Source organism: Vibrio sp. B1FIG11, assembly GCF_905175335.1.
Taxonomy (GTDB): Bacteria; Pseudomonadota; Gammaproteobacteria; order Enterobacterales; family Vibrionaceae; genus Vibrio; species Vibrio campbellii.
On record NZ_HG992751.1, the window covers coordinates 3515778 to 3573448 of the forward strand.

General features: G+C 47.4%; 40 protein-coding genes, 8 tRNA genes, 6 rRNA genes, 2 pseudogenes and 1 riboswitch (2 of these 57 cut by a window edge). Of the genes and pseudogenes, 19 read left to right on the forward strand and 37 right to left on the reverse strand.

Annotated features, from left to right (window positions below):
- The 4 genes in view from hemC to KHO06_RS16350 are tightly spaced (at most 17 nt apart) and all read left to right on the forward strand, a layout consistent with a single transcriptional unit that may run on beyond the window.
- Positions 1-252, forward strand: partial view of a hydroxymethylbilane synthase gene (hemC, locus tag KHO06_RS16335; RefSeq protein WP_005430387.1) — the end only. Its footprint begins 687 nt before the window's first position; only the last 252 of its 939 coding nucleotides appear in the window; the start codon falls outside the window, past its left edge; the stop codon is at positions 250-252.
- A gap of 2 nt (positions 253-254) precedes the next feature.
- Positions 255-983: a uroporphyrinogen-III synthase gene (locus tag KHO06_RS16340; protein ID WP_009705176.1), complete on the forward strand. Its 729-nt coding sequence runs from the start codon at positions 255-257 to the stop codon at positions 981-983.
- Between the two features lie 17 nt (positions 984-1000).
- A complete protein-coding gene (locus KHO06_RS16345; RefSeq protein ID WP_212581877.1) occupies positions 1001-2179 on the forward strand; it encodes a uroporphyrinogen-III C-methyltransferase in 1179 nt (392 codons plus the stop codon).
- The gene (locus KHO06_RS16350; protein ID WP_045401048.1) at positions 2179-3360 is read left to right on the forward strand and encodes a heme biosynthesis HemY N-terminal domain-containing protein; all 1182 of its coding nucleotides are present in this window, start codon (positions 2179-2181) and stop codon (positions 3358-3360) included. The genes KHO06_RS16345 and KHO06_RS16350 overlap by 1 nt, the downstream gene beginning before the upstream one ends.
- A gap of 853 nt (positions 3361-4213) precedes the next feature.
- On the opposite strand, the gene KHO06_RS16355 is transcribed toward KHO06_RS16350, so the two are convergent.
- From KHO06_RS16355 to trxA, 12 genes are all read right to left on the reverse strand, one after another.
- Positions 4214-4304, reverse strand: a tRNA-Ser gene (locus tag KHO06_RS16355).
- An 84-nt stretch (positions 4305-4388) separates the two neighbouring features.
- Positions 4389-4505, reverse strand: a 5S ribosomal RNA gene (gene rrf, locus KHO06_RS16360).
- An 87-nt stretch (positions 4506-4592) separates the two neighbouring features.
- Positions 4593-7481 (reverse strand): 23S ribosomal RNA (locus tag KHO06_RS16365).
- A gap of 295 nt (positions 7482-7776) precedes the next feature.
- Positions 7777-7852 (reverse strand) — tRNA-Ala (locus KHO06_RS16370).
- A gap of 43 nt (positions 7853-7895) precedes the next feature.
- Positions 7896-7972 (reverse strand) — tRNA-Ile (locus KHO06_RS16375).
- A 65-nt stretch (positions 7973-8037) separates the two neighbouring features.
- Positions 8038-9590, reverse strand: a 16S ribosomal RNA gene (locus tag KHO06_RS16380).
- Together the 16S, 23S and 5S rRNA genes with 3 tRNA genes alongside form the textbook arrangement of a ribosomal RNA operon.
- Before the next feature lie 472 nt (positions 9591-10062).
- Positions 10063-10776, reverse strand: a complete 714-nt coding sequence (fre, locus tag KHO06_RS16385) for an NAD(P)H-flavin reductase (protein WP_005535989.1) — start codon at positions 10774-10776, stop codon at positions 10063-10065.
- A 14-nt stretch (positions 10777-10790) separates the two neighbouring features.
- Positions 10791-11060 carry a 2Fe-2S iron-sulfur cluster-binding protein gene (locus KHO06_RS16390; protein WP_012126600.1) on the reverse strand — a complete coding sequence of 90 codons (270 nt, stop codon included), beginning with the start codon at positions 11058-11060 and terminating at the stop codon, positions 10791-10793.
- Complete coding sequence (gene ubiD / locus KHO06_RS16395) at positions 11057-12910, reverse strand: 4-hydroxy-3-polyprenylbenzoate decarboxylase (RefSeq protein WP_077262077.1); 1854 nt, start codon at positions 12908-12910, stop codon at positions 11057-11059. The genes KHO06_RS16390 and ubiD overlap by 4 nt, the downstream gene beginning before the upstream one ends.
- Before the next feature lie 130 nt (positions 12911-13040).
- Entirely contained in the window at positions 13041-14033 is a 993-nt protein-coding gene (locus tag KHO06_RS16400; protein ID WP_152685692.1) for a hypothetical protein, read from the reverse strand.
- 106 nt (positions 14034-14139) lie between these two features.
- Entirely contained in the window at positions 14140-15399 is a 1260-nt protein-coding gene (gene rho, locus KHO06_RS16405) for a transcription termination factor Rho (protein WP_005535997.1), read from the reverse strand.
- A gap of 196 nt (positions 15400-15595) precedes the next feature.
- Positions 15596-15922 carry a thioredoxin TrxA gene (trxA, locus tag KHO06_RS16410; protein WP_004745500.1) on the reverse strand — a complete coding sequence of 109 codons (327 nt, stop codon included), beginning with the start codon at positions 15920-15922 and terminating at the stop codon, positions 15596-15598.
- Positions 15923-16033: 111 nt separating this feature from the next.
- Here trxA and rhlB point away from each other — a divergent pair, with 111 nt between their 5' ends.
- Positions 16034-17347: an ATP-dependent RNA helicase RhlB gene (gene rhlB, locus KHO06_RS16415; RefSeq protein ID WP_005430306.1), complete on the forward strand. Its 1314-nt coding sequence runs from the start codon at positions 16034-16036 to the stop codon at positions 17345-17347.
- Between the two features lie 19 nt (positions 17348-17366).
- Positions 17367-18860: a guanosine-5'-triphosphate,3'-diphosphate diphosphatase gene (gene gppA / locus KHO06_RS16420; protein ID WP_038890972.1), complete on the forward strand. Its 1494-nt coding sequence runs from the start codon at positions 17367-17369 to the stop codon at positions 18858-18860.
- A gap of 204 nt (positions 18861-19064) precedes the next feature.
- On the opposite strand, the gene KHO06_RS16425 is transcribed toward gppA, so the two are convergent.
- From KHO06_RS16425 to recQ, 3 genes are all read right to left on the reverse strand, one after another.
- On the reverse strand, positions 19065-19739 hold the full coding sequence (locus KHO06_RS16425; protein WP_005378770.1) for a 7-cyano-7-deazaguanine/7-aminomethyl-7-deazaguanine transporter: 675 nt from the start codon (positions 19737-19739) through the stop codon (positions 19065-19067).
- A 234-nt stretch (positions 19740-19973) separates the two neighbouring features.
- Complete coding sequence (locus KHO06_RS16430; RefSeq protein ID WP_005378772.1) at positions 19974-20279, reverse strand: DUF3630 family protein; 306 nt, start codon at positions 20277-20279, stop codon at positions 19974-19976.
- Between the two features lie 9 nt (positions 20280-20288).
- A complete protein-coding gene (gene recQ, locus KHO06_RS16435; RefSeq protein ID WP_212581878.1) occupies positions 20289-22124 on the reverse strand; it encodes an ATP-dependent DNA helicase RecQ in 1836 nt (611 codons plus the stop codon).
- Between the two features lie 176 nt (positions 22125-22300).
- On the opposite strand from recQ, the gene rarD reads away from it, so the two are divergent.
- The 7 genes and pseudogenes from rarD to ggt all read left to right on the forward strand — a co-directional run bounded on the left by rarD (position 22301) and on the right by ggt (position 30288).
- Positions 22301-23215 (forward strand): EamA family transporter RarD, encoded by a 915-nt coding sequence (gene rarD / locus KHO06_RS16440; RefSeq protein WP_005430308.1) that lies wholly within the window; start codon positions 22301-22303, stop codon positions 23213-23215.
- A 286-nt stretch (positions 23216-23501) separates the two neighbouring features.
- A complete protein-coding gene (locus tag KHO06_RS16445; protein WP_212581879.1) occupies positions 23502-25004 on the forward strand; it encodes a DUF1800 family protein in 1503 nt (500 codons plus the stop codon).
- A 171-nt stretch (positions 25005-25175) separates the two neighbouring features.
- Positions 25176-26101 (forward strand): annotated as a pseudogene (locus tag KHO06_RS26575) (DUF1501 domain-containing protein); the annotation flags it as partial.
- 315 nt (positions 26102-26416) lie between these two features.
- The gene (locus tag KHO06_RS26580; protein ID WP_244858408.1) at positions 26417-26767 is read left to right on the forward strand and encodes a discoidin domain-containing protein; all 351 of its coding nucleotides are present in this window, start codon (positions 26417-26419) and stop codon (positions 26765-26767) included.
- A 94-nt stretch (positions 26768-26861) separates the two neighbouring features.
- The gene (locus tag KHO06_RS16455; protein WP_038890990.1) at positions 26862-27659 is read left to right on the forward strand and encodes an AraC family transcriptional regulator; all 798 of its coding nucleotides are present in this window, start codon (positions 26862-26864) and stop codon (positions 27657-27659) included.
- Between the two features lie 91 nt (positions 27660-27750).
- Positions 27751-28410, forward strand: coding sequence for a LysE family translocator (locus tag KHO06_RS16460; protein WP_212581880.1), 660 nt, complete (start codon positions 27751-27753; stop codon positions 28408-28410).
- 112 nt (positions 28411-28522) lie between these two features.
- A pseudogene (gene ggt / locus KHO06_RS16465) lies at positions 28523-30288 on the forward strand (gamma-glutamyltransferase).
- Between the two features lie 807 nt (positions 30289-31095).
- Here ggt and uvrD read toward each other — a convergent pair.
- On the reverse strand, positions 31096-33270 hold the full coding sequence (gene uvrD, locus KHO06_RS16470) for a DNA helicase II (RefSeq protein WP_212581881.1): 2175 nt from the start codon (positions 33268-33270) through the stop codon (positions 31096-31098).
- A gap of 279 nt (positions 33271-33549) precedes the next feature.
- Between uvrD and KHO06_RS16475 the strand changes: the two genes are divergently transcribed.
- The 4 genes from KHO06_RS16475 to KHO06_RS16490 all read left to right on the forward strand — a co-directional run bounded on the left by KHO06_RS16475 (position 33550) and on the right by KHO06_RS16490 (position 35991).
- Positions 33550-33810: a DUF2282 domain-containing protein gene (locus KHO06_RS16475; RefSeq protein WP_005536405.1), complete on the forward strand. Its 261-nt coding sequence runs from the start codon at positions 33550-33552 to the stop codon at positions 33808-33810.
- An 87-nt stretch (positions 33811-33897) separates the two neighbouring features.
- Entirely contained in the window at positions 33898-34770 is an 873-nt protein-coding gene (locus KHO06_RS16480) for a DUF692 domain-containing protein (protein ID WP_005430302.1), read from the forward strand.
- Entirely contained in the window at positions 34767-35525 is a 759-nt protein-coding gene (locus KHO06_RS16485; RefSeq protein ID WP_212581882.1) for a DNA-binding domain-containing protein, read from the forward strand. Before KHO06_RS16480 ends, KHO06_RS16485 begins: the two co-directional genes overlap by 4 nt.
- 10 nt (positions 35526-35535) lie before the next feature.
- Positions 35536-35991 carry a DoxX family protein gene (locus KHO06_RS16490; protein ID WP_005430329.1) on the forward strand — a complete coding sequence of 152 codons (456 nt, stop codon included), beginning with the start codon at positions 35536-35538 and terminating at the stop codon, positions 35989-35991.
- A gap of 32 nt (positions 35992-36023) precedes the next feature.
- Here KHO06_RS16490 and KHO06_RS16495 read toward each other — a convergent pair whose 3' ends face one another.
- Both KHO06_RS16495 and KHO06_RS16500 read right to left on the reverse strand, forming a co-directional pair.
- Positions 36024-36305 (reverse strand): hypothetical protein, encoded by a 282-nt coding sequence (locus KHO06_RS16495; RefSeq protein WP_005430323.1) that lies wholly within the window; start codon positions 36303-36305, stop codon positions 36024-36026.
- A 91-nt stretch (positions 36306-36396) separates the two neighbouring features.
- On the reverse strand, positions 36397-37590 hold the full coding sequence (locus KHO06_RS16500) for a multidrug effflux MFS transporter (RefSeq protein ID WP_201780475.1): 1194 nt from the start codon (positions 37588-37590) through the stop codon (positions 36397-36399).
- A 106-nt stretch (positions 37591-37696) separates the two neighbouring features.
- Between KHO06_RS16500 and KHO06_RS16505 the strand changes: the two genes are divergently transcribed.
- Positions 37697-38638, forward strand: coding sequence for a LysR substrate-binding domain-containing protein (locus KHO06_RS16505; protein WP_005447244.1), 942 nt, complete (start codon positions 37697-37699; stop codon positions 38636-38638).
- 203 nt (positions 38639-38841) lie between these two features.
- The gene (locus KHO06_RS16510; RefSeq protein WP_212581883.1) at positions 38842-40632 is read left to right on the forward strand and encodes an aminopeptidase P family protein; all 1791 of its coding nucleotides are present in this window, start codon (positions 38842-38844) and stop codon (positions 40630-40632) included.
- A gap of 130 nt (positions 40633-40762) precedes the next feature.
- Here KHO06_RS16510 and thiH read toward each other — a convergent pair whose 3' ends face one another.
- The 19 genes from thiH to KHO06_RS16605 form a co-directional block, all read right to left on the reverse strand.
- Positions 40763-41875, reverse strand: coding sequence for a 2-iminoacetate synthase ThiH (thiH, locus tag KHO06_RS16515; RefSeq protein ID WP_212581884.1), 1113 nt, complete (start codon positions 41873-41875; stop codon positions 40763-40765).
- Positions 41876-41909: 34 nt separating this feature from the next.
- Positions 41910-42677, reverse strand: coding sequence for a thiazole synthase (locus KHO06_RS16520; RefSeq protein ID WP_005397059.1), 768 nt, complete (start codon positions 42675-42677; stop codon positions 41910-41912).
- A gap of 5 nt (positions 42678-42682) precedes the next feature.
- Positions 42683-42937, reverse strand: coding sequence for a sulfur carrier protein ThiS (gene thiS / locus KHO06_RS16525; protein ID WP_212581885.1), 255 nt, complete (start codon positions 42935-42937; stop codon positions 42683-42685).
- A 38-nt stretch (positions 42938-42975) separates the two neighbouring features.
- Positions 42976-43749 (reverse strand): HesA/MoeB/ThiF family protein, encoded by a 774-nt coding sequence (locus tag KHO06_RS16530; protein WP_212581886.1) that lies wholly within the window; start codon positions 43747-43749, stop codon positions 42976-42978.
- Complete coding sequence (locus KHO06_RS16535; protein WP_212581887.1) at positions 43736-45151, reverse strand: thiamine phosphate synthase; 1416 nt, start codon at positions 45149-45151, stop codon at positions 43736-43738. The genes KHO06_RS16530 and KHO06_RS16535 overlap by 14 nt, the downstream gene beginning before the upstream one ends.
- Positions 45151-47091: a phosphomethylpyrimidine synthase ThiC gene (gene thiC / locus KHO06_RS16540; RefSeq protein WP_212581888.1), complete on the reverse strand. Its 1941-nt coding sequence runs from the start codon at positions 47089-47091 to the stop codon at positions 45151-45153. Before thiC ends, KHO06_RS16535 begins: the two co-directional genes overlap by 1 nt.
- A gap of 165 nt (positions 47092-47256) precedes the next feature.
- Positions 47257-47355, reverse strand: a riboswitch (TPP riboswitch).
- 61 nt (positions 47356-47416) lie between these two features.
- Positions 47417-47800, reverse strand: a complete 384-nt coding sequence (crcB, locus tag KHO06_RS16545; protein WP_005430379.1) for a fluoride efflux transporter CrcB — start codon at positions 47798-47800, stop codon at positions 47417-47419.
- A gap of 123 nt (positions 47801-47923) precedes the next feature.
- A complete protein-coding gene (locus KHO06_RS16550; protein ID WP_212582486.1) occupies positions 47924-49306 on the reverse strand; it encodes a multicopper oxidase family protein in 1383 nt (460 codons plus the stop codon).
- 300 nt (positions 49307-49606) lie between these two features.
- Positions 49607-49683: transfer RNA gene (locus KHO06_RS16555), tRNA-Asp, on the reverse strand.
- 31 nt (positions 49684-49714) lie between these two features.
- Positions 49715-49831 (reverse strand): 5S ribosomal RNA (gene rrf / locus KHO06_RS16560).
- 87 nt (positions 49832-49918) lie between these two features.
- Positions 49919-52808: ribosomal RNA gene (locus KHO06_RS16565) — 23S ribosomal RNA — on the reverse strand.
- A 263-nt stretch (positions 52809-53071) separates the two neighbouring features.
- A tRNA-Val gene (locus tag KHO06_RS16570) sits at positions 53072-53147 on the reverse strand.
- 35 nt (positions 53148-53182) lie between these two features.
- Positions 53183-53258: transfer RNA gene (locus KHO06_RS16575), tRNA-Ala, on the reverse strand.
- A 9-nt stretch (positions 53259-53267) separates the two neighbouring features.
- Positions 53268-53343 (reverse strand) — tRNA-Lys (locus tag KHO06_RS16580).
- Between the two features lie 2 nt (positions 53344-53345).
- Positions 53346-53421, reverse strand: a tRNA-Glu gene (locus KHO06_RS16585).
- 91 nt (positions 53422-53512) lie between these two features.
- Positions 53513-55065, reverse strand: a 16S ribosomal RNA gene (locus KHO06_RS16590).
- Between the two features lie 440 nt (positions 55066-55505).
- On the reverse strand, positions 55506-56033 hold the full coding sequence (gene hemG, locus KHO06_RS16595) for a menaquinone-dependent protoporphyrinogen IX dehydrogenase (protein WP_212581889.1): 528 nt from the start codon (positions 56031-56033) through the stop codon (positions 55506-55508).
- Between the two features lie 9 nt (positions 56034-56042).
- A complete protein-coding gene (locus tag KHO06_RS16600; RefSeq protein ID WP_005426035.1) occupies positions 56043-57500 on the reverse strand; it encodes a TrkH family potassium uptake protein in 1458 nt (485 codons plus the stop codon).
- Positions 57501-57546: 46 nt separating this feature from the next.
- Positions 57547-57671, reverse strand: partial view of a YigZ family protein gene (locus KHO06_RS16605; RefSeq protein WP_009699111.1) — the 3' end only. It continues 499 nt past the right edge of the window; only the last 125 of its 624 coding nucleotides appear in the window; the start codon falls outside the window, past its right edge; the stop codon is at positions 57547-57549.

The window sequence follows — 57671 nt, forward strand, 5'->3', positions numbered from 1 at the left end:
CGCTGTGAGCGCGCGATGAACCTCACCCTTGAAGGCGGTTGTCAGGTGCCAATCGGCAGTTACTCACTGCTTGATGGCGACAACATCTGGCTTCGCGCACTAGTTGGTGAACCAGACGGCAGCCTAATTGTGCGTGGTGAAATTCGTGGTCACCGCAACGATGCCGAAGCACTCGGTGTTCAACTGGCTAACGAGCTACTTGAAAACGGTGCGCGCGACATCCTAACCAAACTGTACGCAGACCACGAATAATCATGGCAGTGTTGGTCACTCGTCCGGGAGAGCAAGGCATGGCGCTTTGCTCTCTGCTCGAAAGGCACGGCAAAACTGCAATTCATCACCCTCTGATCGACATCGTCGCCGATCTCAGCGACACGCAACTCTCCAAATACATTGAAACCGCTCAAATCATCATTGCTGTTAGCCAACATGCGGTGCAATGCGCAGAGCAAATCTTGCAGAACCACGCTAAATCATGGTCTAAGCAGGCCATATACCTTGCCGTTGGTCAAAAAACAGCACACTATTTGAGCAAATGTACCCAACAAAAAGTACACTATCCACAAGTCAGTGATAGTGAGCACTTGTTGCAGCTTCCCGAGCTAAACAATGTAGAAAAACAAACAGTTCTGATCCTCCGTGGCAACGGCGGTAGAGAGCTGATAAAAGATGCATTGGTGAGACGTGGAGCAAAAGTTCACTATAGTGAGACTTATAAGAGAGAATTTATCCCATTCGATCCAGTAAGCTGTGTCTCACTATGGAAAACCCAACAAATCGACCAGATTATCGTCACCAGTGGTGAACAACTGGATTATTTGTGCAGCCAATTGACGTCAGAGCAATTGACTTGGCTTAATCAACAAGAGTTGTATATCCCCAGTCAGCGAATCGCTGACATCGCAATTCAACGGGGCTTCACTCAGGTCAGGTGCACAGGAAGCGCATCCAACCAAGAATTACTGGCTGCTCTCCAGCCCTAGCTACACAGGATATAGGCATGACAAGTAAAAATAACGACCAAAAGAATAACGATAAAAACCTTTCCGAAGAAACTACATCGGCACCGCTAGCTGAAAAAGACACGCCTAAGAAGGAATCTGAGCCAAACAAGGCAGAACCAAACAAAGTTGAATTTGAGGAGAAGCAAGGTAAACGCGGCGTGAAGCTGGGTACTGTCGCTATCGTCTTATCACTGATTTTTGGTGGTGGTCTCACTTACAAAATGCTTGAGCAGCAATCTGAATACCAAACTCAGATCGCTCAGCTTCAAAGCCAACTGGAACAAGCTCAATCAGCAATGAAGCAAGAGCTTAGCCAAGTAAAAGAAGAAACCATTGAAAAAGCGACCACCGTCACTCACAAAGCAGAAGTGGTACTGGGTCAGCAACAAAAGAGCATCGAAAGCCTGCAACTGGCAGTCGCTGATGTGAAAGGTCGTCGTCCAAATGACTGGCTACTGGCAGAAGCTGATTACCTAGTAAAACTGGCAGGTCGTAAATTGTTCCTAGAGCACGACGTAGAAAGTGCTACTCAATTGATGGAAAGCGCGGACCAACGTATCGCAGCGCTGAACGACCCAAGCTTGGTCGGTCTGCGTAAAGCCATGGCAAACGACATTACTAAGCTGCGTGTTGTTCCTTTAGTAGACCGTGATGGCTTGGTATTGCGCCTCACTGCACTACAACAGCAAGTAGACAAACTGCCACTTGCGAATGCTTTACTACCAGAAGCGGCTGCGGTAGAGAAACAACAAGTGTCTGAAGACATTGCAAACTGGCAAGATAACCTGATGACGTCACTAAAAGACTTCTCAGAAAACTTCATCACTTTCCGCACTCGTGACGGCAACGTAATCCCTCTATTGTCACCACAACAACACTTCTACTTGAAAGAAAACATCAAAGCGAAGTTAGAGACGGCAATTAAAGCGGTTTACCAAGAGCAAGGTGAAATCTACACCACCTCTTTAGAAACAGCAGACAAATGGGCAATGGCATTCTTCAACCAAGACGACAACTCGGTGAAAGAATTTAACAAAACACTGAGCCAACTGAGCAAGCAAGACATTCAAGTTGAATACCCTGCGAAGCTAGAAAGCCAAAACCAACTCTCTGACGTGATTCGTGAACGCCTACGTCGTGAAGTGACCACAATGACAGGTACGGAGGATAAGTAATGGTTCGTCTTATTTTCCTATTTGTTGTTCTTGGTGCCGGCTTATTTGTTGGCACTCAATTCTCAGGTCAGCAAGGTTATGTCCTGATCTCAATTGCCAACAAAACCATTGAGATGAGTGTAACCACTCTAGTGATCTTCGTGATTGCTGCCTTGGCGGCGCTGTTCTTTCTAGAATACGTGGTCAAGAAAGTGGTTTACGCAAGCTCAAGCACATGGAATTACTTTAGTGTGCGCAAAATGCGTCGCTCTCGTCGCTACACCAACGAAGGTATCATCAAGCTACTTGAAGGTGACTGGAAAGGCGCAGAGAAGAAAGTAACACGCTGGGCAAACCACCACGATATGCCTCTTCTGTGTTACTTAGTGGCTTCAGAAGCTGCGCAAGGTCAAGGTGACAAAGCCAAGCGTGACCAGTACCTAGAACTGGCAAGCCAGCAAGAAAACGCGCACCTAGCGGTAGAGTTGACTCGCGCGAAACAGTTCATTCGTGATAACGAATTCGAATCTGCATTCGATACACTGCAAGCACTGAAAGGTCAGTACGCGAATAACTCGATTGTTCTTAACCTGCTGAAAACCACTTACATGCAGCTTAAGCTATGGCAACCGCTGATCGATCTGATGCCTCAGCTAAGCAAAGCCAAACTGGTAACGGAAGAAGAGCAAGCGGAACTGATTCAGAAAGCACAATGCGGCTTGCTACACGAAGTGGCTCAGCAGCAAGGCAGTGAAGGTCTTATCTCACACTGGAACGGGCTGCCACGTAAGGTAAAACAAGACGCTCATTTGATCGGCTGTTTTGCTCACGAGCTCATCTCACGTAAAGCAGATAACGAGGCATTCACAGTAATCAAAGAAGCACTGAAGAAGAGCCCAACACCAGAGCTGTACCAGTTACTGCCAGAGCTAAACTTACCGGATAGCCATCCAGTCATCGTATTCTTGGAAGGTATCTTGAAGCGTGAACCAGAGAACGCAGCGGCGCAAAGTGCATTAGCGCACTTCTTCTTCCGCCAAGAAAAATGGCAAGAAGCACAAGAGCACTTCGAGGTTGCGCTAAAACTTCGTTCAGACGTTTCTGACTATGCTTACCTAGCAGACACACTAGAGAAGCAAAACCTAACAAAAGCGGCTCACGAGGTCTCTCGTAAAGCGCTAACGCTAGTTCAAAACAACTAAGCGACCCAGAAAGCAGAAAGCCGACAGTTTACTGTCGGCTTTTTTATTGCCTGCAATTCCTCACGCTCACGCCCTATCATCGTAACGACTGGCTCCCCCAAGAGCTGAGTTCCCTCTATTGCCTGCACCTGATTAGAAATAATCATCAAAGCCTATGTCGTTCATTCCAAGCAGCTCTTCTTCGTGTCACTAAGAACCACGTGAAACAACCGCGATCACTTTCTGCAAGGCATAACGATTGGTTTTAAATGGTTAGGAGGGAAAGTCTCCTTCAAGAGCACAGTAAAGCGTAGTGATGGCCAAAGAAGTAACTAGGAGTAATGTTATGCACTTATTCGATGTGAGAGCCCCATACAGCGCTTGGGTAGCGTTTGTTAATAAAAGGATAAAGCAAAGCGACAGCAAGTATCAGAAGGTGCTCAGACGCTCTAATACACATGAATGCTACAGTGAGTAGAAACGCTCTTTTGTTAAAAGAAACACTGCTTCGATATAGAGAGGAATAATAAGGGGAAAGCTCAATCACTTTCGCTAGAGGGCAGTTTCTATAACCCTACAAGGCAAAGAAAGTAGAAAGCCTCAAGGTACGGCTAAACGCTGGGCAGCTTATTGAGTGGAGAGCAGAAGCGCTAGTTTGGAACTGCACTCGGTTAGGAAGTCACTTCATTTATTTGCCAGCACTAGAAACGACGAAAGCCCGTTGGTTTCTCAACAGGCTTTCTTTGTAGTGACTGAGTTCGAGGACGACTAACCCTAAGTCGCGACTGACTTGGGACTTGATGCAAATCCCGTCTAATTCTCAAACGTCGGAAATGAAAAAAGCCTCGCTATTTCTAGCGAGGCTTCTTAATAGTGGCGGAGAGATAGGGATTTGAACCCTAGATACGCTATTAACGTATGCCGGTTTTCAAGACCGGTGCTTTCAACCACTCAGCCATCTCTCCACAAATTGTTACTAAAATTTAGTCTTACACTAATGATGCTAATTCTTAGTTTTGCCTTTAGATTTATCTAAAAGCGATATTAAAGCCTGGCGATGTCCTACTCTCACATGGGGAAGCCCCACACTACCATCGGCGCTAATTCGTTTCACTTCTGAGTTCGGAATGGAAGTCAGGTGGGTCCAAATCGCTATGGTCGCCAAGCAAATTCTTTAATTCAGAAAGCTGTTTCAGTTCTTACACATTCAATTCGTTCTTGCTTTGAGTCCATCAAAACCCCTTGGGTGTTGTATGGTTAAGCCTCACGGGCAATTAGTACAGGTTAGCTCAACGCCTCACAACGCTTACACACCCTGCCTATCAACGTTCTAGTCTCGAACAACCCTTTAGGATACTTAAAGTATCAGGGAAGACTCATCTCAGGGCTCGCTTCCCGCTTAGATGCTTTCAGCGGTTATCGATTCCGAACTTAGCTACCGGGCAATGCGTCTGGCGACACAACCCGAACACCAGAGGTTCGTCCACTCCGGTCCTCTCGTACTAGGAGCAGCCCCCTTCAATCTTCCAACGCCCACGGCAGATAGGGACCGAACTGTCTCACGACGTTCTAAACCCAGCTCGCGTACCACTTTAAATGGCGAACAGCCATACCCTTGGGACCGACTTCAGCCCCAGGATGTGATGAGCCGACATCGAGGTGCCAAACACCGCCGTCGATATGAACTCTTGGGCGGTATCAGCCTGTTATCCCCGGAGTACCTTTTATCCGTTGAGCGATGGCCCTTCCATTCAGAACCACCGGATCACTATGACCTGCTTTCGCACCTGCTCGAATTGTCATTCTCGCAGTCAAGCGGGCTTATGCCATTGCACTAACCTCACGATGTCCAACCGTGATTAGCCCACCTTCGTGCTCCTCCGTTACGCTTTGGGAGGAGACCGCCCCAGTCAAACTACCCACCAGGCACTGTCCGCAACCCCGATGAGGGGTCAACGTTAGAACATCAACACTACAAGGGTGGTATTTCAAGGACGGCTCCACTAATACTGGCGTACTAGTTTCAAAGCCTCCCACCTATCCTACACATGTAGGGTCAATGTTCAGTGCCAAGCTGTAGTAAAGGTTCACGGGGTCTTTCCGTCTAGCCGCGGGTACACTGCATCTTCACAGCGATTTCAATTTCACTGAGTCTCGGGTGGAGACAGCGTGGCCATCATTACGCCATTCGTGCAGGTCGGAACTTACCCGACAAGGAATTTCGCTACCTTAGGACCGTTATAGTTACGGCCGCCGTTTACCGGGGCTTCGATCAAGAGCTTCGACCGAAGTCTAACCCCATCAATTAACCTTCCGGCACCGGGCAGGCGTCACACCGTATACGTCATCTTACGATTTTGCACAGTGCTGTGTTTTTAATAAACAGTTGCAGCCACCTGGTATCTGCGACTCTCAATAGCTCCATCCGCAAGGGACTTCACCGTCGAGAGCGTACCTTCTCCCGAAGTTACGGTACCATTTTGCCTAGTTCCTTCACCCGAGTTCTCTCAAGCGCCTTGGTATTCTCTACCCGACCACCTGTGTCGGTTTGGGGTACGATTCCTTACAATCTGAAGCTTAGAGGCTTTTCCTGGAAGCATGGCATCAATGACTTCACTACCGTAGTAGCTCGACGTCGTGTCTCAGCCTTAAGAAGAGCCGGATTTACCTAACTCTTCAGCCTACGCACTTGAACCTGGACAACCGTCGCCAGGCCCACCTAGCCTTCTCCGTCCCCCCATCGCAATTGTAAGAAGTACGGGAATATTAACCCGTTTCCCATCGACTACGCCTTTCGGCCTCGCCTTAGGGGTCGACTTACCCTGCCCCGATTAACGTTGGACAGGAACCCTTGGTCTTCCGGCGAGGAGGTTTTTCACCCCCTTTATCGTTACTCATGTCAGCATTCGCACTTCTGATACGTCCAGCATGCGTTACCACACACCTTCAACCGCTTACAGAACGCTCCCCTACCCAATGCACAAAGTGCATTGCCGCAGCTTCGGTTTACTACTTAGCCCCGTTACATCTTCCGCGCAGGCCGACTCGACCAGTGAGCTATTACGCTTTCTTTAAATGATGGCTGCTTCTAAGCCAACATCCTGGCTGTCTGAGCCTTCCCACATCGTTTCCCACTTAGTAGTAATTTGGGACCTTAGCTGGCGGTCTGGGTTGTTTCCCTCTCCACGACGGACGTTAGCACCCGCCGTGTGTCTCCCGGATAGTACTTACTGGTATTCGGAGTTTGCAAAGGGTTGGTAAGTCGGGATGACCCCCTAGCCTTAACAGTGCTCTACCCCCAGTAGTATTCGTCCGAGGCGCTACCTAAATAGCTTTCGGGGAGAACCAGCTATCTCCAGGTTTGATTGGCCTTTCACCCCTAGCCACAAGTCATCCGCTAATTTTTCAACATTAGTCGGTTCGGTCCTCCAGTTGATGTTACTCAACCTTCAACCTGCCCATGGCTAGATCACCTGGTTTCGGGTCTATATCCAGAGACTGAACGCCCAGTTAAGACTCGGTTTCCCTACGGCTCCCCTAGATGGTTAACCTTGCCACTGAATATAAGTCGCTGACCCATTATACAAAAGGTACGCAGTCACACCACGAAGGTGCTCCTACTGCTTGTACGTACACGGTTTCAGGTTCTATTTCACTCCCCTCACAGGGGTTCTTTTCGCCTTTCCCTCACGGTACTGGTTCACTATCGGTCAGTCAGTAGTATTTAGCCTTGGAGGATGGTCCCCCCATATTCAGACAGGATATCACGTGTCCCGCCCTACTCGATTTCACTTTAAATGCGTTGCCGGTTACGGGGCTATCACCCTGTATCGCACAACTTTCCAGAAGTTTCACCTGACGCATAAAAAGCTTAAGGGCTAATCCAATTTCGCTCGCCGCTACTTTCGGAATCTCGGTTGATTTCTTTTCCTCGGGGTACTTAGATGTTTCAGTTCCCCCGGTTCGCCTCGCTACGCTATGTATTCACGCAGCGATACTAGCTTATGCTAGTGGGTTTCCCCATTCGGAAATCCCAGACTCAAATGGTTTTTACTACCTAATCTGGGCTTATCGCAAGTTAATACGTCCTTCATCGCCTCTGACTGCCAAGGCATCCACCGTGTACGCTTAGTCACTTAACCATACAACCCGAAGGAGTTTCGAATTGAAGTTAAACAACCAAAGTTGCTATCTCATTATTTGAATGAGCGAGATAGCTTTCGATTTTGCCGGACTCAAATATGTTTTGCTTTCGCAAAACCCAAGAACACTTGAATGTGTTGTTTGGAGTATTCAATTAAGAATACTTTGAGAACTTTACAAACAATCTTAAAGATTGTTTTGTCAGCTTTCCAAATTGTTAAAGAGCTAGATTTCTTAATGAAACCATTTTTAAAAGCACTCTGCTTTCTATAGCAAAGAAAGTGCGCTTAAAGATGGTGGAGCTAAGCAGGATCGAACTGCTGACCTCCTGCGTGCAAGGCAGGCGCTCTCCCAGCTGAGCTATAGCCCCATCAAGGTGTCGATACTGTATGCCAATTCCTTGGGAAGGGAATTGGTGGGTCTGAGTGGACTCGAACCACCGACCTCTCGCTTATCAGGCGAACGCTCTAACCACCTGAGCTACAGACCCAGTATCGTCTCTTTCGTATAAACCGTATCAATCTGTGTGGACACTCATCGTGAGTAATCATCGTATAAGGAGGTGATCCAGCGCCAGGTTCCCCTAGCGCTACCTTGTTACGACTTCACCCCAGTCATGAACCACAAAGTGGTAAGCGTCCTCCCGAAGGTTAAACTACCTACTTCTTTTGCAGCCCACTCCCATGGTGTGACGGGCGGTGTGTACAAGGCCCGGGAACGTATTCACCGTGGCATTCTGATCCACGATTACTAGCGATTCCGACTTCACGGAGTCGAGTTGCAGACTCCGATCCGGACTACGACGCACTTTTTGGGATTCGCTCACTCTCGCAAGTTGGCCGCCCTCTGTATGCGCCATTGTAGCACGTGTGTAGCCCTACTCGTAAGGGCCATGATGACTTGACGTCGTCCCCACCTTCCTCCGGTTTATCACCGGCAGTCTCCCTGGAGTTCCCGACATTACTCGCTGGCAAACAAGGATAAGGGTTGCGCTCGTTGCGGGACTTAACCCAACATTTCACAACACGAGCTGACGACAGCCATGCAGCACCTGTCTCAGAGTTCCCGAAGGCACCAATCCATCTCTGGAAAGTTCTCTGGATGTCAAGAGTAGGTAAGGTTCTTCGCGTTGCATCGAATTAAACCACATGCTCCACCGCTTGTGCGGGCCCCCGTCAATTCATTTGAGTTTTAATCTTGCGACCGTACTCCCCAGGCGGTCTACTTAACGCGTTAGCTCCGAAAGCCACGGCTCAAGGCCACAACCTCCAAGTAGACATCGTTTACGGCGTGGACTACCAGGGTATCTAATCCTGTTTGCTCCCCACGCTTTCGCATCTGAGTGTCAGTATCTGTCCAGGGGGCCGCCTTCGCCACCGGTATTCCTTCAGATCTCTACGCATTTCACCGCTACACCTGAAATTCTACCCCCCTCTACAGTACTCTAGTCTGCCAGTTTCAAATGCAATTCCGAGGTTGAGCCCCGGGCTTTCACATCTGACTTAACAAACCACCTGCATGCGCTTTACGCCCAGTAATTCCGATTAACGCTCGCACCCTCCGTATTACCGCGGCTGCTGGCACGGAGTTAGCCGGTGCTTCTTCTGTCGCTAACGTCAAATAATGCAGCTATTAACTACACTACCTTCCTCACGACTGAAAGTGCTTTACAACCCGAAGGCCTTCTTCACACACGCGGCATGGCTGCATCAGGCTTGCGCCCATTGTGCAATATTCCCCACTGCTGCCTCCCGTAGGAGTCTGGACCGTGTCTCAGTTCCAGTGTGGCTGATCATCCTCTCAGACCAGCTAGGGATCGTCGCCTTGGTGAGCCCTTACCTCACCAACTAGCTAATCCCACCTAGGCATATCCTGACGCGAGAGGCCCGAAGGTCCCCCTCTTTGGCCCGTAGGCGTTATGCGGTATTAGCCATCGTTTCCAATGGTTATCCCCCACATCAGGGCAATTTCCTAGGCATTACTCACCCGTCCGCCGCTCGACGCCGTTATCGTTCCCCGAAGGTTCAGATAACTCGTTTCCGCTCGACTTGCATGTGTTAGGCCTGCCGCCAGCGTTCAATCTGAGCCATGATCAAACTCTTCAATTTAAGATTTTGTTCGGCTCAATGAATACTGAACATTACATAAAGTAATGTTTGAATTGACTGTGCTGAGTCTTTCGACTCAATGGTCACTTCGTATCATTGAAACCTAATTTGAAGCCGAAGCTTCTAATTGGATTATCATCAACGAGTGCCCACACAGATTGATAGGTCTATATTTTTAAAGAGCTTGCTTATCGAGAAGTTTTTCTCTCAAAGCGGAGGTGCATTCTAACGAGATAATTGAGAGTGTCAAACACTTTTTTCAATTTATTTTCTCAGAAGCTTTTCACCTCTCCGACTCTGCTGAAGCCTTATCGCGTCTGCCGTGTCGGTGGATGCGCATTATAGGGAACTCTGATCCGTTCGCAACCCTTTTTTGAAAAAAAATGGAAAAAACTGACTGTTCGATGACTATTTCATCAAAAAAGCAAAAAAGAGGGTAAAAAACCCTCTTTTTCTGCCTCAAAAGCCGTATTTAAATGAATGCGTACGCGTCTGCGAACATACGTTCACTCTTCGCTTTCTTGTTCTGAGTGAACTGTTCACGAGCTGCGCCAGCCATTTCGAAACGACCTGCAATATAGATATCGTAGTTTTCTAAGCTTTCGAAATCTTCACTCACCGCTTGTAGTACGTTACCAACTTTACCTTGCCAGTCGGCAGGTGCTTCTTCTACTACTGGAATAAAGTGAACGTTAGCAAACTTTGCAGCGATCTCGACTAACTCTTCTTTAGCGTAAAGTTGGCAATTGTCGCGCGCACCCCAGTATAGATAGATAGGATTGGTTTTGCTCTGTGCAACACAGTGATCCAGAATCGAACGCACGTAACTAAAGCCAGTACCACCAGCAATCAATAATAGTGGGCGTTCGCTTTCTTCTTGAACCCAAGCATCACCATGTGGAGCATCAATCTCGATATGACCATCTGTTTCTAGTGCCGCTTGCATTGCTTCAACGACTTCTAGTGCATAAGCGTTGTGTTCCGCCGCACCGATGTGCAGTTCAAGTTCACCTTCATGACGACATGGGCTGCTCGCAATAGAGAAAGGACGTTTGTCTTTTTCACCCATCACTACCATAAGGTACTGACCTGCTTTAAAAGGTACAGGTGATTCTGGATGAAGAAGGATTTGATAAGTATTACAAGCTAACGGCTGAATAGACTTTACTTTACATTGGATGGTCATGGTGTTCCTCTCGCTTACTCATCAAAAGTAAGCACTAAATTACTTTCTGTATAGGCTTGGCAAGGGAATATCCAACCTTGCTGTTGCTCTTTTTCGGTTAGCATCGGTTCGAGGTGGTAACTCACCTCGCCCGTTAGCTTTTTACACATACACATGGCGCAAGCGCCAACTTGGCAACGGTGTGGGAAGCGAATATTGTTGTTGAGCGCAGCTTCCAACACCGTCTCCCCTTCTTTTACTTGGAACCTAACGTCCATTGGTAGAAGGTGGACTTGATGACTCATAGAATACCTAACTGGTCCCAAATCTCATCGACTTTAGCCACAAGTTTAGGATCTTTTTTGATAGGCGTACCCCACTCGCGCGTGACTTCGGATTCGAACTTGTTGGTCGCATCCAATCCTAATTTGGATGAACTATGAGTCTTACCATGCACTTGAATAGTGTCTCTATCTGGATCCATTCGGGTTGTTACAGCCCAAATGATGTCATTCCAATCTCGTGCATTAACGTCATCGTCGCACAAGATAATGAATTTGTTATCCGTGTACTGAGCAAAGAAGTCCCAAAGGTATTCCATCAAGGCTTGCGATTGACCAGCTTGGTCTTTCTTCATGGTCACAACAGCGAACTGGTTATTAGCTGTTGCTGGTAGATAGATATCGACAATCTCAGGGCGTTGCTGTTTCAACTCATTCAGTTCTGTTTCAGTAATCGCTTTGCTGTCTCGCTCAGTGACCTCGGTTCGCGTCGCTAGCTCGGCATCCCATTTAATAGTTGCATCTAACCCCATCTTGGAGCCAAGACCAACCACAGGCGAAGCAAAGTCAAGTGAGTCGATTGGCGTGTTGTCTATCATCAAGGTGTCACGTACAGGATCCATATGCTCTGACATGGCTTTCACGACATCATTCCAATCTCGTGCGTTTACCGATTCATCGCACACAATAACAAACTTGGTGTACATGAATTGACGCAAGAAAGACCACACGCCCATCATTACGCGCTTGGCATGACCTGGGTACTGCTTCTTCATAGTGACGACTGCCATTCGGTACGAACAACCTTCAGGCGGTAGGTAGAAGTCTTCAATCTCTGGGAACTGCTTTTGCAGAATCGGCACAAAGACTTCGTTTAATGCCACACCCAATACAGCGGGTTCATCTGGCGGACGGCCTGTGTAGGTACTGTGGTAGATTGGGTCTTTACGCATGGTAATGTGCGTAATGGTAAACACGTGGTGCTTTTCTTTTTCGTTGTAGTAGCCAGTGTGGTCACCATAAGGACCTTCATCGGCAAACTCGTTAGGGTCAATATAGCCTTCCATCACGATTTCAGCGCTCGCTGGCACTTCCAAATCATTACTAACTGACTTCACGACTTCCGTTTTGCTGCCACGTAGCAAACCTGCAAATGCGTATTCCGATAGCGTATCTGGCACTGGCGTTACTGCACCAAGAATGGTAGCTGGGTCTGCACCAAACGCGACCGAAACTGGGAAAGGTTTACCTGGATGGGTTTCCATCCAATCGCGCAGGTCAAGCGCACCACCACGATGAGCTAACCAACGCATGATGATTTTGTTCTTGGCAATTTTCTGCTGACGGTAAATGCCTAGGTTCTGACGTTTCTTATTCGGACCCTTGGTCACGGTTAAGCCCCACGTAAGCAATGGCGCAACGTCTTCTGCCCAGCAACTCATCACCGGGATTTTATCCAAATCGACTTCATCACCTTGCCACACAATCTCTTGGCACGATGCTTTTCTTAAGCGCTTGGCTGGCATGTTCAATACTTGCTTGAACACTGGCAATTTTTCCAATGCGTCTTTGAAGCCTTTTGGTGGCTCAGGTTCTTTCAAATAAGCCAGCAGCTTACCGACTTCTCTTAATTCTTTAACGTCTTCACGTCCCATACCAATCGCGACACGCTCTGGCGTACCAAATAGGTTCGTCAAAACAGGTACGTCGAAGCCAATTGGGTTCTCAAACAACAGCGCAGGGCCACCAGCACGCAAGGTACGGTCGCTGATTTCTGTCATTTCGTAAGCGGGGTCGACGGGGTGAGTGATGCGTTTAAGTCGACCTTTCTGTTCTAGGTGGTCGATAAATTCGCGTAAATCCTTAAAACTCATAGGCCTTCATGCTGGCTGATTAAACTGTCCGCAGTATAACAAATAGGAGGACGCTAAGATCCTCCTATTTTGTGTGGGTATGTGAACTCGATAGCGACAAGAGTTGTTACTTAAAGAACATCAACAACGGTTATTCCAAGAATTCCGCAATCTGTCGTGTTTTTACTTGGTGATTGTTTGAGACCAACTCTTCTAACCACGAGTGATGCCCTTGCTTTGCGAGTTCTCTAGCAACCAAAGTAGCTTCTTCTGAAAGTGCCATCTTGGCCACTAGGAATTGTTTTACGTCATGAGAGAGTGGATTGGATCTTGTGAGTAGTTCAATCGCATAAGGTTTTAAGGTTGGATTGACGGTGGAATTCATCAATTGTTGTAGTGAAAACTCATCACCAACTTCTGCTAATCTGGCTAACTCTGTTTGGCTGTTGTAATCCGCACGCATGCGCCACAACAGATCGTACATCGCCTGATTTTGGCTTACTTGTGCCAAACGTACAATCACGGCTGTGGATGGCAGCCAGCTGGTAACATTAGCATGGGTTAATTGTTTGGTCAGTGCTTCAAGCGCGTCTGGCGATAAGCTGTCTAGCTCACGAATAAGTAACGCTTCTCTGGTTTGCACTTGATGCGTCGTACCTGTTAACCAATCCTTGAGGTTTAGCTCCTGCCGCTCTGCTTCCAAAACAAATTCTAACGTTCTCTGATCCTGCTTCCAGCGTTTTATCAGACGGCTAGCAATGGCCGGGAAATTAAACGCAGGTACACTGAATTCATAACCATCCCCTCGCTCAAGCACTTGGTAAGTTGGAGTTATGCTGATTTGGGATTCGACAAAAATCGACATTCTTGGGGTAAGGATGAGTTCTTGTTGCTCTAGCTTTTCGAGCAAAAGGAAACGGACGACTTCTTGTTGAGGAAAGGCAAGCCGGTCTAGGGCAAATTTAAGCGAGTCAACCTCGTCCCTGACTGCGTAATCAAGCAGTTCAGATACTTTGGTCTGTATTTGAGAGTCCTGAAGCCACTGCTCTACCACGGTTTCCTGCATTTCCTTGGCAGTTGACGTCGCGGGTAGTGTGATAAGTGACAAGCTCAGGAGTAATGACGACAACATTCCTTGTTGCATGTTAACCTCCCGATAACATTTTCTTCATTCTGCTGCTTCTATCGGGAGAAAGCAATAAAAAAGCCACCGATATACGGTGGCTCTTCGCAGAATTGATTATCTGAGACTATTGACGACGCATTGCATCGAAGAACTCGTCGTTGGTCTTCGTCATCGCTAGCTTGTCGATTAGGAACTCCATCGCATCAGTTTCGCCCATTGGGTGAACGATCTTACGTAGAATCCACATCTTCTGAAGTTCTTCGTTCTTAGTTAGAAGCTCTTCACGACGTGTGCCACTGCGGTTGAAGTCAATCGCAGGGAATACACGTTTCTCTGCAATCTTACGGTTCAAGTGGATTTCCATGTTACCTGTACCCTTGAACTCTTCGTAGATAACTTCGTCCATCTTAGAACCAGTATCGACTAGAGCCGTAGCAAGGATAGTTAGGCTGCCGCCTTCTTCTACGTTACGCGCAGCACCGAAGAAACGCTTAGGACGGTGTAGTGCGTTTGCATCTACACCACCAGTTAGTACTTTACCTGATGAAGGCACTACGGTGTTGTATGCACGAGCTAGACGAGTGATAGAGTCAAGCAGGATAACCACGTCTTTCTTGTGTTCAACAAGACGTTTTGCTTTCTCGATTACCATTTCCGCTACTTGTACGTGGCGAGAAGCTGGTTCATCGAACGTTGACGCTACTACTTCACCTTTAACTAGACGCTGCATCTCTGTTACTTCTTCAGGACGTTCGTCGATAAGAAGTACCATCAACTCACACTCTGGGTGGTTGTATGCGATGCTTTGAGCGATGTTTTGCAGAAGCATTGTCTTACCCGCTTTAGGCGGAGCAACAATCAGACCACGTTGACCTTTACCAATTGGCGATGCCAAGTCTAAAACACGTGCTGTGATGTCTTCTGTAGAACCGTTACCGCGCTCCATAACCATACGCTCGTTAGCGTGTAGAGGCGTTAAGTTCTCGAATAGGATCTTGTTACGAGCGTTGTCTGGTTTGTCGTCGTTTACTGTGTTGACTTTTAGCAGAGCAAAGTAACGCTCACCGTCTTTTGGTGGGCGAATTTTACCAGCAATTGAGTCACCAGTACGTAGGTTGAAGCGACGAATCTGACTTGGCGAAACGTAGATGTCGTCTGGACCAGCAAGGTATGAGCTGTCCGCGCTACGTAGGAAACCAAAGCCGTCTTGCAGAATCTCCAGAACCCCATCGCCAAAGATGTCTTCGCCGCCTTTCGCGTGCGCTTTAAGAATTGCGAAGATGATGTCTTGTTTTCTTAGACGAGCTAGGTTCTCAAGACCCAGGCTTTCGCCAAGCTTTACAAGGTCAGACACAGGTCTGTTCTTCAGTTCAGTAAGATTCATGGTGGTGGATGCTTGTTTAGTCAAAATAAGATCTGTTTTCTAGTTAAGATGGATTTGGTCTCAGGATCGACCAAGAAGAGAAATTTGTTCAATTAACGCGCGATAAGTTAGCACTAATTAATATTCTAGTCCAGAGTTAGAAAAACAAAACCGCGCATTGTCATATTGCACGGTTTTGTTTGTAATCACTTGGTGATTATAGGTTTGCGTCTAGGAACTCTTTTAGTTGAGTCTTAGACAGAGCACCAACTTTCGTTGCCGCTACGTTACCGTCTTTAAATAACAGTAGCGTTGGAATGCCGCGAATACCAAACTTAGGTGGTGTACCTGCGTTATGGTCAATGTTTAGTTTACCGATAGTGAGTTTGCCTTCGTACTCGTCAGCGATTTCATCCAGGATAGGAGCGATCATTTTACAAGGACCACACCATTCTGCCCAAAAATCAACTAGAACCGGGCCTGCAGCGTTGATTACATCGTTTTCAAAACCGTCATCAGTAAGCTGCAAAATCTTATCACTCATCTTCCACTCCAATGTGTTTTTCGAAACTGGTTGGATGATAACCAGTAAATAGATGCCCTATTGGAATGTATTTACTTTCTTATTGCAAGCTTTAGCTGATATTCTATCGCCATGAAAAAGACGCATATCACAGAGCAAAAGTTCGCCGATTTGGGTTTAAAGCCCCAAGTTACTGAAGGATTGGAGAAAAAAGGGTTCGAATATTGTACCCCTATCCAAGCCTTGGCGTTGCCGGTACTGCTCACCGGCCAAGACATTGCAGGCCAGGCCCAAACGGGTACTGGTAAAACCCTCGCGTTTCTTACTGCTACCTTCAACCACCTTCTGACCACGCCAGAGCACGAAGGTCGCAAGCCAACTCAACCGCGCGCAATCATTATGGCGCCAACGCGTGAGCTAGCGATTCAGATCTTTAACGATGCTGAGCCTTTGATTGCGAGCACAGGTCTTAAAGCGGCTTTAGCTTACGGTGGCGAAAGCTACGATAAGCAACTTGCCAAACTTCAAGATGGTGTAGACATTCTTATCGGCACAACTGGCCGTATCATCGATTTCTACAAGCAGCGCGTATTCAACCTAAACAACATTCAAGCCGTTGTTCTTGATGAAGCCGACCGTATGTTCGATCTTGGCTTTATTAAAGACATTCGTTTCTTGTTCCGTCGTATGCCTGAGCCAAAAGAGCGTTTGAACATGCTGTTCTCAGCGACGCTGTCTTACCGCGTACAAGAATTAGCTTTCGAACACATGCACAACCCTGAGCATGTTGTGGTTGAGCCAGAGCAAAAAACCGGTCACCGCATCCAAGAAGAGCTTTTCTACCCTTCTAATGAAGACAAGATGGCACTGCTTCAAACGCTTATTGAAGAAGAATGGCCAGACCGCGCGATCGTTTTTGCTAACACTAAGCATAAGTGTGAGTCGATTTGGGGTCACCTAGCAGCCGATGGTCACCGTGTTGGTCTACTGACTGGCGATGTACCACAGAAAAAGCGTGAAAAAATCCTTGAGCAATTTACTCGTGGTGAAGTTGACCTACTAGTCGCAACTGACGTTGCAGCACGTGGTCTTCATATTCCTCAAGTGACACACGTATTCAACTTCGACCTACCGGATGACTGTGAAGATTACGTTCACCGTATCGGTCGTACTGGCCGTGCTGGCGCAAGTGGTCACTCTATTAGCTTTGCTTGTGAAGATTACGCAATCAACTTGCCACCAATCGAAGAATACATTGAGCACGCAATCCCAGTTTCTGATTACGACGCTTCGGCTCTAATCCAAGATCTGCCTGCACCACTTCGTATGCGCGCGCCTCGTACTCAACAACGTCGCACCAATACAGGTGGCACTCGCTCTGGTAACCGTAAGCCGCAAGGACGTCGTCCTCGTCAGCCGCGTCAATCAGCGCCAAAACAATCATAAAAGGAAACTGAAGTCGTTTATGAGTCAAGCAGGATCATCACCGCTATACGCCGCCATCGACCTCGGGTCGAACAGTTTTCACATGCTCGTTGTGCGTCACATCGATGGCAGCGTTCAAACTATGGCTAAAATTAAGCGCAAAGTTCGTCTAGCCGCGGGCTTAGATGAACATAACTCTCTTAGTATGGAAGCTATGCAGCGAGGATGGGACTGCTTAAGTCTATTTGCAGAACGCTTGCAGGATATTCCTAAACAGAACATCCGCATTGTGGGTACCGCGACATTGCGTACCGCGACCAATGTGGATGTTTTTCTAGAGAAGGCGAACCAAATTTTAGGTCAGCCTATCGAAGTGATTACCGGCGAAGAAGAAGCTGCCACTATATATAAAGGTGTTGCACACACCTCTGGCGGTAGTGGTCGTCGCCTTGTGGTCGATATCGGCGGTGCAAGTACCGAGCTGATTATCGGTGAAGGTTTCGAAGCCAAAGCACTGACCAGTCTGAAAATGGGCTGTGTGACTTGGTTAGAGAACTTCTTCAAAGACCGCCAACTGAACGCACGTAACTTCGACGCTGCCATTGAAGGCGCGAAGCAAACTCTGATGCCGATCTTAGAGCAGTACACCGACCTGGGTTGGGATGTATGTGTTGGGGCATCGGGTACAGTTCAAGCACTACAAGAGATAATGCTAGCGCAGGGTATGGACGAAGTAATTACTCACTCCAAACTAAAGCGCCTACAAAAGCAGGCGATGCTTGCTGATCACTTGGAAGAACTCGATATTGAAGGTCTGACCCTAGAGCGTGCTCTGGTATTCCCAAGTGGCTTATCCATTTTAATTGCGATCTTTGAGCTTCTAGAAATCGATGCCATGACACTGGCTGGCGGCGCACTGCGTGAAGGTTTAGTGTACGAGATGGTTGACGAGCTTCGTCAAAACGACATCCGTGCACGCACCATTTGCAGTGTACAAAACCGTTACCAGCTAGATTGCCAATACGGCGAACAAGTTGCAAAACTTGCGGGCAAACTGCTTGAGCAAGTTGGTGGTGAAGCTTGGGTTGCAGAACCTCAGGGTAAAGTCCTGCTGGAAACAACAGCCAAACTGCACGAAATCGGTCTAACTATCGACTTCAAAAAGGGCGGTGAGCACAGCGCTTACCTGCTACAGCATCTGGATTTGCCTGGTTACACCCGTGCACAGAAGTTCTTTATCGGTGAAATTGCTCGCCGTTACCGTGAACAACTGACGTCACTGCCTGAGCAACATGCCCTTTCAGGCACCAGTGGTAAACGCGTGCTGCGTCTATTGCGTCTTGCGGTTTTACTCAGCCATCGTCGTAATCCAGATCTAGAGCCATGTGTGACTCTCACTGCGGAAGGCGACAAACTGACGCTAATTATTGATGCGAAATGGCTAGAGGCAAACCCACTGACAGCCGCTGAGTTGGAAATTGAGTCTAACCGTCAAACAGACATTGGCTGGCCGTTAAGTATCGTGACTTGCTAAACCTCACGATAACTTATTGCTTGGTTGAAGGTCCCTATCGGGGCCTTTTTTATTGCTCATTTTTACCTTCGTACAGCTTAGGGAGCTTTTGGACACCCATGATCTAATTACCCCCCACGCTGTACAAAACGCTCCAAACCCTAGTAAACAGATACAAAAAAGCCGCTTGATTTGAGCAAGCGGCTTTCGGGGTTCCCACTGATATTAAGACTGAACGCTTGTCGTCACCTTAAAATCAGGGTTCACCGCAGTCAGTTTCTTAATTAGGTAATTCAGTAATACGCCGTACATAGGAACGAACAAACCAAGACTGATAATCAGTTTGAAGCCGTAATCCACCAGCGCGATTTCCGTCCAATGCTCCGCCATAAATGGATCTGGACTTTGGTAGAACGCAATGGCGAAGAAAGCGATGGTATCAAGTGCATTACCGAAAAGCGTTGAACACGTTGGTGCCACCCACCATTGCTTCATTTGACGTAGGCGGTTGAACACGTGCACATCCATGATCTGACCAAGTAGGTACGCCATGAAGCTAGCAATCGCGATACGAGCAACGAATAAGTTAAATTCCCCTAGGTGACCAAAACCTTGGAATTGACCTTCGAAGAACACCACCGATAAGAAGTAAGACACTGCCAAAGCAGGCAACATCACTAAGAAGATGATCTTACGTGCCAACTGAGCACCGAAAATACGCACGGTTAAATCAGTCGCTAAGAAGATAAATGGGAAAGTGAATGCACCCCAAGTGGTATGGAAACCGAAAATAGTAAACGGTAGCTGAACTAGGTAATTGCTAGATGCAATAATGACTAGGTGGAATAGAACCAGATAGATAAGGGCGTTGCGCTGCTGCGCAGGGGTAAAGTTACTCATGCGATACCTTTTTAGTTTGGTTTGGGGGTGAGGGAACCCAAATCGAGTCACTGAATAAAGTGGCTCTTACCAACAATGTAAAATGAAAAATAAACTGGCTTGGCTCATTCTGAGCGAAGCGGTGGGCGATTATACATTAACCACTTTTCGCCGCAAGCCGTCTGTTTTACGCAAACGTTTGAGCATAAAAAAGGGTGTTTCATGTGAAACACCCTTTCTAGAAAAATTCTATTTTTAGAAGCCGCGTTGGAACAATCCTGCGAGATAATCCAACTCTTCCCTGCTCTCTTCAATCGCTAACGCTTCAAACCAAATCGCTTCACTGTAATGCTCTGCTTTCATAAACAGTCGGCAACCTTCAAAGTCGATCAACCAAGAGTGAATGTCCGCATCCCACTGCTTTTCCACCACAGTAGCGGAAAGCAGTCCGACTAAACGCTCACCTAAAGCAGGAAAGCTATCAAGGTCAAAGCTCGGCGCGGTAATGATTAAGCGCCCTTCTTGTGCCATGTAGTCCGCTAAGCCAAATTCCTTTTGCATCTTGGTTCCTTATCCGTGGTGAGTAATGTGTTCTTGAATCAAATCGAGGAATGGATCGGCGTACTTCTCCAGTTTGCGCTGACCAACGCCGCTGACTGCCAGCATTTCGCCGTAAGACGTTGGCAGAATTTCCGCCATATCAATCAGAGTCGCGTCACTAAAGACTACGTATGGTGGCAAACCATCTTCATCAGCAATCGACTTACGCAGCTTACGTAACTTAGCAAACAGCTTTTTGTCGTAGTTCTTGCTGGTCAGTTTATCTGATTTAGCCGCACGTGCTGCGGTGTCTAAACGTGGTACCGCTAACTCGAGAGTCACATCGCCACGTAGCAGCGGACGCGCCTCTTCAGTAAGTTGCAGCGTTGAGTTACGAGTGATGTTTTGGAACAGCAGCCCTTTGTGGATTAACTGACGGAAGATACTCACCCAGTAATCGTGGCTGTGGTCGCGACCTATCGCGTAGGTAGAAATCTTATCGTGCCCGTTTTCACGTACACGAATATTTTGCATGCCACGTAGCACTTCTACCACGTAGCCCATACCAAAGCTCTGATTAACACGGTACACACAAGACAACGCCTTACGCGCTTCTTCCGTGGCATCAAAGTGTTTCGGTGGATCTAAGCAAATATCGCAGTTGCCACATGGCTTCTCACGATACTCACCAAAGTAATTCAATAGCACCTGACGACGACAAGTTTGCGCCTCAGCAAAGGCACTCATCGCATTCAGTTTGTGGGTTTCCACCTGCTTCTGTGGACCGTCGTCTTTCTCGTCTAACATACGACGCAGCCAACTGATGTCCGCTGGGTCATACAACATCATCGCTTCCGCAGGCAAACCATCACGCCCTGCACGACCGGTTTCCTGATAGTAGGACTCGATATTACGCGGGATATCAAAGTGAACCACAAAGCGCACGTTTGGTTTGTTGATACCCATACCGAATGCCACAGTCGCCACTACGATTTGGATATCATCACGTTGGAAAGCTTCTTGAACGTAAGCGCGCTCGTCCGCATCCATACCGGCGTGATAAGCAGCAGCACGAATGTGGTTGTTACACAACTTCTCGGTCACCATCTCAACTTTCTTACGGCTACCACAATAGATGATGCCGCAGTTACCCTTTTGGGTTTCAAGATAACGAACGATTTGCGAAACTGGCTTGTGCTTCTCAACTAAGTTGTAGCGAATGTTAGGACGGTCGAAACTGCCTAGATAAACCTCTGGATTATTCAGTTGCAGGCGCTCAAGAATATCGCGACGCGTAGCGTCATCCGCCGTCGCCGTCAGCGCCATAAATGGCACATGGGAAAACTGCTGCTTGAGTTGACCAAGAGCGGCGTATTCTGGACGGAAGTCGTGTCCCCATTGGGAAATACAGTGCGCTTCATCGACGGCAATCATCGATAGCGGCAAGTTTTCCAAGCGCTCAATGAAATCACGCATCAATACGCGCTCTGGCGAGACATAAACCAACTTAAGATGACCAGTGTGCATGCGGTTATACACGCTGAGCAGCTCTTCACGAGGCATGGTCGAGTTGATGCACTCAGCCGCCACGCCGTTGGCTTTAAGCTGATCGACTTGGTCCTTCATCAGCGAGATAAGCGGAGAAATAACCAAAGTAATGCCAGAGCGAACCAAAGCAGGAATTTGATAACACAGCGACTTACCGCCACCCGTAGGCAGGATAACTAAGCTGTCGCGACCTTCTACCGCGGCGTCAATCACCAGTTGCTGCCCATCTCGGAATTCTTGGTAACCAAACACATCCTCCAACACACGTTGAGGCGTCAAAGGCGAATCAGATTGTTCGGCTAGCAAAGTCGAGGTCATGAAAAATCTCAGATTGAGTCTTAAAAAGAGGTGCTTATGCATGCCACTAGCACGCAAAGTGAGGGCACATTGTAATGGGGTTTCATGGTGAATAAAACCGCAAATTGTTAGGTGATTCAGCTCACGACTCGTATACTGATTTTCTGCTCTATAAAAACTCAATTAGGTGACATCCCATGACACCAGAAGAACAACAACGCGCGCGGCAAGGCGTCCTGCTTGCAGTTGGTGCGTACACCATGTGGGGCATCGCACCCATTTACTTCAAATCGATTGCTGAAGTCTCACCACTTGAGATCTTAAGCCACCGAGTGTTTTGGTCTTTCTTTTTGCTAGCCGCACTCCTCCACTTTGGTCGCCAATGGCGCTCGGTTCGAGACATCATTAAAAATAAAACCAAAATGATGTATTTAGTTTCCACCGCCATTTTGGTCGGAGCTAACTGGCTGATCTTCATTTGGGCGGTCACTTCAAATCATATGCTCGATGCCAGTCTAGGCTATTACATCAACCCGTTAATCAATGTGTTACTCGGGATGGTGTTTCTGGGCGAGAGGTTACGTAAGCTGCAATGGTTCGCAGTCGCGCTGGCGGCTTGTGGTGTATTAGTGCAGCTGATCGTGTTTGGCTCTGTCCCTGTGGTTGCTATCGCTCTGGCAATGAGCTTTGGTTTTTACGGCCTACTGCGTAAGAAAGTCAGTGTGGAAGCACAAACGGGGTTATTCATTGAAACTCTCGTCATGTTGCCTGCGGCAAGTATCTTTCTGTTTTTTATTGCCAGTACCCCAACCTCAAACATGTTTGAGAACCCATGGCAGCTGAATACCTTACTGATCGCCGCTGGTGTGATCACGACCCTACCGCTACTGTGTTTTACTGGCGCTGCAACCCGTCTAAAGCTATCGACGTTGGGCTTCTTCCAATATATTGGTCCAAGTTTGATGTTCTTGCTCGCGGTACTGATCTACGGCGAACCGTTCACCAGTGATAAAGCCATCACCTTCGCCTTTATTTGGGGCGCCTTGGTGGTGTTTAGCTTTGATGGTCTGCGTAACAATCGTAAGTCACGCAAAGCAAAACAAACCAACTAATATGAATGCACAAATGCCCAACTCAGCTTGGGCATTTTTCTCTTTCTACAAGCCCTACCCATATGAAATGACGAATCATAAACCACTGTTATGAAAGAAATTTAAAGCTACAACTCTAGTAATGTTTGTTTTCGTTATTATCTTCCCCAAAAAGATCACACCTTAGATAAAACCCTGCTTTCTTCATGGAAATCTTCTTCATTTCCATTAACGCTTGATATGCACGTGAGCACCTAATCATTTCGATTGAACGCTCATGCTTGTGTCACTGGCTATGGAGAAGAATATGGAAAATTTAACTCAACAGCAGGCGTCTCGATTCCTCGATTTAGCAACAATGGGGGTTAAACAGTCTGAACTCGAACAGTTTTTATTACTTGATGACAGAGGACGTTGGATAGAGGAACAAATCAACCAGCCGTATACCAAGCATCTCGACCGAACTCGCTACCAAGCGAATTCCAGAGGGCTGACTCAGAGTAACCAAGATTGTCGTGTTGGCGCTTGGTTTGATATTGCACTTGGAGATGCAGCGCAACTTCGCCAACGCGTTGCTTTCGCGTTGAGCCAGATCTTTGTCGTCAGCGAAAAGGATGGAAACCTGAACCAAGACGCAGAAGCATTGGCCCACTACTACGATGTTCTCGCGAACGGTGCATTTGGGACATTTAAGAATTTACTCCGCAATATCACTTTATCCCCAGCGATGGGGCAATACCTCACCATGAATGGCAACAAGCCACAGAGCGTAACAGGGCAAGCACCGGATCAGAACTACGCTCGCGAAGTCTTGCAGCTTTTTACCATCGGCTTATATCAGCTCAATATGGATGGCTCACTGATTCTTGATGCATTTGGTAATCCGATTGAGACCTATCAAGACGCCGACATAGAGTCTTTAGCTCGGGTGTTTACAGGTTGGGATATTGATGGCGGCAACACATTGACGCCAATGGTTGAAGATAACAGCCTACATGATATGGACGAAAAGCAGGTCCTTGAACGAACCTACCCTGCAGGCCAAACCGCCACTCAGGACCTCGAGTCGTTTCTTGAGCACATTACCTTACACCCAAACGTCGCGCCTTTTATTTCCATTCTGCTGATTAAACGTTTAACAACATCAAACCCTAGTCGCGACTACATCGAAAGAGTGGCGACGACATTTCATAACAGCAATGGCAACCTGGCAGAAGTCATACGTGCAATTTACACCGACAATGCCTTACTTGAAGCACCGAATGACAATATGACAAAGGTAAGAGAACCCATTCTAGCCATGACCTACCTTTACCGAGCGATGGAAGCTTATCCTGGCGGAGGCAACGATATTGTTTATGATCCCATGCGCTATAAAGAAACCTTCAATCAGTACCCTCTTGGTGCCAACTCGGTTTTCAATTTTTATCAACCTAGTTATCAGCCTCCGGGTGCACTCGCAGAAAAAGGGCTAACCGCCCCCGAACTGGCCATCATTGATTGGAGCCAACTTATTAACATGGGTAACATTTTTTATCGCAGCCTCCTCGACTATGGCCAAAACCGTGGTAACAGCAGCAATAAGAAAGAACTCTATATCGCACCTAAAGCCCTTGAAGATATGGCTGAATCTGGTCAAGGCGAACAATTGGTGGCAACCATCAATCAACTTGTACTCCACCAGCAGGGCTCGCCCGATGTGATCACCCGGCTTCAGAACATCTATAACGGGCACAACAATAAGTTTTATGCCGTTCCTAAAATGTTGTTTATTGCCTTTATGTCTCCCGATTTCATGGTACAGGAGTAAGTTATGTCGATTACACGTAGAAGCTTTTTGAAAGGCGCATCAGGCACCGCGGTATCTGGCATGGTGCCACTCTCTCTTTCTTTGCCAATGAACAGCGCGTTCGCTAATACCGCCAATGATTACCGCGCTATAGTTTGTCTGTTTCTTCACGGCGGTAACGACTCATTTAACATGATTGTGCCGGGCAATAACGACGCGCAATACACCACCGCTCGACCTGATATTTACCTCAGCAATGAGGAAAAGCTCTCGATCCCTGATTCAGAAGCAGGCCAAGCGCTAGCAATCAATGCTCGCATGCCTAACCTTGCCGAAATGCTGAATCAAGGCCAAGGTGCCGCACTGCTTAACATCGGTACCTTGGTAGAGCCCACCAACAAACAAAACCTTTACGACGTCAAGAAGCCGAATAATCTTGGAGCACACAACAAGCAACAAACGGCTTGGCAATCAAGTTGGGGCGATGCGGGTTATCACCCTTATGGGTGGGCCGGTTTGATGATGGATGTTTTGAGTAGTGGTAGCGTCGTCTCAGATTCCATGTCGTTTTCTGGTAATGAACTCCTTACCGGAACAACCTCAAAAGATATTTCATTATCTTCAGGAGAGATAAAGGCAATGGATGCATTGGGACATTCCAATGCGGTCAACAATCAGTTCACTGCACTTGTGAATTCTCCTTACGGTTCTGACTTCAAGCAAACCTATAACCAACACCTTAAGGGCATCTTAGATTTCCAGATTGAGCTGCAATCAGTGGTCGATACTTACCCAGAAGACACGAGCATCCCAAGCTCATCGCTCGGTTTACAGTTAAGAATGGTAAGACGCATGATGCAAGCCGCCACCGATTTAGGGCACCAACGCCAGGTCTTCTTCGTCAATCTGGGCGGTTTTGATAACCACCGCAGCCAAAGAGGACGACATGACGGTTTGTTGGAAACCATTGATTTAGCCGTCAGTGCCTTTCATCGCTCGTTGGATGCATTATCCCTCTCCGAAAAGTGGTCACTTTTACGCTATCTGATTTCGGCCGCACCATTGAGAACAACAGTAACCAAGGTACTGATCATGGCTGGGGTAGCAATCAGCTAGTGGTTGGTGAGGCGGTCAATGGCGGACGCAGTTACGGGCGCTATCCTAGTTTTGTTCGTGACGGTGACGATGCGTGGGGCAACAAATTCATTCCCTCACAATCGTCTGAGCAGCTGGGGGCAACCTTATGTCGCTGGATGGGGCTCAGTGAGCAAGGTGTCGATCTGATTTTCCCTACTCTATCCCCAAGCCACAACAACGCTTTCTCAAGCCGTTATCTTGGTTTCTTGGGAGACTATCTCGATAAAGAGCAAGAAGCTGAGTTGCCTATCTTGGCCGTCAGCGCCAGTGAAACACGTGTCGATCATACGCCAGAAATGGCCATTGATGGTGACCTGTTTACCAAGTGGACTGCGAAGGGACAAGGAATTCAATACCTGATTGAGCTGTCGGCGACCTCTACCGTCACCAAACTGCTTTACTCACAAGCGAAAGGCGACGTACGTCAATACCTATTTGATGTTGAAGTCAGTAATAACGGGATAAACTTCGAATTGGTGACGCAAGTCCTTACCCCTGGGAATACCACTGGCTTCGTCGAGCAGCAGATTGGAAAAGCAGGCGTTAACTTTATTCGCCTGACATGCAACGGCAATAATGGCAGCGATCCTAAGCTAGTCTTGTGGAATAACTTCCAAGAGATAAAAGTCCTTGGGTACACGGCTTAACGATGCTCGCTCAAGCTGAGTGATCGTTTTTTACAAGACATTTCAGAAATTGATGGATAAGCTTGGTTATATTGTGACCAAGCTTTTTTCTTTAATGGAACATATTCAATACTACGCAACCGATCATAACGACTTGAGTCTGATTGAGGCGAAATACCAGACCTTTGCTTTCCAAAGGCATTACCATCTGGATTTTCACCTCGGTCTGATCACGCATGGCGCGCAGAAGTTCCAATTCCAAGGCAACAGTCACCATGTCGGGCACGGGCAAATCGTGCTTATGCCGCCAGATGAGTTGCACGACGGGCAATCTAAGCTAGAAAGTGGCTATGAAGTAAATGTGTTTGCGATCGAACCTCACCTATTGAGCGATCTGGCTGATCTTAAGCAAAACGGTCAAATAATACACTTTAACGAGCTGATCATCTCGGATCCGCAGATATTTTCACAACTTAGTAACTTGCACGGGCTACTTCGTCGTGAAAACCTCAGCCAGCTCACCAAAGATTGCCTTCCTTTTGAAGGATTTAACCAGCTTTTTGATCGCTACGGATCGCTTGAGCGGCAGAAAGTGGTACCGCTGGGCAATCAATCGCTTGGAACATTAAAAGATTATCTAATGGCGAATCTCGACCAAGCGGTGCGTTTGGATTCACTTTCAGAGCTGTGCCAACTGAGCCCAACTCAGTTCCAGCGCCACTTTAAAGCGCAAACAGGCATGACGCCTTATGCTTGGTTTGCTCGCTTGCGCCTCGAGCAAGGCATGAAGTTACTGCAATCTGGCCAATGCGGCACCGACGTAGCCCATCAAATCGGTTTCTACGATCAAGCTCATTTCAGCAAAGCATTTAAACAGACCTACGGCGTTTCCCCTTCTCAAGTGACTCGATAATTTCATTGACCGAAAAAGCTGTCAGTTTTTTACAAGCGCGACACGATGCTTGATACGACAATAGCCACATTGGTTATATTTGAGATGTATTATGAATGAATCCACTATATTGCTGACATTGGCCAGCATCCACTTTATTGCCCTAATGAGCCCAGGCCCAGACTTTGCGCTCGTGATACAAAATGCAGCGCGCCACGGGCGCCAAACTGGTTTGTACATCGCATTGGGTTTATCTGCCGGCATTTTGCTGCACTCTTTGTTCAGCCTGACAGGCGTGAGTTATATCGTCCACCAGCACCCAGTGTTGTACTCCGTGGTACAACTGCTCGGTGGTAGTTACCTTCTCTATTTAGGTATTGGGGCATTGCGCGCCATGATCTCAATGATCAAAAACCCATTGGCGGATCAACCTAAGAAGCAAAATAACCTAGTGATCAGCAACAAACGTCAGGCATTTGCTAAAGGATTCGCGACCAACATTCTTAACCCGAAAGCCTTGGTTTTCTTTATCAGTTTAATGTCGAGCTTAGTCCCTGCCGGCATGTCAGTGACTGGTAAAGGCATGGCTCTGGTGATTCTGTTTGGTTTATCGCTGCTTTGGTTCTCTAGTCTCGCGTGGATGCTATCAACACAGCGCTTACAACGTAAATTGCAGCAAGCGGGCATCTACATCGACGGTCTGTGTGGGGTGGTATTTACCCTAGTGGGTGGCAGTATTTTGTACCAAACCATCAGCACTTTTATCGGATAAAGTACTGATTTAAAAGCGTAGCACAATCGACATTTCTAAGATTGCTGACTCGACGTGACTCTTCATGACTGCCAAGCTGAAAGCACAAAACTTGGCAACATGGAGAGTCATCATGCATTGGACGTTCAACCGACTCGTGACCACGGGTCTTTTTCTTACTTCCCCACTCGTCTTATCTACCTCAGCCTTTGCTAACCAAGCAGCAGATGCGGTTGCACCGGAGCACAGTACTGGCTTCGAGCAAAAGCAATTGGTCAAAGCCAAAGACTATATGGTCACCGCAGCCAACCCACTTGCCACCCAAGCTGGTGCGGATGTTCTTGCACAAGGTGGTAATGCTATTGATGCCATGGTTGCCGTGCAACTGATGCTGGGCTTGGTAGAACCGCAATCTTCTGGCATTGGTGGCGGTGCCTTCTTAGTGTATTGGGACAGTGAGAAACAAAAACTAACCACGTATGATGGACGTGAGACCGCACCGCTCGCCGCAACACCGAAACTCTTCCTAGATGACAAAGGACAACCACTGCAATTTTACGATGCGGTTGTTGGTGGGCGCTCCGTCGCTACTCCTGGCACAGTGAAACTGCTGTGGGACACGCACCAAAAATACGGCAAGTTGGAATGGAAGAAGATCATCAACCTGTGATTACCTTGGCTGAGCAAGGTTTCGAAGTGAGTCCTCGCCTCGCGAGCCTGATTGAGAAAGATGCCAAGCGCCTATCACGCTTCCCTGCGACTAAGGCTTACTTCTTTAATCCAGATGGCTCACCAAAAGCCGAAGGCACGTTGTTGAAGAACCCTGAATACGCGCAAACTCTGACGGCAATTGCAGAGCAAGGGGCAAAAGCTTTCTATCAAGGCGATATCGCCACAGACATCATCAAGACCGTACAGAATGCACCGGGCAATCCTGGCGTGTTGGCACAACCTGACTTTGATGCTTTCCAAATCAAGCAACGTGAACCGGTTTGTGCGGCTTACCAAAGCTATGATATTTGCGGCATGGGACCACCTAGCTCTGGCGCATTGACGGTTGGACAGATTCTCGCGATCACCGAGCAATACGATCTTAAAGGTTGGGGAGCCGAAAGCGCGAAATCATGGCAAGTGATCGCCGACGCGTCTCGCCTTGCGTTCGCGGATCGCGGTAAATACATGGCTGACCAAGATTATGTGCCAATGCCAACCGAAGGCTTGCTTGATAAAGATTATCTCAAACAGCGTGCTGAGCTGATTCAAGTCGGAAAAGCCCTGAATAAGGTTGAAGCCGGCAATCCTCCTTGGTCGCACGCGATGAACTTAAGCATGGACCAATCGATTGAGCTGCCTTCCACCAGCCATTTCAATATCGTTGATAAGCAAGGCAATGTGGTTTCAATGACAACAACCATTGAGAACGCTTTTGGCTCACGCTTGATGGTGCGCGGCTTCTTGCTCAACAACGAACTGACCGATTTCTCTTTCCGCACTCATCAAGATGGTGTGCCAATCGCGAACCGCTTAGAACCGGGCAAACGCCCACGTTCATCCATGGCACCAACCATTATGATGAAGGATGACAAACCTTACATGGCAATTGGCTCACCGGGTGGCAGCCGCATCATTGGTTACGTTGCACAAGCCATTATCGCCTACACGCAATGGGATATGGACATCCAGAGCGCGATTAATCAGCCACGATTGCTGAACCGTTTTGGTACCTTAGATATTGAGCAAGGTACCGCAGCAGAAAGCTTGCAACCTGCGTTGGAGAAGATGGGCTTTAAGACCGATGTTCGTGATTTGAACTCTGGACTGCATGCTATACGTATAACTGAACAAGGCCTAGAAGGTGCGGCCGATCCAAGACGTGAAGGTGCCGCTATCGGACAATAAGCGCATTTAGCTCGACCCTTTGTGCGAGATCTCTCACAAAGGGTTGAGCAAACCTCTCTTTTTTAATGGCAAAACTACGCACAAAAACCCATAAGATATTGATTTAAATGGTTATGTATCTTTTTTAAACGCTAAGAGAGTAAAAAAATGTGAGATTTGTCCGTTGTTGGAAACCGTTAAACACGTAATATTAAACCTGTCGGAAGGATGCTGACACGGAACAGGAAACACCACGGACTTGGTGAACTTCAGGAAGAAGAAACGGTTATTCAGGATGAATAGTCGGGCATGGATTGCAAAATTGGACATTGAACGGAATCAATAGCGACTAGGATGGTTGCTACTAAGGACGGGAAATGGACACCTCTGGACGAGGCAAGGATTTGAACATCAGGATGATGTCAGGGACACCGCTCAGGGAACAAGTGATGAGAGCTAACGAGGATGGTTAGCAGACCAGGATAAGGTCATTAAGGACACCGCTAGGAAGGCGACGTAAGGATTAAGCTGACGGATTCAGCACACTATCATGGATTAGATGCATGGAGCACTCTTAGTAGCCGGATTGCTGCGAGTAAGACTATAACCCCGATGGGCGCAAGCCCTCGGGGTTTTTCTTTGCCTAAAATTTTTCTCAGCAGCCCTGCTGAAAGTAGACATTCACCCACAATGCCGACCTTTCACTTCAAACGGCATCGTTAAATCGCGCTTTTGCACTCCATTTTTCACTGCTTTCTTGACATGAAAACAGCACAAACAAAAAGAGCCGCCGAAGCAGCTCTTAAGTTGATGAGTTTTGTTAAAGCCTTACAGTTTCTCTAGTCGAGCGTAAGCAGTCACCAACCATTTGATGCCCTCACCATTAAAGGCAATCTGTACGCGGCTCTGTGGACCACTGCCTTCGAAGTTGATGATGGTGCCTTCACCAAACTTTGGATGCATCACACGAGAACCTAGCGTAAAGCCGGTTTCATTAAAGCTCTCTTTCACCGCCGTTTGGCTAAATCGACCGCTGCTTGCAGGACGGCTAACTTGCGCCTTCATTCGTACTTCGTCCAAACAAGTTTCTGGCAGTTCACGGATAAAGCGAGACGGTTTATGGTACTTATCCTGACCGTACAAACGGCGCATTTCAGCATAAGTGATGTACAGTTTCTGCATCGCACGGGTCATGCCTACGTAACACAGACGACGTTCTTCTTCTAAACGCCCTGCTTCTTCTGCCGACATTTGGCTTGGGAACATGCCTTCTTCCACACCGACCATAAATACCAATGGGAACTCTAGACCTTTCGCACTGTGCAATGTCATGAGCTGAACCGCGTCTTCAAACTCATCCGCCTGTCCTTCGCCCGCTTCTAATGCAGCGTGAGTTAGGAATGCCGTCAGCAGTGACATGTCTTCGGCTTCTTCTGGTTTCTCGAATTGGCGAGTTGCGGTCACCAATTCCTCCAAGTTCTCAATACGCGCCTTAGACTTTTCGCCCTTCTCTTGCTCGTACATCGCGAACAAGCCCGAGTATTTGATCACATGGTCAGTCTGGTGATGCAGCGGCATCTCGATGGTGTCGTCTTCTAGTGCCGTAACAAGCTCGATAAAACGGCTCAGAGCACCAGCAGCACGACCAGCGAGCACCTTCTCATCCAACATCGCCACACTCGCTTCCCACATGGTGCAACCACGATCACGAGCCGCAAAACGAATGGTTTCAAGCGTCTTATCGCCCAAACCACGCGTTGGCGTATTCACTACACGTTCAAATGCCGCATCATCATTACGGTTGGCAATCAAACGCATGTAGCTCAAAGCATCTTTGATTTCCTGACGTTCGAAGAATCGCATGCCGCCGTAGATACGGTAAGGCAGACCAGCTTGGATTAATGCTTCTTCAAGAACACGCGACTGGGCGTTGTTACGATAAAGCATTGCAGCGTCATTCAGAGCACCGCCCTTGTCTTGCCACTCTTTGATTTTGTTTACCGCAAAACGGGCTTCATCCAACTCGTTGTAAGCGCTGTATACCGAGATAGGCTCACCGACAACGCCATCAGTCCAAAGCTCTTTACCCATACGCTCGGTGTTATTCGCGATCAGAGAGTTGGACGCTTCCAGAATGGTCTTGGTTGAACGGTAGTTTTGCTCAAGACGAATGGTGTTCACGCTTGGAAATTCCAGCGTAAATCTCTCAATGTTCTCGACTTTTGCACCACGCCAGCCGTAAATCGACTGGTCGTCATCACCTACGATCATCACGTGACACTCAGGACCCGCCATCATACGTAGCCAAGCATATTGAATGTTGTTGGTATCTTGGAACTCGTCCACCAAGATATGCTTAAAGCGTGCTTGGTAGTGTTCACGGACGAATTTGTTATCACGCAGTAGCTCATGTGCGCGCAGCAAGATTTCCGCAAAATCGACTAAACCAGCACGATCACACGCTTCTTGGTAAGCGGTGTACAGCTGCAGATATGTCTTGGTCACTGGATCGTGGTACGCATCAATGTGCGACGGGCGCAGACCTTCGTCTTTCTTACCGTTGATCCACCATGCCACTTGGCGTGCTGGCCACTGCTTCTCATCAAGGTTTTGCGCTTTGATCAAACGCTTTAGTAGACGCTGTTGGTCGTCACTGTCGATGATTTGGAAATCTTCCGGTAGCTTGGCATCAAGATAGTGCGCACGCAGAATACGGTGACAAATGCCGTGGAAAGTACCATTCCACATACCGCCTGCACTGCCCATCATTAGCTCTTCGATACGTCCACGCATCTCTGCCGCCGCCTTATTGGTAAAGGTTACCGACATGATTGAGAACGGAGAAGCCTGCTCTACCGACATCAACCAAGCGATACGGTGAACAAGAACGCGTGTCTTACCACTCCCTGCACCAGCAAGGACGAGCAAGTTTTCTAGAGGTGCAGCAACGGCTTCACGTTGTTTGTCGTTCAAACCGTCGAGTAATAGAGATGGATCCATCATGATGAGAGCTACTGGTTATTTATACATAAAAATAGATTATAACCTAAACAACCAGTTCAGATTAGACAAAATTTCATAAAAAAATCGTTGCATTTTCACTCTAAACATCAAGGGCTTATATAAATTCAACCTTTCAAATCTATTGATTTCGAAAATATTTATGAAAGTTTTTTAGCCCGTTTCCTATCTTTTAAATTAAGCAAGCTGATAACAAAACGCCAAAACAGGCGGTTCACCTTGCCAACTTAAAGTAAAGGAAATCATTCAGAGGAATTTATTATGAAAAAGTCGAATCTAGCTGTTACTGCTGCTGTTACTGGCCTTCTAGCACTTGGTGGCACAATGCTAACTGCAGCTCCAGCTGTGGCTGCTGAGAAAGAAAAGTGCTACGGCGTTTCTAAAGCAGGTAAAAACGACTGTGCAACGAAAAGCAGCTCATGTGCCGGTACTTCTAAAGAGGATAACCAAAAAGACGCATTCGTAGTCGTACCAAAAGGTCTGTGTGACAAACTGACTGGCGGTAGCACTTCTTCTTCGTAATCTTTCATCGCTAATTGCTGCGAGGGTGCGTTGATGCTCAAGCAACGCACCCTTCTCTTCCCGACCGCTTTGAAAAAGGAGTTTCACGTGAAACACCACACCTTCCACGACCATGTTGGAGTTGGATTAAGAACCCCTCACCTCGATTACTTTAGCCAAAACAAACCCAAGTTGTCTTGGTTAGAAATCCACAGTGAAAACTATTTTCAACCCAACGCTGCAGAGCGCCATCAACTGCACGCGCTGCGCGAGCAGTATCAAATTAGCTGCCACGGCATTGGTTTGTCATTGGGTTCGGTGGAACGTGTGAATCAGAAGCACCTTGCTCAACTTAAAGCGCTGATTGACTCGATCGACCCGATTCTTGTTTCTGACCATTTAAGTTGGAGCGAGAACGGTGGTCATTACTTTAATGACCTACTTCCACTTCCGTATACGGAAGAAGCGCTCAAAGTATTCACTCGTAACGTGAATGAAGTACAGGATTATTTGCAACGCGAGATCTTGATAGAGAACCCATCTAGTTATGTGAAGTTTCAACATTCGACCATCAGCGAATGGGAGTTTCTTACCGAAGTACAACAGCGCACTGACTGTCGTTTGTTGCTCGATTTAAACAATGTTTATGTTTCGGCATTTAACCACGGTTTTGATTGCGACACATACCTAGATGCGATTCCAGCCGACAAAGTGGATGAAATTCACTTGGCAGGTTTTACCATCAAACAACTCGACAAAGGTGAGATATGGATTGATACCCATAGCCGCCCAGTTAGTGATGAAGTTTGGCAACTGTTCGCGCAGTGGACAAAAAAACACGGTCCACGCCATGCGTTGATTGAATGGGACTTGGATATCCCCGCGCCAGAAGTCTTGCTCGGAGAAGCACACAAAGCATCGCAACTGCTGTTGCAAGGCACAATCCCAAGTGAACAAAGCGAATCAAGGAAGGCATCATGAATCTAGCCACCTTACAAAGCCAGTTTGCTAAAGCCCTACACTATCAAGCACTCGGTGAAGATTGCGATATTGCCAGTGATGAGTTTACTGCTGATGAACGCATGCAGATTTATCGCAATAATTTTATCGTCAGCCTAAGCGAAGTGTTATCCGCGACTTACCCGATGGTCGAAGCGCTGCTTGGTGAAGAATGCTTTGAACAGATGGCTCGCAAGCATGTTCTCACTTATCCATTAGAAGAAGGAAATGTGGTCCATTATGGCGAAGGTTTTCAAGACACCATCATGCAGTTCAGTCAGGTGATCGCACAAGCACCATACAGCCCTGAAGTCGCTCGCTTCGAGTGGCATATCGACCTCGCTCGTCAAGCACAGTATGAAAAATCCAATGCAGCAGAATTAAAACCGCTTGCGTTACTTGGCGAAGTGAGTGAAGAGCAACAACCCGCTTTGATTTTGCACCTTAAAAAAGGCTGCCGCAGCTTTGACTCTAGCTACGCCGTATTTGATTTGTTTGGCGCGATTCAAACTGGGCAATTCGAACAACTTAATATCAACCAATTACAGCAAGGTGTCATCTCGATTCAAGCCAATGGAGAAGCCTTGTGTCACGCACTCGATGCTGATGTGTTCCAACTGCTGCGATGTTTAGAGCAGAAGCTGAGTTTAAGCGAAATACCTGAAGTTTTACTCGCTCATCTCAATAGCATAATGGCACTCGATCTCGTTGACGGCTTTACATTGAAATCAATCTAAGGAGCACTCTATGAAGGATACGGTTAAAAACTTAGTAAATCGGTACGACGATTTAATCAGTACCCTACAAGCTGGCTTTGTCCCTTTACTACTTATCTTTTGTCGCTTGTGGGTTGCATGGGTGTTCTTCAATTCAGGGCTAATCAAAATCTCGTCTTGGGATAGCACACTGTATTTATTTGAGCTGGAGTACCAAGTGCCAATACTACCGTGGGAGTTGGCAGCTTACTTAGGTACGGCGGCGGAATTGGTTCTACCTGTGTTCTTGGCACTCGGATTGATTACCCGCCCGATGGCTGCGATTCTGTTTGTGTTCAACATCATCGCTGTAGTCTCTTACCCATTGCTGTGGGAGAAAGGTTTCTATGATCACCAACTTTGGGGATTGATGATTCTTGTTGTGATTGTATGGGGGCCAGGACCATTGTCCCTCGACCATATCCTGAAAAAGAAAATTACCAACTAAAAAAATCCCGCCATGAAGCGGGGATTTTTTTATTATTTGTTTAAGTAAGCCATTAGCTCTTCAGCTGAGATACCTTGCTGAGCAAGGTCTTTTGCCATCTGCTCAACCTGCTCACCTTTGCGTGACTCAATCACTTGCTGAAATTGATACACAAGGTCACGTAAAACTGGCACAGGAACTTGTTTTGCCGCGCTACGAATACGCTCAGAGCTTTGGTTGCCTAATTCATTTAGCAACTTACCAAACATCACCTTTTCTGGTGACTCTTCCATTTGCTCTAGGATACGAGCCATTTCATACGTGGTTAACGACATTACTTTATGAGTTCCGTTATGGTGTCGAGAAAAGTTTGAACGACAAATATACACGCGTTAAGTACATTGGAAAATACTAAATTGTCGAGTTTTATGCATTCACCAATTTTGCATGCCAGCTCTTACCTGCTTTACTAAACAGAATCACCAACGCTGGAAGCAGTACCCACATATGAATCGCGATCAGGGTTTGTGGTTCAAGTGATAGTCGTTGCAGCGTACCCACCAACAAACCAGAGCCACTCATCTGGAACAGACCAAGTAGTGCTGCCGCGGTTCCCGCCTTATCACCAAATGGTTCTAGTGCTTTACCTGCTGCCGCACCAAGAATCCAAGCAAAGCCAACCGATGAGATAAAGATTGGCAACATGAAAGCCAACGCCGTATTGTGCTCTTTCATTACCATCATGATCACGCCAGCAATTGCTAACAAGCTGATACCAACCACAAGCGAGTTGTGTGTGCCCCAGCGATCCATAAACTTAGGCGCTAGCATACATGCCGCAATATTAAATACCGCGTTAAGGCCAAACCAGAAGGTGAATTCGTTCATCGACAAACCCATACCTGTCATCAAGACGCCTGGAGCAGAAGTCACGTAAGCAAGAATCACGGCCATCGCCATCAAGCACAATGATGCATGGAAAATGAATGACGGTGTACTTAGTACCGACCAATAGCGGCTTAGCTTAAACACGGCTTGCTTTTCAGTTGCCGGGTTAGTTTCCTTCATGCCGAAGAACATCATCGAGCCTGCAATCACAGCGAAGCCCGCCATAAAGCTGAAGTTTGCGCGCCAATCAAATTGTTGGGTTAACCAGCTACCAAGAATCGGGGCTAGTGCCGGAATAAAGCAGATCGCACCGTTAAGATAACTGATCATTTTGCCGCTTTTTTCCGGACCAAAGATATCGCGAACTGTTGCAAAGGCTGCCACAGATGTTGCACATGCACCTAAGCCTTGTAGCAAGCGAGCCGCCAACATCCACTCAATATTTTGAGCACTCCACGCCAATAAAGCGCTCAATGCGTAGATGGTGATGCCTCCCAATGCAACAGTTCGACGTCCGAGTTTATCTGCCAAGGGACCAGCGAATAGCTGACCAACACCCATAGCAAATAGGAACCAAGTGATGGTGTCTTGTGCCAATGCATTTTCTACCTGAAAAGTGGACGCGATAAGAGGCAAAGCAGGTAGATAGATATCAATCGCAAGCGGACTGAACAGAACTAACATGGTCAACAGCGCCATCTGTTTTTTGCTATTTGTAATATGGCTAGACACAAAACACTCCAAATTGAACAAGAACTTTGCGCAAAGCTTAATCATCTGATGATATGAATGGAAATGATGTATAATCATGACCATTATTCCAATGGGGAAAATCACTGTGAACGTAGAGAAACTGGCACGTATCGACCTCAATTTACTGGTCTGTTTTAAAGTGCTGATTGAAGAGTTGAATGTCACCCGAGCCGCTCACCGACTGTGCTTGAGCCAGTCCGCCGTGAGTAAGTCCTTGGCTAAATTACGTACCCAATTTGATGATCCCCTATTCACTCGAAACTCACACGGATTGACGCCAACACCGCGTGCATTGTTCCTTAAACCGAAACTGGATCTGTTGATAAACCAACTTGAGGTGCTGACTCAACCCGAAGAGTTCTCACCACAGAGCAGTGAGTACCGTTTTCAAATCGCAGCGGTAGAGAGTGTCTACCCGCTCATTCTGCCTCACTTCTTGCCAGCGATTTTCCAACAAGCGCCAGGCGTGACCATCAGTACCCACTCTTGGTCTGAGCAAACCTTCAAGATGATTCAGCGTGGTGAAATCGATTTAGGCATGACAGGTCGAGATATCGACATCAACGACGCCAAGCTGACTATGCTGCCACCAGATGACATTTGTGAGCAGGAAATCTATCGTGACCACCAAATGTGTATCGTACGTAAAGACCACCCGGCTTTGCGTGGTAATTGGAATTTGGAAGCTTATCTAGCCCTGCGCCATGTTCAGGTACGTTGTGATGGCAACGACCGTTGGCTGCTCGACTATCGTTTAGCCGACATTGGTCGCGAACGTGACATCGCAGTCACCGTACCGGACTTTAACAGTGCCGCCAGTTTGTGTTCTTACACTGATTTTGTGTTTACCGCGCCAAGCCACTTTGTGAAGCTGGCAGCCAAACAACACGACATGGCATTACTGCCGCTGCCACTCGAATTCCCGCCAATGGCTTACACTTTGTTCTGGCACCGAGACAGAGAAAATGACCCAGCTTTAACTTGGCTACGTACCATGATCACGCAAAAAACCGATCATCTTAGATAAAAATCCCGGACGCGATTTGCGCTCTTACGGTAAAATGAGTAGCTTAACAGTCGATAGTCCTTTTTGGCTCACCTATGGCCTGTTGTACTCCGACTCTATTGAAGTGATTGCGAACCTCAATGGAATCGTAAACTGCATGAAGCAGATGGAAACAGCTCCCACACCTGAGCATGAAGGAGCGGTAATTTGAAGGAATAACACAGATGCACAACGATACCCAAAGCCGCGTGAATGCAATTCGCGAATGGCTAGCACAACATAATATTGATGCCCTACTTGTCCCACATGAAGACGAGTACTTGGGCGAATACGTACCAGCGCACAACGAGCGTTTACACTGGCTAACTGGTTTTACCGGTTCTGCTGGTGCTGCGGTAATCACCAAAGACAAAGCCGCTATCTTTGTTGATGGTCGCTACACGGTACAAGTCACTAAGCAGGTTCCTGCTGATCTATTCGAATACCGTCACCTGATTGAAGAGCCTGCACTAGATTGGATTAAAGACCATCTTGCAAATGGCGCCTCTGTGGCAATCGACCCTCGTATGCACAACTCTGCTTGGTTAGACATGGCACAAGCAAAACTTGCAGGTGCACTTGAGCTTAAGATTCTCGACAGCAACCCAATTGATGAGCTGTGGCACGACCGCCCTGCTCCTGTGGTTTCTGATGTTCGCCTAATGGCAACAGAAGCGGTTGGTCAATCAAGTGAAAGCAAACGCCAAGAAATCGCAGAGCTAGTGAAAAAAGCCGGCGCAGACAGCGCAGTAATCACAGCACTTGACTCTATCTGTTGGTTGCTCAACGTTCGTGGTCTTGATGTATCACGCCTACCAGTTCTGCTTTCTCACGCGATTCTGCACTCAGATTCAAGCGTGGAATACTTCCTAGATCCAGATCGCCTACCTGCTGAGTTTGACGCTCACGTTGGTTCTGGCGTAACAATTCATCACCCTGAAGCATTGCAAGCACGACTAGAAACCCTAACTGGCAAGAATGTACTGGTTGACCCTGCGACAAGTAACGCATGGTTTAAGCTGGTTCTACAAAATGCTGGTGCATCAGTGGTGAGTAAAGCTGACCCATGCCTAATGCCAAAAGCGGCGAAAAACGCAGTTGAAATCGCAGGTATGAAAGCGTGTCATATCCGTGATGGCGTGGCGATGAGTAAGTTCCTATCTTGGTTAGATGCAGAAGTCGTTGCGGGTAACCTGCATGATGAAGCGACGCTGGCAGACAAACTGGAAGCGTTCCGTAGCGAAGACCCAACACTTATGGATCTTAGCTTCGATACTATTTCGGCAGCAGGTGGCAATGCAGCAATGTGTCACTACAACCACGAGAACCAACCTGAACCTGGCAAGCTAGAGCTGAACACACTTTACCTAGTGGATTCAGGCGGTCAGTACCTAGATGGCACGACAGACATCACGCGTACTATTGCGATCGGTCAGCCTTCACAAGAGATGATTAAACAATTCACTCTCGCGCTAAAAGGTCACATCGGTGTTGCTCGTGCACGCTTCCCGAAAGGCACACGTGGTTACCAAATCGATACGCTAGCTCGTCAGCACCTATGGGCGGAAGGCTACGATTACGATCACGGTACAGGTCACGGTGTTGGTCACTTCCTAAGTGTTCATGAAGGTCCGGCGAGCATTTCTAAGAAGCAAATCGACGTGCCTCTAACAGAAGGTATGGTGCTATCCAACGAGCCAGGTTACTACCGTGCAGATGCGTTTGGTATCCGTATCGAGAACCTAGAGCTTGTTGTTGAAACACCAACTAACGGTGACTTCCCTGTTCTGTCATTTGAGTCGCTAACGCGCTGTCCAATCGACAAGCGAAATATCAACGTTGATATGCTAACTCGTCCAGAACTTGCATGGCTTAATGATTACCATCAGAAAGTATGGGATGAGATCAGCCCGCTTGTTGAAAGTAATGTGAAAGAGTGGCTTCGTCAAGCAACGCTACCAGTAGCACACAGCTAGAAGCTAGAAGCTAGAAGCTAGAAGCTAGAAGCTAGAAAATAGTAGAGGGTTGATGTTTTGCATCAACCCTCTTTTCTTTTGCCTATGTTTCACGTGAAACATAACGATGACCAGGGGCTTTCTTTGCTACTTAACCAGAATACACCGAGTGCCAATCTCGCCATACAGGGTCAAAGCCTTTGGCTCGAATCATATCTTCCACAGAACCCGCGCTTCGCTCATCGCTGATCTCAAACTGCTCGAGTTCAACATCATCCATCGCGTAACCACCAGGCTGAGTTTTCGATGCGGCAGACATACTGGTAATGCCTAACGGTAATGCATTGTCTCTGAACTTCGGTGATTCACGAGTCGATAATGACAACTCCACTTCTGGATTCAACAAACGATAAGCGCAAATCAGTTGAACAAGTTGCTTATCCGTCATGACTGATTTGGGTTGGAGCGCACCCTCACAAGGACGCAAACGCGGGAAAGAAATCGAGTAACGAGTCTGCCAATACGTGCGCTCAAGATAGTCCAAGTGCGCTGCCACATAAAAACAGTCGGTACGCCACTCTTCCAACCCTATCAAAGCACCGATACCGATCTTATCAATACCCGCTTTTGCAAGACGATCGGGTGTATCCAATCGGTATTCGAAATCCATCTTGTTGCCACGCAAATGGTGCTCGGCGTAAGTCGAAGGATGATACGTTTCTTGATAGACCATCACCGCATCCAAACCCAATGTCTTGAGCTCAGCGTATTCGTTTTGATCTAGTGGCTGTACTTCCATCGCCAAATAGTTAAAGCGCTTCTTAATCATCGGCACCATTTCACGGAAGTATTTCATGCCCACTTTGGTTTCGTGTTCGCCAGTCACCAGCAATACGCTATCAAACTTCATGCGTTTAATGGCTTCAACTTCTGCAGCCACTTCGTCCCTATTCAAAGTACGACGCTTGATTCTGTTCTCCATAGAGAAGCCACAATAAGTACAAGCATTGGCGCACAAGTTAGAAAGGTACAGTGGAATGTAAAGCGACATGGTATTACCAAAACGCTTGCGAGTTGCCGAGTATGACAACTGCGCCATTTGCTCTAAGTACGCTTCAGCCGCTGGTGAAATTAGCGCTTTAAAGTCTTCCAAATCACGCTTGGGTTTATTCAATGCTCGCTCGACATCTTGTGCCGTTTTCGCGTAGATCGACATCGAGATGTCATCCCAATTAAGCTGCTTAAATTGTTCAACGAAGCTCATTTTTTCCTCGCTTAATAGCTAAACCAATCTAGGACTAAAGCTCATCTAGGAATGACGTCAGTGGACTCGACGCAACCGCATGAGAAACCTTACCGGCAAGTCCAGCTTCATAAGCCATACGCCCCGACTCTACCGCCAACTTAAATGCCTTCGCCATCGCAACGGGATCGCTCGAAGCTGCAATCGCAGTATTGACGAGCACAGCATCCGCACCCATTTCCATCGCACGCGCGGCATGTGAAGGAGCGCCAATACCCGCATCCACAACCACAGGAACATTAGCTTGGTCGATAATAATCTCTAGGAAATCGTGAGAAACTATCCCTTTGTTGGAACCAATCGGTGCACCTAATGGCATGACCGCAGCACAGCCTACTTCTTCCAATCGTTTACACAGAACCGGGTCAGCATGACAGTAAGGAAGCACAATAAAGCCTTCACGAACCAGTTGCTCAGCGGCTGCAAGTGTCTCAATTGGATCAGGCATCAAGTACTTCGGGTCTGGATGAATTTCCAGTTTTAGCCAGTTAGTGCCCAACGCTTCTCGCGCCAGTTGTGCAGCAAACACAGCATCTTTAGCATTCTTTGCACCCGAGGTGTTCGGCAATAAGTTCACCCCCGCTTGTACTAACGGCAGCAAAATATCGTCTTGTTGGTCGTTCACATCCACACGCTTCAACGCCATGGTCGCAAGTTGAGAACCCGATACTTGAATCGCTTCTGCCATTAATCGGCTGTTGGCAAACTTCCCTGTTCCCGTAAACAGTCTTGATTCGAATTGTTTATCACCAATTTTAAGCATCGACATTAACCCCCTGCGATCGCTTTAAACAAAGAGATGCTATCTCCCTGTGAAAGAACTGTGCTAGCCCACTCACTGCGCGGCACAACATTGTTATTAATTGCAAAAACGCAGCCCATTTCAGGCAGCGCAAATTGACTAATGATTTGCTGTAGATTCGACTTACTGACAACTTGATGCGACTGGTCATTGATGACAATAGTGATCACATCTAAGTCAGCAGCGGTCATTTGTGTTGTTTGTTGTTCTGATAACGTCATTGCTTCCAACTCTCTTAATTCTGCCCATTACTCGTAAGCTAAACCTGAGCACACACTTGGCACTGTTTGTCTTTGCTTATTGCCATGGTTTGCCATTGCAGTTTCAATCCATCAAACAGGTGTAGCTTGGCAGTCTCGACATGAAACTTTCCCGTCGCCAGTTTTTGAATTGCCGCTATCGCTTGGTAGTTGCCAAGTGTACCCACCACCGGACCGACGACACCGCTCTCACTGCACTTTTGCATTTGCGGTAATTCGTCGAACGGATACAAACAGCGGTAACACGCTTTACTCTCTGCTTCTTGTTCACTTGGTGTTTGGTAATCAAAGACAGCGAATTGCCCTTGCCAACCAATTGCTGCCGCCGAGATGAGCGGCGTATTTTGTTCGAAACAAACTTGGTTAATGAGCTGGCGCGTTGGCATGTTATCGGTGCAGTCCAACACCACATCCGCCAGCATCACCTCAAGCTGCAGCTGTGCTTTGTCCAATCGCTTATTGAGAGCACGAATTTGAACCATAGAATTAAGGTCAGTCAGTTGCTTTACAGTTGCTTTTGTTTTCGCAACTTGGAGGTCTTGTTCACGATAAATGATCTGGCGTTGTAGGTTACTGCTATCAACTTCATCATCATCAACCACAACCAATTTACCAACACCCGCTGACGCCAAGTACAAACTCGCTGCGCTCCCCAATCCACCACAACCGATGATCAGAACATGCGATTTGCTCAAACGCTCTTGCCCAACTTCGGCAATTTCAGGCAGAGCGACTTGACGCTGATAGCGAAGGAACTGCTTATCCGTGAGCATGCTCGCCTCTCTTGTTATGCGCCAACTCACTATTTTGAACAGTAAACGTTAGCTGTCTTTCCTTCATCAGTTGTGCGAAGAACTCGATGACGGAGTGAGGTGATTCTGCCAACGTAATAGCACGCACTACTGCTAAGCTAGAAACACCTGTTTGCCAAACTTGGTCAGCATTAGATTGGTCAATGCCACCAATCGCGACCGTCGGAAAGCCAAGCACATTGCCAGTCACAGTTTTGTCTTTCGAAGGACGGAAAGCCGACGCTGTGTTTCCGTAAGGAATGCTATCAATCAGCTTTTGATACAGTGCCAAGCGCACCAAACCTTGTGGTTTCGATGGCATCTGTTTTGTGGTGGTTGGGAAAATATGCCCTAGCGCGATGTAACTAGGATAAATTTGTACGATGCGCAGTAGCTCATAATAACCATGAGTAGAAAGACCAAGACGAACGCCGGCTTTAGTTAGCTGAGCCAAATTCGATTCTTCTATGTCTTCTTGTCCTAGGTGAACGCCATAAGCGCCATGCTTGATTGCCAACGGCCAATAGTCATTGATGAACACTTGTGCTTGATACTGACGACCTAGCTCAATTGCTCGAATGATCTGTTGTTCTAAATCGGCTCGTTGTTGGTTCTTGATTCGTAGCTGAATAGTGTTGATGCCTAAAGGCAGTAAACGCTCAATCCAAGCAACATCATCAACGACTGGGTAGAGACCTAGACTTTGCTTAGTTAGAGCGGGAAAGCTAACGCTCTCTCCTTGTGCTGACCAACCAACTTGAATACCTAGTCGGTTATCTTCCAGTACAGGTGTGGGGAAATCATCAAATTGGTCGGCCCACTGAGTAGCTCTTCCCTCGTCAAGGTTGTCATGCAATAGTGTTTCACGTGAAACATTCGCTTGTTGAGTTAGCATTCCTCGAGCAAGTGTTAACGCATCTTCGATAGGAAAATCGAGGACTGTCAGCGTTACAATCCAAGCAAGGTGATGTTCGGGATCGAACATTGCGTTGAATTTGGACTTAACGGAAAGCGCTCTCACTTCGTTGTTAATGGGGTGACGCCAGATATCAAACTGAAGCACTTTCTCCTTTTCATCGGATACCTGCGTATCAGCAATGCCAATATAAATCGCTTTCGACGGTTGCTTAGCACACGCTTCTACCGATAAAGCAGAGCGGTAGTAGAGCACAAATGAACTCTCATGCTCGGAGTCATCACCATCAATAAGATCTGTCGTTATGCGTGTGGTCTGTTGGGTGCGAACAAGCTGAATAGATTGAGTTGGGCTCACACCCAACTCAACGTCTTCGATGCTAAAACCCTGTTCTTTCGCCAACAACAAACATTGTTGAACTAAACCTGTTAGTTCAATCAATGATGACGGAATAAGGATTTTGCTCATCAGTCACTTACCTCGGCATGTGCTGCAGGGTGGTATAACTCAGAACCTGTGTCTCTAAATTCTTGCGATTTCTGACGCATCCCCTCAAGAGGATCATCCAGCATTTTGATTGAGATAGCTTGGTCCGCAGCAACTTGCTTAGTGTCTTTCGCATATTCTCGGACTTCTTGCGAAATCTTCATGGAGCAGAACTTTGGTCCGCACATCGAACAGAAGTGAGCAACTTTTCCAGACTCTTGAGGCAAGGTTTCATCATGGAAGGCACGAGCGGTATCGGGGTCGAGCGACAAGTTAAATTGGTCTTCCCAGCGGAACTCGAAGCGAGCCTTAGAAAGCGCGTTATCACGAACTTGTGCACCAGGGTGTCCTTTCGCCAAATCAGCGGCGTGCGCAGCAAGCTTGTAAGTGATCATACCTACCTTTACATCTTCTTTGTTTGGTAAGCCAAGATGCTCTTTAGGAGTTACGTAGCAAAGCATTGCACAGCCATACCAACCAATCATGGCAGCGCCAATACCTGACGTAATATGGTCGTAACCAGGAGCGACGTCTGTCGTCAGTGGACCAAGCGTGTAGAACGGAGCTTCATGGCAGTGCTCTAGCTGCTCTTCCATGTTCTCTTTGATCATATGCATTGGAACATGACCAGGACCTTCGATAATCACCTGTACGTCGTATTCCCACGCAACCTTGGTCAATTCGCCAAGAGTACGAAGCTCTGCAAATTGCGCTTCGTCGTTAGCATCGGCCACCGAGCCAGGACGCAGACCATCACCGAGAGAAAGTGCCACATCATACTTAGCACAGATTTCACAGATCTCTCGGAAGTGAGTATATAAGAAGCTTTCTTGGTGATGTGCTAAACACCATTTCGCGATGATAGAACCACCACGAGAAACGATTCCAGTAACACGTTTTGCAGTCATGGGCACATAACGAAGTAGTAAACCGGCATGGATGGTGAAGTAATCAACGCCCTGCTCTGCTTGCTCGATCAGAGTATCGCGCATCACTTCCCAGTTAAGGTTTTCCGCCACACCATTCACTTTCTCAAGCGCTTGATACATTGGTACGGTACCGATCGGAACTGGACTGTTACGTAGAATCCACTCGCGAGTTTCGTGAATATTACGTCCAGTAGAGAGATCCATAACGGTATCGCCACCCCAGCGCGTTGCCCATACTAACTTCTCTACTTCTTCTTCAATCGAAGAAGTGACCGATGAGTTACCGATGTTGGCATTCACTTTAACCAAAAAGTTACGGCCAATGATCATTGGTTCGGATTCTGGGTGGTTGATATTAGAAGGGATAATTGCACGACCTTCGGCGACTTCTTTACGAACAAACTCGGCGGTAATGTCCTTTGGTAGGTTCGCTCCGAAGCTTTGACCTGGATGCTGTTGATTCAGCACTTCATCGCGGTATTGAGCACGCCCCATATTTTCACGTAGGGCGATGTATTCCATTTCTGGGGTGATTATACCTTTGCGAGCATAGTGCAATTGAGTCACGCACTGCCCATCTTTAGCACGTCGAATACGTGGTAGATTGCCATAACGAAGCTCATCTAGCGTTTCGTCTTCTAAGCGCTCTTTGGTGTACACTGAGCTTACCTCATCGAGTAGTTCAGTATCGGCACGCTCTTCAATCCACCCTTCTCTCAGCTTAGGTAAGCCATTGTAAAGGTCTATGGTGTGATTTGGGTCTGTGTATACACCCGAGGTATCGTAAACGCGTACTGGCTCATTAGGCTCGAAAATAGGTGCTTCTTTTGTGCCTCCAATCAGGCTATCAGCGAGTGATATTTCACGCATTGGCACACGAATATCGGGGCGTGAACCCTCTACGTAGACTTTGCTTGAATTAGGGTACGGTTGTACCGAGAGTGTATCAATGAACTGTTTTGCTTCCAGTCTCGCTTGCTTGCGACTCGACATAGCATTTTTCCTTGCTTTGTTATGCTTAGATAAAAAGTATTGGGATAAAAATGCTTGGCGGATAGATGCGACAAGAGGAATCGAATTAAAGACAAGTCGAGCGAGTGCTCTTCGTCTATAACAACATTCGACTATTTGATAGGTCAACCAGATAGAACTCTGGTGTAGATATCTTCTCTTGTTCCCTTCGCAGATTCTAATCTGATCAGGTTCAACGGATCCCGAATTAACGGTCTCAGCCTTATGGCACTCCGACAAGTGAAATCAGTATATAAAAACGGCTTGGTTAAACCAAGCCGACCTGATGAAGATTTGAGTGTTTTTGCTAGCTACGCATCAATAATTGGAAACCAATCCACGCAGCCGAAATGCTTAACACGACATTCAGTAGTACGTTCAATCCCATCTTAAAGAAAGCGCCCTGCTGCATAAGCAACACGTTATCCATCGAGAAGGTAGAGAATGTGGTTAATGCGCCCAAAAAGCCAAGTCCGATGATTTGACGCCATGGGTCAGTGACCATTAACTCAGTTTCAAACGCAGCAATTAGTAGACCCATAATAAATGAGCCAACAACGTTAACCGTTAATGTACCGTATGGAAAACCACGACCAAGTAGCATCACACAAAGTTCAGAAATTAAGTAACGAGAACATGCACCAAATGCGCCACCCAATGCAATAAAACCCAAAACGGATAGTTGCCCCATAATTCCCCCAGAAAAGTTAATGGCGACATTGTAATCAAATTTACGGTAATAGTGATTATACAATCTTAGAATTCAGCAAAGTATAGCGCTTAAAACTTATCAAGATTTAAAAAGTTACAGGAGTCACTTTACTTCAATATAACCCATCAACCCCGTCTTCATGTGTTCGATCACATGACAATGGTACATCCAACGCCCTGGGTTATCTGCAACAAATGCCGCTTTCGCACTGCCATTTTTTCCAAGTAAGACCGTATCGGTATGAAACGGCTCATCGAGTTTTTTGCCATCTAATTCAAGAACGGTAAATGTATGTCCATGAAGATGAATAGGATGATGATATTGGGTGACGTTCTTAAGGTTGAAGATATAGGTTTTTCCCACCTCCAATATTGAAAGCGGTGCTGGAATACTATCTTTACTCATTCCCTCCCAAGCTCGTTTATTCATTAGCCAAAACTTAGGTATCGCTTTGCCCGATTTATCGGCAGGAGTGACTGCCCCCTCCCATTCAAACACATAATCAATTTGCTCAGCATTTTCCAAATCAAGATCAGGCACAGGGTTAAGAGGCAATAAAGGCAGTTTCTGATTGGTCGGCAGGTCAGACTCAACAACTTCGAACTCACACAAAGGGAATGGGAAGCGCCCTTTCATTTGACGCACATAAACACGTTCTCCTGCCCTCGGAGCAATCAATCCGACATCTAACCTCATTCCCGGACCAATTTTGTGTTGAGTGAGCTTATAAGGCGTTTTAACAGGATTCCCATCAATAGCAATAACCCAAGCCTCTGCTCCTTCTATAGCGATCGGGTAAGTAATGGTGTTATCGACATTAGCAATTCTTAATCGTGTGGTAGCATTCTGCTTCAACGCATAAACAGGTTCATGAACACCATTAACACTACTCCACTCTCCTGGCGTTCCCATGCGTGCACTCAAGCGCGGCACCATTAGATTCTTCCACTGACCTTGTTTGTCTAAATGCCAATGCTTGAGAACGACTTCATGCTCTTCATTAAACTGAACAGGCTCAGCCTCTTCAACGATAATTAGACCAACTAATCCCATACCAAGCTGCTTAACGCTATTCATATGTGGGTGATACCAAAACGTACCCGCATCTGGCGGTGTAAATTCATAAACAAATGTTTCACCTGGCATGATAGGCGGCTGGCTCAAGAAAGGGACACCATCCATTTCAATAGGGATTCGCAAGCCATGCCAGTGGATTGTAGTTGGCTCTGAAAGCTTGTTGGTAAATCGGATAATAACTTTCTCGCCTTGGCGACAACGAATCGTAGGAGCTGGAATCGATCCATTAAACGCGAGTACATCCGTATTAAATCCTGGTACTAATTCAGCAATAGAAGGCTCTGCAGTGATGTCGTATATATGCTGACCTTGTTTGTTAGTGCCCCTAGATAGAGAACATGCAGGCAGAACGGTAAGCGCAGAGATCGCTAAGGAAGATTGAAGAAAGCGTCGACGAGATATATCCATGTATTTAGTCACTCATTATTCCAATTGATGTGAGTGTAACTAAATATTAATAATGATTCTCAGTTATCTTTTAAAGATGTGCAGTCATAATGCTTAGATTCAGAGATTATAAATAAAGACCTATATTTAATAGTCACTAACAAGACAGTAAGCACCCACACACATATAGCAAGTAAGTAAAAGAGATCGGTTTAAGAAGAAGAGAGTCTAATGGTAAATAAGGCTAAAGCAAGTAGGAAATTGAAGGCTCTAGAAACGACGAAAGCCCTAGCACTTCTGCTAGGGCTTTGTCTGAATAAGTGGCGGAGCGGACGGGACTCGAACCCGCGACCCCCGGCGTGACAGGCCGGTATTCTAACCAACTGAACTACCGCTCCGCACTGGTTAGACCTAAAGTCTAAATTTAAAGCCTGGCGATGTCCTACTCTCACATGGGGAAGCCCCACACTACCATCGGCGCTAATTCGTTTCACTTCTGAGTTCGGAATGGAAGTCAGGTGGGTCCAAATCGCTATGGTCGCCAAGCAAATTCTTTAATTCAGAAAGCTGTTTCAGTTCTTACACATTCAATTCGTTCTTGCTTTGAGTCCATCAAAACCCCTTGGGTGTTGTATGGTTAAGCCTCACGGGCAATTAGTACAGGTTAGCTCAACGCCTCACAACGCTTACACACCCTGCCTATCAACGTTCTAGTCTCGAACAACCCTTTAGGATACTTAAAGTATCAGGGAAGACTCATCTCAGGGCTCGCTTCCCGCTTAGATGCTTTCAGCGGTTATCGATTCCGAACTTAGCTACCGGGCAATGCGTCTGGCGACACAACCCGAACACCAGAGGTTCGTCCACTCCGGTCCTCTCGTACTAGGAGCAGCCCCCTTCAATCTTCCAACGCCCACGGCAGATAGGGACCGAACTGTCTCACGACGTTCTAAACCCAGCTCGCGTACCACTTTAAATGGCGAACAGCCATACCCTTGGGACCGACTTCAGCCCCAGGATGTGATGAGCCGACATCGAGGTGCCAAACACCGCCGTCGATATGAACTCTTGGGCGGTATCAGCCTGTTATCCCCGGAGTACCTTTTATCCGTTGAGCGATGGCCCTTCCATTCAGAACCACCGGATCACTATGACCTGCTTTCGCACCTGCTCGAATTGTCATTCTCGCAGTCAAGCGGGCTTATGCCATTGCACTAACCTCACGATGTCCAACCGTGATTAGCCCACCTTCGTGCTCCTCCGTTACGCTTTGGGAGGAGACCGCCCCAGTCAAACTACCCACCAGGCACTGTCCGCAACCCCGATGAGGGGTCAACGTTAGAACATCAACACTACAAGGGTGGTATTTCAAGGACGGCTCCACTAATACTGGCGTACTAGTTTCAAAGCCTCCCACCTATCCTACACATGTAGGGTCAATGTTCAGTGCCAAGCTGTAGTAAAGGTTCACGGGGTCTTTCCGTCTAGCCGCGGGTACACTGCATCTTCACAGCGATTTCAATTTCACTGAGTCTCGGGTGGAGACAGCGTGGCCATCATTACGCCATTCGTGCAGGTCGGAACTTACCCGACAAGGAATTTCGCTACCTTAGGACCGTTATAGTTACGGCCGCCGTTTACCGGGGCTTCGATCAAGAGCTTCGACCGAAGTCTAACCCCATCAATTAACCTTCCGGCACCGGGCAGGCGTCACACCGTATACGTCATCTTACGATTTTGCACAGTGCTGTGTTTTTAATAAACAGTTGCAGCCACCTGGTATCTGCGACTCTCAATAGCTCCATCCGCAAGGGACTTCACCGTCGAGAGCGTACCTTCTCCCGAAGTTACGGTACCATTTTGCCTAGTTCCTTCACCCGAGTTCTCTCAAGCGCCTTGGTATTCTCTACCCGACCACCTGTGTCGGTTTGGGGTACGATTCCTTACAATCTGAAGCTTAGAGGCTTTTCCTGGAAGCATGGCATCAATGACTTCACTACCGTAGTAGCTCGACGTCGTGTCTCAGCCTTAAGAAGAGCCGGATTTACCTAACTCTTCAGCCTACGCACTTGAACCTGGACAACCGTCGCCAGGCCCACCTAGCCTTCTCCGTCCCCCCATCGCAATTGTAAGAAGTACGGGAATATTAACCCGTTTCCCATCGACTACGCCTTTCGGCCTCGCCTTAGGGGTCGACTTACCCTGCCCCGATTAACGTTGGACAGGAACCCTTGGTCTTCCGGCGAGGAGGTTTTTCACCCCCTTTATCGTTACTCATGTCAGCATTCGCACTTCTGATACGTCCAGCATGCGTTACCACACACCTTCAACCGCTTACAGAACGCTCCCCTACCCAATGCACTAAAGTGCATTGCCGCAGCTTCGGTTTACTACTTAGCCCCGTTACATCTTCCGCGCAGGCCGACTCGACCAGTGAGCTATTACGCTTTCTTTAAATGATGGCTGCTTCTAAGCCAACATCCTGGCTGTCTGAGCCTTCCCACATCGTTTCCCACTTAGTAGTAATTTGGGACCTTAGCTGGCGGTCTGGGTTGTTTCCCTCTCCACGACGGACGTTAGCACCCGCCGTGTGTCTCCCGGATAGTACTTACTGGTATTCGGAGTTTGCAAAGGGTTGGTAAGTCGGGATGACCCCCTAGCCTTAACAGTGCTCTACCCCCAGTAGTATTCGTCCGAGGCGCTACCTAAATAGCTTTCGGGGAGAACCAGCTATCTCCAGGTTTGATTGGCCTTTCACCCCTAGCCACAAGTCATCCGCTAATTTTTCAACATTAGTCGGTTCGGTCCTCCAGTTGATGTTACTCAACCTTCAACCTGCCCATGGCTAGATCACCTGGTTTCGGGTCTATATCCAGAGACTGAACGCCCAGTTAAGACTCGGTTTCCCTACGGCTCCCCTAGATGGTTAACCTTGCCACTGAATATAAGTCGCTGACCCATTATACAAAAGGTACGCAGTCACACCACGAAGGTGCTCCTACTGCTTGTACGTACACGGTTTCAGGTTCTATTTCACTCCCCTCACAGGGGTTCTTTTCGCCTTTCCCTCACGGTACTGGTTCACTATCGGTCAGTCAGTAGTATTTAGCCTTGGAGGATGGTCCCCCCATATTCAGACAGGATATCACGTGTCCCGCCCTACTCGATTTCACTTTAAATGCGTTGCCGGTTACGGGGCTATCACCCTGTATCGCACAACTTTCCAGAAGTTTCACCTGACGCATAAAAAGCTTAAGGGCTAATCCAATTTCGCTCGCCGCTACTTTCGGAATCTCGGTTGATTTCTTTTCCTCGGGGTACTTAGATGTTTCAGTTCCCCCGGTTCGCCTCGCTGCGCTATGTATTCACGCAACGATACTAGCTTATGCTAGTGGGTTTCCCCATTCGGAAATCCCAGACTCAAATGGTTTTTACTACCTAATCTGGGCTTATCGCAAGTTAATACGTCCTTCATCGCCTCTGACTGCCAAGGCATCCACCGTGTACGCTTAGTCACTTAACCATACAACCCGAAGGAGTTTCGAGTTGAAGTCAAATCACCAAAGTTGTCTGCAATTTTTATACATGATGCAGACTCGATTTTGCCGGACTCAAATTCCAAGAACACTTGAATGTGTTGTATTGGTGTTTGTCATAAAGACAAACATTGAGAACTTTACAAACAAACTTAAAAGTTTGTTTTGTCAGCTTTCCAAATTGTTAAAGAGCTAATCACTTCTAATGAAGTAACCATTTTTAAAAGCACTCATCGAGTGCGCTTAAAGATGGTGGGCGATACCGGGCTCGAACCAGTGACCCCCTGCTTGTAAGGCAGGTGCTCTCCCAACTGAGCTAATCGCCCACATTAGTTTTACGTCATGTGGTAGACGTCTCGAATGGTGGAGCTATGCGGGATCGAACCGCAGACCTCCTGCGTGCAAGGCAGGCGCTCTCCCAGCTGAGCTATAGCCCCATCGAGAAATGGTGGGTCGTGCAGGATTCGAACCTGCGACCAATTGATTAAAAGTCAACTGCTCTACCAACTGAGCTAACGACCCAATGGTATCCCGTAGGGGAGTCGAACCCCTGTTACCGCCGTGAAAGGGCGGTGTCCTAGGCCTCTAGACGAACGGGACACTAAGTTGAACATCTTGGGAGATGTTCTATCTCTTTTACTTTATAAACCGTATCAATCTGTGTGGACACTCATCGTGAATAATCATCGTATAAGGAGGTGATCCAGCGCCAGGTTCCCCTAGCGCTACCTTGTTACGACTTCACCCCAGTCATGAACCACAAAGTGGTAAGCGTCCTCCCGAAGGTTAAACTACCTACTTCTTTTGCAGCCCACTCCCATGGTGTGACGGGCGGTGTGTACAAGGCCCGGGAACGTATTCACCGTGGCATTCTGATCCACGATTACTAGCGATTCCGACTTCACGGAGTCGAGTTGCAGACTCCGATCCGGACTACGACGCACTTTTTGGGATTCGCTCACTCTCGCAAGTTGGCCGCCCTCTGTATGCGCCATTGTAGCACGTGTGTAGCCCTACTCGTAAGGGCCATGATGACTTGACGTCGTCCCCACCTTCCTCCGGTTTATCACCGGCAGTCTCCCTGGAGTTCCCGACATTACTCGCTGGCAAACAAGGATAAGGGTTGCGCTCGTTGCGGGACTTAACCCAACATTTCACAACACGAGCTGACGACAGCCATGCAGCACCTGTCTCAGAGTTCCCGAAGGCACCAATCCATCTCTGGAAAGTTCTCTGGATGTCAAGAGTAGGTAAGGTTCTTCGCGTTGCATCGAATTAAACCACATGCTCCACCGCTTGTGCGGGCCCCCGTCAATTCATTTGAGTTTTAATCTTGCGACCGTACTCCCCAGGCGGTCTACTTAACGCGTTAGCTCCGAAAGCCACGGCTCAAGGCCACAACCTCCAAGTAGACATCGTTTACGGCGTGGACTACCAGGGTATCTAATCCTGTTTGCTCCCCACGCTTTCGCATCTGAGTGTCAGTATCTGTCCAGGGGGCCGCCTTCGCCACCGGTATTCCTTCAGATCTCTACGCATTTCACCGCTACACCTGAAATTCTACCCCCCTCTACAGTACTCTAGTCTGCCAGTTTCAAATGCAATTCCGAGGTTGAGCCCCGGGCTTTCACATCTGACTTAACAAACCACCTGCATGCGCTTTACGCCCAGTAATTCCGATTAACGCTCGCACCCTCCGTATTACCGCGGCTGCTGGCACGGAGTTAGCCGGTGCTTCTTCTGTCGCTAACGTCAAATAATGCAGCTATTAACTACACTACCTTCCTCACGACTGAAAGTGCTTTACAACCCGAAGGCCTTCTTCACACACGCGGCATGGCTGCATCAGGCTTGCGCCCATTGTGCAATATTCCCCACTGCTGCCTCCCGTAGGAGTCTGGACCGTGTCTCAGTTCCAGTGTGGCTGATCATCCTCTCAGACCAGCTAGGGATCGTCGCCTTGGTGAGCCCTTACCTCACCAACTAGCTAATCCCACCTAGGCATATCCTGACGCGAGAGGCCCGAAGGTCCCCCTCTTTGGCCCGTAGGCATTATGCGGTATTAGCCATCGTTTCCAATGGTTATCCCCCACATCAGGGCAATTTCCTAGGCATTACTCACCCGTCCGCCGCTCGACGCCGTTATCGTTCCCCGAAGGTTCAGATAACTCGTTTCCGCTCGACTTGCATGTGTTAGGCCTGCCGCCAGCGTTCAATCTGAGCCATGATCAAACTCTTCAATTTAAGATTTTGTTCGGCTCAATGAATACTGAACATTACATAAAGTAATGTTTGAATTGACTGTGCTGAATCTTTCGATTCAATGGTCACTTCGTTTCATTGAAACCTAATTTGAAACCGAAGTTTCTAATTGGATTATCATCAACGAGCGCCCACACAGATTGATAGGTCTATATTGTTAAAGAGCTTTCCTATTGAGCTTTGCTCAAATCGGACGGCCATTTTAGCGAGTTAAAGTTTAGTGTCAATCACTTTTTTCAAGCGTTTCCGCTTGGCTAATTGGCTAGCTAACTCAACCTCGTTTCTTTCGAAGCGTTGCCGTGTCAGCGAGGTGGCATTATAGAGATTGCGATCACATTGGCAAGCCCTTTTTCTCTTGTTTTTTGTTTTTTTTATCGTTCGGATAAATTTGCATCAAAAGCGGTCAAAAGAGCACGTTATTTCTACAGTTTTTTGAATTTATCTGCGAAAAGAGCCACTTTTTCCCAATTGGTGTATTCCACCTCTTTAGTCGTATCGGTTTCGCCACCAGTCATCGACATAATGAACTTAATCATAGTTCTATCGAACCAGCTGTAACGTGGGTAATAAAGTGCACCAGCAAAAACACCAATTAAGGTTGGTTTCCATGGCGACTTAATTAGGAACTTACGAATGTAAGCACTGCCTTCAGGCGTATCCTTTCCTTGGTCTTCTTTACGAGCGGTTAGGTTTACGCAGAAAAATGCCACTTTACTTTGCTCTAGTTGAGTTAGGTTTTTCTCAATAAACTGGTATAGCTTCTTATTAAGATGGCCATAACGAATAGATGCGCCAATCAATACTCTGTCGTATTGGCTGAAGTCCATCGCCTCTACATTATGTAAATCCACCAGCTCGCAATCGAAGTCTGGTAGTTGTTCATCTATATAGTGGAGAATTTTTTTCGTCTGCCCTTCACGGGAAGAGTATAGAAATAATGCTTTTGCCACGATTTCCCCTTAGCTACGCCAAAACGTCGGCGTAAGTAGAATAAGTAAGGTAAAGATTTCCAAACGACCAAACAACATAGAAACAATCAATACCCATTTTGCTTTATCGTTAACATCACCAAAGTGAAGTGCCACTTCTCCCAAGCCCGGGCCAAGGTTATTCAATGTTGCCGCTACCGCGGAGAACGCACTTAGTTCATCCATTCCAGTAGCAATCAAACACAGCATGCAAACCACAAATACCAGCGCATAAGCAGAGAAGAATCCCCAAACCGCATCAACGACACGTTGTGGTAGTGCACTGCCACCGACTTTAATGGTGTAAACCGCACGAGGGTGGACCAAGCGCTTCAGCTCACGAGCACCTTGTAAGGTCAGTAACAGAATACGGATCACTTTCATACCGCCACCAGTCGAACCAGCACAACCGCCTATAAAAGACGAGAACAACAGCAACACTGGTAAGAACAATGGCCAATCAGCAAAACCGGTTGTAGTAAAACCAGCAGTAGTAGATATAGACACGGTTTGGAATAGCGCCTGATCAAAAGCGTCATATGGCGAGTCATATGAGTGGTGATTCAACAATAATAGGAAGCACACCAAAAATAAGACAACTTGTATGAAGATGAACGCACGGAACTCTGGATCTTTCCAATAGTATTTAGGATGCACGCCGCCGGATGCAAACGCGGCGAAGTGCAAAGAGTAGTTACATGCCGAAATCAACAAGAAGACAACGGTAATCATGTTAATGGCATAGCTATCGAAATAGCCCATGCTGGCGTCGTGTGTGGAGAAACCACCGATGGCAATCGTAGAGAAGCTATGACTAATAGCATCAAACGGTGTCATACCTGCTAACCAAAATGCCAAGGCACACGCAATAGTCAGACTCAAATAGATGTACCACAGTGCTTTTGCTGTCTCAGCAATACGCGGGGTCATCTTAGTATCTTTAACCGGTCCTGGTATTTCAGCTCGATACAGCTGCATACCACCGATACCAAGAACAGGAAGAATGGCTACCGCCAACACGATGATACCCATGCCGCCAAACCATTGCAGTAGCTGACGATAAAATAAGATCGCTTTTGGCAGTTCGTCGAGCCCGACAATGACCGTCGCTCCCGTTGTCGTTAAAGCAGAGAAAGACTCAAAAAATGCGTCAGTCACAGATACATTGGGATTATCTGAGATAAGGAAAGGAATAGAGCCCGCACTGCCAAGTACAGTCCAGAAAAGAACAACAATAAGGAAGCCGTCACGCGCTTTAAGCTCGTGTTTATGCCTGCGGTTTGGGAACCAACATATCCCACCACATACGAGAAGTACGAAGAAAGTCGTGACAAAAGGTACACCCGCACCATCTCGATAGATAAGCGCAACCAGCGCAGGCGCGAGCATTGTGACACTAAAAAGTGCGAGCAATAGCCCGACGATTCGAATAATTGAACGAAATTGCATGGATTGATTGACTAGCGAAGCTGTCCCTGTGGCTTCCTATTTTTCATTATTGTCCGTCTAGTGGGGTGACAATTGCCTTTGCACCACTTTTGTTGATGATAGCTTGGGTAAACGCGCTCACTTCACGCAGCTCAATTTCCACCACTAATACCACCTGATCGCTGTATTCAG

Coding starts and splice junctions, on each gene's coding strand:
- KHO06_RS16400 (WP_152685692.1), bottom strand. CDS start 14,033: ATGCAACAAGGAATGTTGTCGTCATTACTCCTGAGCTTGTCACTTATC.
- KHO06_RS16490 (WP_005430329.1), top strand. CDS start 35,536: ATGAAGGATACGGTTAAAAACTTAGTAAATCGGTACGACGATTTAATC.
- KHO06_RS16430 (WP_005378772.1), bottom strand. CDS start 20,279: ATGCAAAAGGAATTTGGCTTAGCGGACTACATGGCACAAGAAGGGCGC.
- gppA (WP_038890972.1), top strand. CDS start 17,367: ATGAGTCAAGCAGGATCATCACCGCTATACGCCGCCATCGACCTCGGG.
- thiH (WP_212581884.1), bottom strand. CDS start 41,875: ATGAGCTTCGTTGAACAATTTAAGCAGCTTAATTGGGATGACATCTCG.
- KHO06_RS16495 (WP_005430323.1), bottom strand. CDS start 36,305: ATGTCGTTAACCACGTATGAAATGGCTCGTATCCTAGAGCAAATGGAA.
- KHO06_RS16475 (WP_005536405.1), top strand. CDS start 33,550: ATGAAAAAGTCGAATCTAGCTGTTACTGCTGCTGTTACTGGCCTTCTA.
- KHO06_RS16535 (WP_212581887.1), bottom strand. CDS start 45,151: ATGAGCAAAATCCTTATTCCGTCATCATTGATTGAACTAACAGGTTTA.
- trxA (WP_004745500.1), bottom strand. CDS start 15,922: ATGAGTGATAAGATTTTGCAGCTTACTGATGACGGTTTTGAAAACGAT.
- KHO06_RS16550 (WP_212582486.1), bottom strand. CDS start 49,306: ATGGATATATCTCGTCGACGCTTTCTTCAATCTTCCTTAGCGATCTCT.
- KHO06_RS26580 (WP_244858408.1), top strand. CDS start 26,417: ATGGCCATTGATGGTGACCTGTTTACCAAGTGGACTGCGAAGGGACAA.
- ubiD (WP_077262077.1), bottom strand. CDS start 12,910: ATGAGTTTTAAGGATTTACGCGAATTTATCGACCACCTAGAACAGAAA.
- recQ (WP_212581878.1), bottom strand. CDS start 22,124: ATGACCTCGACTTTGCTAGCCGAACAATCTGATTCGCCTTTGACGCCT.
- KHO06_RS16530 (WP_212581886.1), bottom strand. CDS start 43,749: ATGCTCACGGATAAGCAGTTCCTTCGCTATCAGCGTCAAGTCGCTCTG.
- uvrD (WP_212581881.1), bottom strand. CDS start 33,270: ATGATGGATCCATCTCTATTACTCGACGGTTTGAACGACAAACAACGT.
- KHO06_RS16390 (WP_012126600.1), bottom strand. CDS start 11,060: ATGAGTCATCAAGTCCACCTTCTACCAATGGACGTTAGGTTCCAAGTA.
- KHO06_RS16600 (WP_005426035.1), bottom strand. CDS start 57,500: ATGCAATTTCGTTCAATTATTCGAATCGTCGGGCTATTGCTCGCACTT.
- KHO06_RS16345 (WP_212581877.1), top strand. CDS start 1,001: ATGACAAGTAAAAATAACGACCAAAAGAATAACGATAAAAACCTTTCC.
- rarD (WP_005430308.1), top strand. CDS start 22,301: ATGACACCAGAAGAACAACAACGCGCGCGGCAAGGCGTCCTGCTTGCA.
- KHO06_RS16460 (WP_212581880.1), top strand. CDS start 27,751: ATGAATGAATCCACTATATTGCTGACATTGGCCAGCATCCACTTTATT.
- crcB (WP_005430379.1), bottom strand. CDS start 47,800: ATGGGGCAACTATCCGTTTTGGGTTTTATTGCATTGGGTGGCGCATTT.
- KHO06_RS16425 (WP_005378770.1), bottom strand. CDS start 19,739: ATGAGTAACTTTACCCCTGCGCAGCAGCGCAACGCCCTTATCTATCTG.
- KHO06_RS16455 (WP_038890990.1), top strand. CDS start 26,862: ATGGAACATATTCAATACTACGCAACCGATCATAACGACTTGAGTCTG.
- thiC (WP_212581888.1), bottom strand. CDS start 47,091: ATGTCGAGTCGCAAGCAAGCGAGACTGGAAGCAAAACAGTTCATTGAT.
- fre (WP_005535989.1), bottom strand. CDS start 10,776: ATGACCATCCAATGTAAAGTAAAGTCTATTCAGCCGTTAGCTTGTAAT.
- rho (WP_005535997.1), bottom strand. CDS start 15,399: ATGAATCTTACTGAACTGAAGAACAGACCTGTGTCTGACCTTGTAAAG.
- thiS (WP_212581885.1), bottom strand. CDS start 42,937: ATGACGTTATCAGAACAACAAACAACACAAATGACCGCTGCTGACTTA.
- KHO06_RS16520 (WP_005397059.1), bottom strand. CDS start 42,677: ATGCTTAAAATTGGTGATAAACAATTCGAATCAAGACTGTTTACGGGA.
- KHO06_RS16340 (WP_009705176.1), top strand. CDS start 255: ATGGCAGTGTTGGTCACTCGTCCGGGAGAGCAAGGCATGGCGCTTTGC.
- rhlB (WP_005430306.1), top strand. CDS start 16,034: ATGAAAAAGACGCATATCACAGAGCAAAAGTTCGCCGATTTGGGTTTA.
- KHO06_RS16485 (WP_212581882.1), top strand. CDS start 34,767: ATGAATCTAGCCACCTTACAAAGCCAGTTTGCTAAAGCCCTACACTAT.
- KHO06_RS16350 (WP_045401048.1), top strand. CDS start 2,179: ATGGTTCGTCTTATTTTCCTATTTGTTGTTCTTGGTGCCGGCTTATTT.
- KHO06_RS16445 (WP_212581879.1), top strand. CDS start 23,502: ATGGAAAATTTAACTCAACAGCAGGCGTCTCGATTCCTCGATTTAGCA.
- KHO06_RS16510 (WP_212581883.1), top strand. CDS start 38,842: ATGCACAACGATACCCAAAGCCGCGTGAATGCAATTCGCGAATGGCTA.